The sequence below is a fragment of the Epilithonimonas xixisoli genome, from assembly GCF_004365655.1.
Taxonomy (GTDB): Bacteria; Bacteroidota; Bacteroidia; order Flavobacteriales; family Weeksellaceae; genus Epilithonimonas; species Epilithonimonas xixisoli.
Genome location: NZ_SOEO01000001.1, coordinates 288,356 through 341,199 on the forward strand (window position 1 = coordinate 288,356; position 52,844 = coordinate 341,199).

At 37.6% G+C, this 52,844-nt stretch carries 76 protein-coding genes and 1 CRISPR repeat array (2 of these 77 running past the window's edge); of the genes, 20 read left to right on the forward strand and 56 right to left on the reverse strand.

Annotated elements, in window-relative coordinates:
- The 19 genes from B0I22_RS01290 to B0I22_RS01380 form a co-directional block, all read right to left on the reverse strand.
- On the reverse strand, nt 1-51 hold the start of the coding sequence (locus B0I22_RS01290; protein ID WP_133942804.1) for a hypothetical protein. Its footprint begins 411 nt before the window's first position; the window shows 51 of its 462 coding nt (coding positions 1-51); its start codon is at nt 49-51; its stop codon lies off the left edge, out of view.
- The gene (locus B0I22_RS01295) at nt 35-883 is read right to left on the reverse strand and encodes a nucleotidyltransferase (RefSeq protein WP_133942805.1); all 849 of its coding nucleotides are present in this window, start codon (nt 881-883) and stop codon (nt 35-37) included. Before B0I22_RS01295 ends, B0I22_RS01290 begins: the two co-directional genes overlap by 17 nt.
- A 1-nt stretch (nt 884) precedes the next feature.
- Nucleotides 885-1,178 (reverse strand): hypothetical protein, encoded by a 294-nt coding sequence (locus B0I22_RS01300; protein WP_133942806.1) that lies wholly within the window; start codon nt 1,176-1,178, stop codon nt 885-887.
- Nucleotides 1,178-1,480: a cell wall anchor protein gene (locus tag B0I22_RS01305; protein WP_133942807.1), complete on the reverse strand. Its 303-nt coding sequence runs from the start codon at nt 1,478-1,480 to the stop codon at nt 1,178-1,180. Before B0I22_RS01305 ends, B0I22_RS01300 begins: the two co-directional genes overlap by 1 nt.
- The gene (locus tag B0I22_RS01310; protein WP_133942808.1) at nt 1,480-1,773 is read right to left on the reverse strand and encodes a hypothetical protein; all 294 of its coding nucleotides are present in this window, start codon (nt 1,771-1,773) and stop codon (nt 1,480-1,482) included. The genes B0I22_RS01305 and B0I22_RS01310 overlap by 1 nt, the downstream gene beginning before the upstream one ends.
- A 1-nt stretch (nt 1,774) precedes the next feature.
- The gene (locus B0I22_RS01315) at nt 1,775-1,975 is read right to left on the reverse strand and encodes a hypothetical protein (protein ID WP_133942809.1); all 201 of its coding nucleotides are present in this window, start codon (nt 1,973-1,975) and stop codon (nt 1,775-1,777) included.
- On the reverse strand, nt 1,972-2,460 hold the full coding sequence (locus tag B0I22_RS01320) for a hypothetical protein (RefSeq protein ID WP_133942810.1): 489 nt from the start codon (nt 2,458-2,460) through the stop codon (nt 1,972-1,974). Before B0I22_RS01320 ends, B0I22_RS01315 begins: the two co-directional genes overlap by 4 nt.
- Nucleotides 2,460-3,446, reverse strand: a complete 987-nt coding sequence (locus B0I22_RS01325) for a hypothetical protein (protein WP_133942811.1) — start codon at nt 3,444-3,446, stop codon at nt 2,460-2,462. The genes B0I22_RS01320 and B0I22_RS01325 overlap by 1 nt, the downstream gene beginning before the upstream one ends.
- Before the next feature lie 2 nt (nt 3,447-3,448).
- The gene (locus B0I22_RS01330; protein WP_133942812.1) at nt 3,449-4,093 is read right to left on the reverse strand and encodes a DUF6046 domain-containing protein; all 645 of its coding nucleotides are present in this window, start codon (nt 4,091-4,093) and stop codon (nt 3,449-3,451) included.
- 1 nt (nt 4,094) lies between these two features.
- The gene (locus tag B0I22_RS01335; protein ID WP_133942813.1) at nt 4,095-5,747 is read right to left on the reverse strand and encodes a tape measure protein; all 1,653 of its coding nucleotides are present in this window, start codon (nt 5,745-5,747) and stop codon (nt 4,095-4,097) included.
- Nucleotides 5,748-5,925: 178 nt separating this feature from the next.
- Nucleotides 5,926-6,333 carry a hypothetical protein gene (locus B0I22_RS01340; protein ID WP_133942814.1) on the reverse strand — a complete coding sequence of 136 codons (408 nt, stop codon included), beginning with the start codon at nt 6,331-6,333 and terminating at the stop codon, nt 5,926-5,928.
- Between the two features lie 14 nt (nt 6,334-6,347).
- The gene (locus B0I22_RS01345) at nt 6,348-6,788 is read right to left on the reverse strand and encodes a hypothetical protein (RefSeq protein ID WP_133942815.1); all 441 of its coding nucleotides are present in this window, start codon (nt 6,786-6,788) and stop codon (nt 6,348-6,350) included.
- Between the two features lie 3 nt (nt 6,789-6,791).
- Nucleotides 6,792-7,952: a DUF2586 family protein gene (locus B0I22_RS01350; RefSeq protein ID WP_133942816.1), complete on the reverse strand. Its 1,161-nt coding sequence runs from the start codon at nt 7,950-7,952 to the stop codon at nt 6,792-6,794.
- A gap of 2 nt (nt 7,953-7,954) precedes the next feature.
- Nucleotides 7,955-8,407: a hypothetical protein gene (locus tag B0I22_RS01355; protein ID WP_133942817.1), complete on the reverse strand. Its 453-nt coding sequence runs from the start codon at nt 8,405-8,407 to the stop codon at nt 7,955-7,957.
- Between the two features lie 55 nt (nt 8,408-8,462).
- Entirely contained in the window at nt 8,463-8,966 is a 504-nt protein-coding gene (locus B0I22_RS01360) for a hypothetical protein (RefSeq protein WP_133942818.1), read from the reverse strand.
- Nucleotide 8,967: 1 nt separating this feature from the next.
- A complete protein-coding gene (locus tag B0I22_RS01365; RefSeq protein ID WP_133942819.1) occupies nt 8,968-9,384 on the reverse strand; it encodes an N-acetylmuramoyl-L-alanine amidase in 417 nt (138 codons plus the stop codon).
- Nucleotides 9,385-9,452: 68 nt separating this feature from the next.
- On the reverse strand, nt 9,453-10,412 hold the full coding sequence (locus B0I22_RS01370; RefSeq protein WP_133942820.1) for a P22 phage major capsid protein family protein: 960 nt from the start codon (nt 10,410-10,412) through the stop codon (nt 9,453-9,455).
- Nucleotides 10,413-10,418: 6 nt separating this feature from the next.
- Complete coding sequence (locus B0I22_RS01375) at nt 10,419-11,384, reverse strand: hypothetical protein (RefSeq protein WP_133942821.1); 966 nt, start codon at nt 11,382-11,384, stop codon at nt 10,419-10,421.
- A gap of 2 nt (nt 11,385-11,386) precedes the next feature.
- The gene (locus B0I22_RS01380; RefSeq protein WP_133942822.1) at nt 11,387-11,692 is read right to left on the reverse strand and encodes a hypothetical protein; all 306 of its coding nucleotides are present in this window, start codon (nt 11,690-11,692) and stop codon (nt 11,387-11,389) included.
- 151 nt (nt 11,693-11,843) lie between these two features.
- Between B0I22_RS01380 and B0I22_RS01385 the strand changes: the two genes are divergently transcribed.
- From B0I22_RS01385 to B0I22_RS01415, 7 genes are all read left to right on the forward strand, one after another.
- Entirely contained in the window at nt 11,844-12,329 is a 486-nt protein-coding gene (locus B0I22_RS01385) for a DUF1804 family protein (RefSeq protein WP_133942823.1), read from the forward strand.
- Nucleotides 12,322-13,857 (forward strand): hypothetical protein, encoded by a 1,536-nt coding sequence (locus B0I22_RS01390; RefSeq protein ID WP_133942824.1) that lies wholly within the window; start codon nt 12,322-12,324, stop codon nt 13,855-13,857. Before B0I22_RS01385 ends, B0I22_RS01390 begins: the two co-directional genes overlap by 8 nt.
- 12 nt (nt 13,858-13,869) lie before the next feature.
- Nucleotides 13,870-14,379 (forward strand): hypothetical protein, encoded by a 510-nt coding sequence (locus B0I22_RS01395; protein WP_133942825.1) that lies wholly within the window; start codon nt 13,870-13,872, stop codon nt 14,377-14,379.
- Nucleotides 14,380-14,381: 2 nt separating this feature from the next.
- Complete coding sequence (locus B0I22_RS01400) at nt 14,382-15,722, forward strand: phage portal protein family protein (protein ID WP_133942826.1); 1,341 nt, start codon at nt 14,382-14,384, stop codon at nt 15,720-15,722.
- Nucleotides 15,723-15,841: 119 nt separating this feature from the next.
- Entirely contained in the window at nt 15,842-16,672 is an 831-nt protein-coding gene (locus tag B0I22_RS01405; RefSeq protein ID WP_133942827.1) for a phage minor head protein, read from the forward strand.
- On the forward strand, nt 16,669-17,229 hold the full coding sequence (locus B0I22_RS01410; protein ID WP_133942828.1) for a hypothetical protein: 561 nt from the start codon (nt 16,669-16,671) through the stop codon (nt 17,227-17,229). The genes B0I22_RS01405 and B0I22_RS01410 overlap by 4 nt, the downstream gene beginning before the upstream one ends.
- Nucleotides 17,229-17,744 (forward strand): hypothetical protein, encoded by a 516-nt coding sequence (locus B0I22_RS01415; RefSeq protein ID WP_133942829.1) that lies wholly within the window; start codon nt 17,229-17,231, stop codon nt 17,742-17,744. Before B0I22_RS01410 ends, B0I22_RS01415 begins: the two co-directional genes overlap by 1 nt.
- Here the strand turns inward: B0I22_RS01415 and B0I22_RS01420 are convergent.
- The 27 genes from B0I22_RS01420 to B0I22_RS01530 form a co-directional block, all read right to left on the reverse strand.
- Nucleotides 17,737-17,976 carry a hypothetical protein gene (locus tag B0I22_RS01420; protein WP_221411209.1) on the reverse strand — a complete coding sequence of 80 codons (240 nt, stop codon included), beginning with the start codon at nt 17,974-17,976 and terminating at the stop codon, nt 17,737-17,739. The two genes, B0I22_RS01415 and B0I22_RS01420, sit on opposite strands and share 8 nt — an antisense overlap.
- A gap of 36 nt (nt 17,977-18,012) precedes the next feature.
- A complete protein-coding gene (locus tag B0I22_RS01425) occupies nt 18,013-18,315 on the reverse strand; it encodes a hypothetical protein (protein ID WP_133942830.1) in 303 nt (100 codons plus the stop codon).
- Between the two features lies 1 nt (nt 18,316).
- Nucleotides 18,317-18,787 carry a hypothetical protein gene (locus B0I22_RS01430; RefSeq protein ID WP_133942831.1) on the reverse strand — a complete coding sequence of 157 codons (471 nt, stop codon included), beginning with the start codon at nt 18,785-18,787 and terminating at the stop codon, nt 18,317-18,319.
- Between the two features lie 259 nt (nt 18,788-19,046).
- Nucleotides 19,047-19,205: a hypothetical protein gene (locus B0I22_RS01440; RefSeq protein WP_246022127.1), complete on the reverse strand. Its 159-nt coding sequence runs from the start codon at nt 19,203-19,205 to the stop codon at nt 19,047-19,049.
- A 45-nt stretch (nt 19,206-19,250) separates the two neighbouring features.
- Nucleotides 19,251-19,532 carry a hypothetical protein gene (locus B0I22_RS01445; protein ID WP_133942834.1) on the reverse strand — a complete coding sequence of 94 codons (282 nt, stop codon included), beginning with the start codon at nt 19,530-19,532 and terminating at the stop codon, nt 19,251-19,253.
- 32 nt (nt 19,533-19,564) lie between these two features.
- Nucleotides 19,565-19,876, reverse strand: a complete 312-nt coding sequence (locus B0I22_RS01450; protein WP_133942835.1) for a hypothetical protein — start codon at nt 19,874-19,876, stop codon at nt 19,565-19,567.
- A 138-nt stretch (nt 19,877-20,014) separates the two neighbouring features.
- A complete protein-coding gene (locus B0I22_RS01455; protein WP_133942836.1) occupies nt 20,015-20,215 on the reverse strand; it encodes a hypothetical protein in 201 nt (66 codons plus the stop codon).
- 51 nt (nt 20,216-20,266) lie between these two features.
- On the reverse strand, nt 20,267-20,545 hold the full coding sequence (locus B0I22_RS01460) for a hypothetical protein (RefSeq protein ID WP_133942837.1): 279 nt from the start codon (nt 20,543-20,545) through the stop codon (nt 20,267-20,269).
- Nucleotides 20,546-20,547: 2 nt separating this feature from the next.
- On the reverse strand, nt 20,548-20,865 hold the full coding sequence (locus B0I22_RS01465) for a DUF4406 domain-containing protein (protein WP_133942838.1): 318 nt from the start codon (nt 20,863-20,865) through the stop codon (nt 20,548-20,550).
- Nucleotides 20,866-20,867: 2 nt separating this feature from the next.
- On the reverse strand, nt 20,868-21,692 hold the full coding sequence (locus tag B0I22_RS01470) for a hypothetical protein (RefSeq protein WP_166668152.1): 825 nt from the start codon (nt 21,690-21,692) through the stop codon (nt 20,868-20,870).
- Nucleotides 21,610-21,975, reverse strand: coding sequence for a conserved phage C-terminal domain-containing protein (locus B0I22_RS01475; protein WP_133942840.1), 366 nt, complete (start codon nt 21,973-21,975; stop codon nt 21,610-21,612). Before B0I22_RS01475 ends, B0I22_RS01470 begins: the two co-directional genes overlap by 83 nt.
- A 163-nt stretch (nt 21,976-22,138) precedes the next feature.
- Nucleotides 22,139-22,306, reverse strand: a complete 168-nt coding sequence (locus B0I22_RS16040) for an ASCH domain-containing protein (RefSeq protein ID WP_166668153.1) — start codon at nt 22,304-22,306, stop codon at nt 22,139-22,141.
- The gene (locus B0I22_RS16450) at nt 22,303-22,467 is read right to left on the reverse strand and encodes a DUF3850 domain-containing protein (protein WP_133942841.1); all 165 of its coding nucleotides are present in this window, start codon (nt 22,465-22,467) and stop codon (nt 22,303-22,305) included. The genes B0I22_RS16040 and B0I22_RS16450 overlap by 4 nt, the downstream gene beginning before the upstream one ends.
- A 6-nt stretch (nt 22,468-22,473) precedes the next feature.
- Complete coding sequence (locus tag B0I22_RS01485) at nt 22,474-22,899, reverse strand: hypothetical protein (protein WP_133942842.1); 426 nt, start codon at nt 22,897-22,899, stop codon at nt 22,474-22,476.
- Nucleotides 22,900-22,909: 10 nt separating this feature from the next.
- Nucleotides 22,910-23,563, reverse strand: a complete 654-nt coding sequence (locus B0I22_RS01490) for a hypothetical protein (protein ID WP_133942843.1) — start codon at nt 23,561-23,563, stop codon at nt 22,910-22,912.
- 191 nt (nt 23,564-23,754) lie between these two features.
- Nucleotides 23,755-24,420: a DUF3164 family protein gene (locus B0I22_RS01495; protein WP_133942844.1), complete on the reverse strand. Its 666-nt coding sequence runs from the start codon at nt 24,418-24,420 to the stop codon at nt 23,755-23,757.
- A gap of 7 nt (nt 24,421-24,427) precedes the next feature.
- The gene (locus B0I22_RS16045) at nt 24,428-24,571 is read right to left on the reverse strand and encodes a hypothetical protein (protein ID WP_166668154.1); all 144 of its coding nucleotides are present in this window, start codon (nt 24,569-24,571) and stop codon (nt 24,428-24,430) included.
- On the reverse strand, nt 24,568-24,738 hold the full coding sequence (locus B0I22_RS16050) for a hypothetical protein (protein WP_166668155.1): 171 nt from the start codon (nt 24,736-24,738) through the stop codon (nt 24,568-24,570). The genes B0I22_RS16045 and B0I22_RS16050 overlap by 4 nt, the downstream gene beginning before the upstream one ends.
- Nucleotides 24,738-24,944, reverse strand: a complete 207-nt coding sequence (locus B0I22_RS01500) for a hypothetical protein (protein ID WP_133942845.1) — start codon at nt 24,942-24,944, stop codon at nt 24,738-24,740. Before B0I22_RS01500 ends, B0I22_RS16050 begins: the two co-directional genes overlap by 1 nt.
- Before the next feature lie 3 nt (nt 24,945-24,947).
- Nucleotides 24,948-25,169 carry a hypothetical protein gene (locus B0I22_RS01505; RefSeq protein ID WP_133942846.1) on the reverse strand — a complete coding sequence of 74 codons (222 nt, stop codon included), beginning with the start codon at nt 25,167-25,169 and terminating at the stop codon, nt 24,948-24,950.
- A 5-nt stretch (nt 25,170-25,174) separates the two neighbouring features.
- A complete protein-coding gene (locus B0I22_RS01510; protein ID WP_133942847.1) occupies nt 25,175-25,804 on the reverse strand; it encodes a P-loop NTPase family protein in 630 nt (209 codons plus the stop codon).
- A gap of 1 nt (nt 25,805) precedes the next feature.
- Nucleotides 25,806-26,237, reverse strand: a complete 432-nt coding sequence (locus B0I22_RS01515; protein WP_133942848.1) for a helix-turn-helix domain-containing protein — start codon at nt 26,235-26,237, stop codon at nt 25,806-25,808.
- Nucleotides 26,237-27,094: an AAA family ATPase gene (locus B0I22_RS01520; RefSeq protein WP_133942849.1), complete on the reverse strand. Its 858-nt coding sequence runs from the start codon at nt 27,092-27,094 to the stop codon at nt 26,237-26,239. Before B0I22_RS01520 ends, B0I22_RS01515 begins: the two co-directional genes overlap by 1 nt.
- 2 nt (nt 27,095-27,096) lie before the next feature.
- Nucleotides 27,097-29,121, reverse strand: coding sequence for a hypothetical protein (locus B0I22_RS01525; RefSeq protein WP_133942850.1), 2,025 nt, complete (start codon nt 29,119-29,121; stop codon nt 27,097-27,099).
- A gap of 73 nt (nt 29,122-29,194) precedes the next feature.
- Nucleotides 29,195-29,320: a hypothetical protein gene (locus tag B0I22_RS16390; RefSeq protein WP_281276560.1), complete on the reverse strand. Its 126-nt coding sequence runs from the start codon at nt 29,318-29,320 to the stop codon at nt 29,195-29,197.
- 11 nt (nt 29,321-29,331) lie between these two features.
- On the reverse strand, nt 29,332-29,457 hold the full coding sequence (locus B0I22_RS16395) for a hypothetical protein (protein WP_281276561.1): 126 nt from the start codon (nt 29,455-29,457) through the stop codon (nt 29,332-29,334).
- Between the two features lie 2 nt (nt 29,458-29,459).
- A complete protein-coding gene (locus B0I22_RS01530; protein WP_133942851.1) occupies nt 29,460-29,738 on the reverse strand; it encodes a hypothetical protein in 279 nt (92 codons plus the stop codon).
- A 97-nt stretch (nt 29,739-29,835) separates the two neighbouring features.
- Here B0I22_RS01530 and B0I22_RS01535 point away from each other — a divergent pair, with 97 nt between their 5' ends.
- Nucleotides 29,836-30,546, forward strand: coding sequence for a S24 family peptidase (locus tag B0I22_RS01535; RefSeq protein WP_133942852.1), 711 nt, complete (start codon nt 29,836-29,838; stop codon nt 30,544-30,546).
- A 501-nt stretch (nt 30,547-31,047) separates the two neighbouring features.
- Nucleotides 31,048-32,172: direct repeats of the CRISPR family, unit length 47 nt; unit sequence GATGTGTTATATCTCAAAGATACTCAAAATTGAAAGCAATTCACAAC.
- Nucleotides 32,173-32,193: 21 nt separating this feature from the next.
- Here the strand turns inward: B0I22_RS01535 and B0I22_RS01540 are convergent.
- Both B0I22_RS01540 and B0I22_RS01545 read right to left on the reverse strand, forming a co-directional pair.
- Entirely contained in the window at nt 32,194-33,105 is a 912-nt protein-coding gene (locus B0I22_RS01540; RefSeq protein WP_133942853.1) for an endonuclease/exonuclease/phosphatase family protein, read from the reverse strand.
- A gap of 8 nt (nt 33,106-33,113) precedes the next feature.
- A complete protein-coding gene (locus tag B0I22_RS01545; protein WP_133942854.1) occupies nt 33,114-34,022 on the reverse strand; it encodes a magnesium transporter CorA family protein in 909 nt (302 codons plus the stop codon).
- Between the two features lie 295 nt (nt 34,023-34,317).
- Between B0I22_RS01545 and B0I22_RS01550 the strand changes: the two genes are divergently transcribed.
- On the forward strand, nt 34,318-35,340 hold the full coding sequence (locus B0I22_RS01550; protein ID WP_133942855.1) for a 3-oxoacyl-ACP synthase III family protein: 1,023 nt from the start codon (nt 34,318-34,320) through the stop codon (nt 35,338-35,340).
- 57 nt (nt 35,341-35,397) lie between these two features.
- On the opposite strand, the gene B0I22_RS01555 is transcribed toward B0I22_RS01550, so the two are convergent.
- Both B0I22_RS01555 and B0I22_RS01560 read right to left on the reverse strand, forming a co-directional pair.
- Nucleotides 35,398-35,826: a MarR family winged helix-turn-helix transcriptional regulator gene (locus tag B0I22_RS01555; RefSeq protein ID WP_133942856.1), complete on the reverse strand. Its 429-nt coding sequence runs from the start codon at nt 35,824-35,826 to the stop codon at nt 35,398-35,400.
- A gap of 72 nt (nt 35,827-35,898) precedes the next feature.
- Nucleotides 35,899-36,321, reverse strand: coding sequence for an organic hydroperoxide resistance protein (locus tag B0I22_RS01560; protein ID WP_133942857.1), 423 nt, complete (start codon nt 36,319-36,321; stop codon nt 35,899-35,901).
- Nucleotides 36,322-36,680: 359 nt separating this feature from the next.
- On the opposite strand from B0I22_RS01560, the gene B0I22_RS01565 reads away from it, so the two are divergent.
- From B0I22_RS01565 to B0I22_RS01575, 3 genes are all read left to right on the forward strand, one after another.
- The gene (locus B0I22_RS01565) at nt 36,681-37,253 is read left to right on the forward strand and encodes a porin family protein (protein WP_133942858.1); all 573 of its coding nucleotides are present in this window, start codon (nt 36,681-36,683) and stop codon (nt 37,251-37,253) included.
- A 162-nt stretch (nt 37,254-37,415) separates the two neighbouring features.
- Nucleotides 37,416-37,982, forward strand: a complete 567-nt coding sequence (locus tag B0I22_RS01570; protein WP_133942859.1) for a YceI family protein — start codon at nt 37,416-37,418, stop codon at nt 37,980-37,982.
- Nucleotides 37,983-38,086: 104 nt separating this feature from the next.
- Nucleotides 38,087-38,728: an alpha/beta hydrolase gene (locus B0I22_RS01575; protein ID WP_133942860.1), complete on the forward strand. Its 642-nt coding sequence runs from the start codon at nt 38,087-38,089 to the stop codon at nt 38,726-38,728.
- Between the two features lie 7 nt (nt 38,729-38,735).
- Here B0I22_RS01575 and B0I22_RS01580 read toward each other — a convergent pair whose 3' ends face one another.
- The 3 genes from B0I22_RS01580 to B0I22_RS01590 form a co-directional block, all read right to left on the reverse strand.
- Complete coding sequence (locus B0I22_RS01580) at nt 38,736-39,311, reverse strand: cupin domain-containing protein (RefSeq protein ID WP_133942861.1); 576 nt, start codon at nt 39,309-39,311, stop codon at nt 38,736-38,738.
- Nucleotides 39,312-39,387: 76 nt separating this feature from the next.
- Complete coding sequence (locus tag B0I22_RS01585) at nt 39,388-39,930, reverse strand: cupin domain-containing protein (protein WP_166668156.1); 543 nt, start codon at nt 39,928-39,930, stop codon at nt 39,388-39,390.
- Between the two features lie 19 nt (nt 39,931-39,949).
- Entirely contained in the window at nt 39,950-40,657 is a 708-nt protein-coding gene (locus tag B0I22_RS01590; RefSeq protein ID WP_133942863.1) for a hypothetical protein, read from the reverse strand.
- A gap of 454 nt (nt 40,658-41,111) precedes the next feature.
- Between B0I22_RS01590 and B0I22_RS01595 the strand changes: the two genes are divergently transcribed.
- The 8 genes from B0I22_RS01595 (at nt 41,112) to B0I22_RS01630 (ending at nt 50,609) form a co-directional block, all read left to right on the forward strand.
- A complete protein-coding gene (locus tag B0I22_RS01595; protein ID WP_133942864.1) occupies nt 41,112-42,530 on the forward strand; it encodes an L-serine ammonia-lyase in 1,419 nt (472 codons plus the stop codon).
- A gap of 334 nt (nt 42,531-42,864) precedes the next feature.
- Complete coding sequence (locus B0I22_RS01600) at nt 42,865-44,583, forward strand: DEAD/DEAH box helicase (RefSeq protein ID WP_133942865.1); 1,719 nt, start codon at nt 42,865-42,867, stop codon at nt 44,581-44,583.
- Between the two features lie 151 nt (nt 44,584-44,734).
- Nucleotides 44,735-45,373, forward strand: coding sequence for a DUF47 domain-containing protein (locus tag B0I22_RS01605; protein ID WP_133942866.1), 639 nt, complete (start codon nt 44,735-44,737; stop codon nt 45,371-45,373).
- A gap of 25 nt (nt 45,374-45,398) precedes the next feature.
- Nucleotides 45,399-46,538, forward strand: coding sequence for an inorganic phosphate transporter (locus tag B0I22_RS01610; protein ID WP_133942867.1), 1,140 nt, complete (start codon nt 45,399-45,401; stop codon nt 46,536-46,538).
- Nucleotides 46,539-46,681: 143 nt separating this feature from the next.
- Nucleotides 46,682-47,653, forward strand: a complete 972-nt coding sequence (locus B0I22_RS01615; RefSeq protein ID WP_133942868.1) for a polyprenyl synthetase family protein — start codon at nt 46,682-46,684, stop codon at nt 47,651-47,653.
- A gap of 91 nt (nt 47,654-47,744) precedes the next feature.
- A complete protein-coding gene (locus B0I22_RS01620; protein WP_133942869.1) occupies nt 47,745-48,698 on the forward strand; it encodes a GSCFA domain-containing protein in 954 nt (317 codons plus the stop codon).
- Nucleotides 48,699-48,752: 54 nt separating this feature from the next.
- Entirely contained in the window at nt 48,753-49,517 is a 765-nt protein-coding gene (locus B0I22_RS01625; RefSeq protein WP_133942870.1) for a TatD family hydrolase, read from the forward strand.
- A gap of 60 nt (nt 49,518-49,577) precedes the next feature.
- On the forward strand, nt 49,578-50,609 hold the full coding sequence (locus B0I22_RS01630; protein ID WP_133942871.1) for a hypothetical protein: 1,032 nt from the start codon (nt 49,578-49,580) through the stop codon (nt 50,607-50,609).
- Between the two features lie 256 nt (nt 50,610-50,865).
- Here the strand turns inward: B0I22_RS01630 and B0I22_RS01635 are convergent, their stop codons facing one another.
- From B0I22_RS01635 to obgE, 3 genes are all read right to left on the reverse strand, one after another.
- Nucleotides 50,866-52,110, reverse strand: a complete 1,245-nt coding sequence (locus B0I22_RS01635; protein ID WP_133942872.1) for a DEAD/DEAH box helicase — start codon at nt 52,108-52,110, stop codon at nt 50,866-50,868.
- A 105-nt stretch (nt 52,111-52,215) separates the two neighbouring features.
- On the reverse strand, nt 52,216-52,701 hold the full coding sequence (locus B0I22_RS01640; RefSeq protein ID WP_133942873.1) for a DUF6438 domain-containing protein: 486 nt from the start codon (nt 52,699-52,701) through the stop codon (nt 52,216-52,218).
- A 42-nt stretch (nt 52,702-52,743) separates the two neighbouring features.
- On the reverse strand, nt 52,744-52,844 hold the end of the coding sequence (obgE, locus tag B0I22_RS01645) for a GTPase ObgE (RefSeq protein ID WP_133942874.1). 883 nt of this gene lie beyond the right edge of the window; the window shows 101 of its 984 coding nt (coding positions 884-984); its start codon lies beyond the right edge, outside the window — the gene reads right to left on this strand; the stop codon is at nt 52,744-52,746.

A 52,844-nucleotide genomic window follows, 5' to 3' on the forward strand; every position in this document is an offset into this window, starting at 1 on the left:
AGTTGGCGTGAGCAATATTGCCAGTCTTCGCCAATTAACTATATGCCACATAACTGATGTTGTCAAAGTTTTCTATCTGGAAATATCCGGAAGTCGGGATTTTCTTAACCGCAATGTTTTCAAAATTTCCATACGTGATGCCATTATTAGCAATCCATTTGCTCTGAGCGTTGGTCAGATGCGGAATTTTAATTCCTTCAGTCGCCTGTAATTTGTCAACCAATGAAGCTAAAATCAATTCGCCATTAAAAGGCAATTCTTTCATAAATGCGTTAAGAGCATCTTCTACAGGCTTTCGCCCGGTTCTTATCGATACGCCGTCAGCGGTCAATAATAATGGATCATAATAGATTTGCATCAGCAACCGCAGAATATCCGGCAGATAATTGATAACTGTAATCTTCACGCCTGCATCTTTGATTTCTTCCATATAGGCGGAAAACGCTGGGTAAACTTCATCTGGAATCGGTGCCAAAACGCCATTACTGTCTTCTGTCGCAATCTTCACAATCAATCGGCTCTCTGTGGTCGATTCTGTGACCGCTGAATACTTGATTATTTTAGACGCTTCGATTTCTTCCTCTGTTGCAGAACCGTTGTTAAAAACGTCTGTATCTTCGATTAAGTCAAAGCCATATTGAAACTGTAGAACCTTGTTGCGATACCAGCGCAATGTGTGAGGTTTTAGCAATGACAGCAATCGCTCAATCAATTCTCTATGTCTGTCAAAGATAGTTTCCAAAACGAAAGAACCGTAAGCGAAAATCCACAGCCAAAGCCTCCAAATAGCCACCTTTGAAGTTGAACTCAAAGCGTTCAATCGTTCGTCCGCTTCTTTCTTAGCGACTAAATCTGCATATATTGTATCGACTGATCTTGCCATTTTATTGAACTATGAAATTTTGATTAAGAATCCAGATAGAAATCCCTTCTGGCGTTTCCTCAGACTCTCCATTTTGTGTGATGTCCGTTGCCGGCTGGATTGACTTTGATTGATAGTAATTCTTCACACCTACATCGTTTACTATTGAATCAGGAATCACAAGCTCACTTCCTGCCGTCAGCTGGTCTGTGATGCTTATATTGTTCGCCATAGCAATCTCGAAGGCATTGTGTGCGCTTCCAGTGTGCTGGATGGCGAAATCCAATAAACTTTGATTATGTAGAACTATTGCCATTACTCAAGTTTGCCGTTAAGCTGTTTGTACTTTTTAAGTTCGTCTGTCATTCTATCGATTTTCTCTTCCAGCTCTCGAATTGTATTTTCAGCAGCATTGAATCTAATGATTGAATTTTCCAATCTTAAACCGAGATCATCGACCATTTTTCGGTAGTAATCCAGAAGTTTTTCAGCGTTTTCAATTTGATTCGTCTCAACTTCCGCAGATGCTTTTTTCCTTCCGAAAAACCAGCCGATAAAACCTGTGATTAATCCAGCGATTAATGAGCTGATGTGTGGTTCAAATAGTTCTTTTATCATTATTTCAAATATTCAGCATCGATGCTAAGTTCAAGGTTTTCTAATATTTTGAGCGATTTCACGTCCATTCCGTCTGCGACAAATTCCTGTCTGATAGCTCTGGCATATTCGTCCGGGCTTTCACGCTCCAAGTATCTTTTGGAAGCCACGCCAGCCGTTGGATGTTGTTTGTAATCGCCTTTTTCTGCCAACAGCAAATGTTTTTGATGCTGATAAGTACTTTCGCCAATTACGAAGTCGCCATCTTTGATCTCTGGCTCGTTTTGGTCATCAAATAGAAAATCTTGTGGCATATTATGTCATTTGTCCGGTTTGCGTTGTTGCACTTCCAATGGTGGTCACAACTCCAGATTTTATAAATTTTTTAATTGCGGACGCCATCTTTTGTGCAACTCTTTGCCGAGAAGCTTCCGCGCTGTCTTTCTCTTGTGCTTCCGTTTCCCAGATTTCCAAAAGTTCCTCGATGAACAATTCCTCCGCTATATCTAAACTCATTTTAAAAGCTGTTTAAAATCGTTTTTAATACTTTCAAATTCTGGTGTCAAAATCAAATTGATTGTCGGACCATTATTGGTTTGGTACCCTTTTTCCAAAACCGTAAAAAGTCTTTCCATCAATGAAAGAAGATTTTTCTCGTTGGCTTCAATCAATATTTTTTCGCTGACTTCTATTTTTGCCGTTGGCGTAATCCAAAGAAACTTTTCAGTTTCGTCCTGTGCGATGACCAACCAATCGTCATCATCTTCAATTCTTATCGCCAAGACAAAGCTTCCAACCTTTGGCACTTGCAGAAAACTTTGTTTTCCCGTAAGAACCGGGCGCAATCGCACGTCCAAAAACTCCTGATCATCTTCATCTATCAGAACACAAGTGGCGTTTTCTTCATCTACAGATTTCACAATTGCGATATTGCTGACAGCGGGCCCAAATCGCTTGGCCATCTCTTGCAAACCTTCTCTTAACTGCTCTTCTGTCGCCATTATCTATTCATTATAAAACCAAGTTGCACCGTCTGCCTGCCACCGCTCATTCCAAACTCGCCGTTAACTGACTGAATGAAGTAATCGCCCGTTTTATCTGGGTACATTCCGCCAGCCAACTCAACCACCATTCCTTTGTTTGCGTAGGGCACGAGAAATAATTGTAAATTACCTTCGTAGCCTTTGTAATCTTCCTGCGTTTGCAAGCGGTTCACAATTTCTTTCAGAAAATTGGCAGGGATGTCCGCTTTTATTTTTACATCTTTTTCATTGTCGTATCGTCGTACGTCTGATTTTGTCCGCTTCACTTCGCCTTTGGCATTTTTTTCGCGAACTACTATTTTTAGATTTTTATCTACTTTTCTTTTTTGGAAATCGTCATCTTTTACGGTGTTCCAACCGATTTTTACTTTGATTCTTTTCTGAACTTTTCCGAACATTGTGCCGACAAAAAGCTCATCAAAATTGAAATAAACCGCCAAGCTGATTTCCTTTTTCAGATATTCCAAAACTTGAATACCAGTTGCATTTTTGAACCGAACATTTTTCAACGGAATCGCGGGAATTTCATCAGATAATTTAATATCCGTTCCGACGGTCAAATCCTTTAAAAGCTGTTTAACAGTAACATTTTCGTAAGTCTTATTAAAAATTACATCGTATAATTGAGATGCAAAACCTTCACACTCCAACTCAACAGGAATTCCCATTTTCACACGTCGGATGAAACCTTCAAACCGCTTTTCGTTTTTGTTGTTGTAGCCTAAATGAACGCTCACTCGGTCGCCTTCTTTGAACTGATAAATTTTGCGACCTTCCAAATCCAGCGTTTTGTCCGGATTCTCATTTATCATATGTGTAATTCTTGGCAACGTGATGGTGCAACTATCAACAAAGTTGCCTACATCCGTTTTCCAGCTTACTTTATTTGGCTTGATATTTTTATAATTTCCAATCGTGATATTACTGGTGAGATAAAAAGCCATTTTTAAAATTCTAAATCGGTTATAAAATCACTTTGGCAAGTCAATGAAAATGGTCTTATCCAATGATTTTGCCCTTGCACTTCTGGAAACTCCAAAGCCGTGATGATGATTCTACAGCTTTCGTCCAAGAAGATTTCTGGATAACCGCCGTGGAGCGTTTTTTCCTGTGTGCTTTCTTTCAAATCTACCAATGCGCGGATTTTGTCTTCTGGAACCGTTCTATTTTTTCCAATCAGAAAACCTCTAATTGTGAACTTGTAATCATCAATATTGACAATTTCATTCACTGTGCCTTTACGCTCCACAACAGGTGTAGAAACCACCGTTGTGGCAAGATTGACATTAATGGTGCAAGCATCGATTGCGATGTTGATCCCTTCGTAAGCTCCGGCATTCATTTTTCCGCCTTTCAAAATAATGGGAAACCAAATATCTTGACCGTAAGCGCCAATCTTATTGAAGCTGATATTTTTATTGGAATAATGAATCGTGCCTCTCGGATTTGGATTATGTTTTATTCCCGGAAATTCCACTTCTTGCGTGAAATTCTTTTTATCGCCATTTTTATCAACATAATAAGAACCACGACCAAAGTATTCTTTGTATAGATCGTATAAACTGAAAACGTTTGCTGTTGTGATTGCCATTCTATGCGTTTTTTGCACCGTTGAATAAAACTCTTCCAAATAATTCCATCATCAGCTTTTCAAGTTCCTCACGGCTTTCATTGTTATTTAATGTGGTAAATTGAATGCTGTCAAAGAATTTCCCAACATTGATATTGATAATCCGCTGACCGCCTCCCGTGATGGTGTCGCCAGTCTTTTTGGATGATTCTTTATTTTTTTTGCTCTTGGCATCTGTGTCGCCAATGATGCCTTTATCTTTAAATCTCGTTAAGTCAGCTTGATAACTTGGTTGTGAGGTGTCATCTTTATTAATGATGGTTTTTTTAGCTTCAACTGTCAACTCGTTGTCATCGTCTGTGATGAGATCTCGAACCCACTTGTAAGCCGTTTCCAATCCATCGAGAATCGGTCGTAATACATTTTCCCAAATCCAAACTAAGGCATCGCCAAGCCAGCTGATAGTCGGTTTGATAACTTTTTCCAGCGTCCAGCCTATCAAGCTAAAAACATCTTTAATAATTTGACTTTTCCCGAGCCAATCCAAAATCCCACCGACTATTTTAAAAACAGTTGTTAAAGCGGATTTCAAAACGCTCCAGACCGTGCCAAGAATACCAGCAATGATGTGGACATAATCCATCCAGCCACCAGTACTTCCAGCCAAACCAGTCACATAATTGATTGCGATAGCCAATCCGTCAGAAATCATACTGATGTATGGCGTGATTTTCAAAATCGCTGGTGCAACATAACTCAATGCTTTTTGCCCCAAATCAAGAAATTGAATAATGATAGGGCTCATTGCGTCACCTATATCAGTCAACGTGTTTGTCGCCATATCTTTCATAGCTTCCCATCTTCCGCCTTTAGTGGCGTTTTGAGCTTCCAAAGCGCCCTCGTAGATTCCGCCTTTGCTTCTTGCCATTGCCAAAGATTTCGCTAACAGATCATAAGTCACGTCCATTTCTTTGACTTCATCCATCGTTTTTCCAGTTGCTTTGGAAAGCAATGAATAAATGTTGATTCCTGCGTAACCAAATTGCTTGATATCCGCTGATGATGCTTTCCCAAGTGATTTGATTTGTTGCATATTAATCGCCATTCTCATCAGCTCGTCATTACCTCCACCAGTTGCCGCTATCGCATTAGCAAGATTCATCACGTCTTCCCTGGCATTTTTGGCGTTGCCATCAACCGATATCAACGCACGATTTGCCTTTAATAGAGATTCTGTGCCATAAGATGTATTTTCCGCATCTTTCCGGATATTCATATAGGCATTTTGCGCGCCTTCTTTTCCGATAAATGTTGAAAGTCCAACAATGTCTTTTTCTTTCTGCAAACTTCCAGAAATCGCAGAACCAATTCCATTTTGAACAGCACCTAAAAAAGCTGTTGCGATTTGCAAACCTGCATTTCCCATCATTGCACCAACAGCGACACCCCCAACACCAATGCTTCCAGAACCAGAAGTTCGAATTTGAGTTTCTACAGCCTTGATTTTCTTTTGGAGCTCATCGTAGCTGGATGAAAGTATTTTATTTCGCTGACTCATTTTGTCAGCGTGTTGAGCCATTTTGCCAAAGGCAGATTGAGAAGTGGAGCTTAGTTTGCCTAAGCCACCACTCATCATATCTTTCATTTTTACGACAAACTCAACAATATTACTCACAGCTTACATATTTTTTTCGGCTTGTTTTTTCCAAATTTCTAAGGCGATTCCCGTTCTGAAGAAAAATTTTTCTTCGCCCCAAAGCTTCATCGCATCTGCTCCGAATTTCATTGAACCGAAAACGATTAAGAACTCAATTCCGCCTTCTTGCTTTTCAAAGGCATATTTGCCAGCTTGACTAAGCGCGAAAAAACTCGCCTTTTTTGCCTTCTAAGATGTTATTGATTTGCAAGAAAACAGCAATGAATAACTCCTCATCTTCGATTAATTGATAATCGCCTTCCAACCACAACTGCTCTACAACCATCGCTACAGCCTTTGACATTCCATTGGTTCCGATTGCTGTTAAGTAATCGCCAAGGTCTTCCGCTGTTGGCGGTCTCAGAACTGCAAGGAAATCATCTACTTTCAGATAGATTAAATCACGGTCACCGTTTTCTAATTTCCACTCATCAATCTTTTTTTGAGAAAATCTCTTGATAAAGGGAGTTGTGTCTTTTACAACTGCCGTTTTTTCGTTTTTTGCTTTGTCCGCTTCTTTCGCCTTTCTTTTTGCGAAAACATCTTCTAATTTTTCGTTTGCCATTATTTTGATTTTTATTAATGAATTAATTGCACGTCCATCGCCAAGTATGGCAATGTGATTTCTCTGTTTTTTGCGCCTTGCTCCATACTCATCGCATCTTCGGTAAACTGAACACCTCTCACGATGTATGTTTTGCGCTTATCTGTAATTCTTCGTTTGAAGGAAATACTGATAATAATAAGTTCGTGTGGAACTTCCGTGATGTCATCGTAGCCAGCAGTTTGCGCCGCTTTGTTCATCGCATCCGCCTCGAAGCCAAGAACCTTGATATTTCCTTCATATTTGATATTAGAAGTCATAATATCAATAGGCTGGTCGCCTGCGCCCATCAGATGTTCTGCATCTTTGGTCTTTTTGGTCTCAAAACCTCGCAAACCTTTGATAGTGCGGTTTAGCACTTTCACTTCAAAATTTGCCCAAGCGCATTCTTTAGTGGTAATATTTACGTTTCCCATTTTTTAAATCGTTTTTGAAAGTCCGAGATTGATGATAATCCAAGTCATATAGCCAAGCGGTTGGATTTTGACAGTCATTTCCAAAGTGTTGGTATTAATCAAATCTTGGTCAAGCGGAATGATAACATCCGCACCGCTAATCTGGTCGCCCATTTGCGCCAATAATTGCGCTTTGATTGTTTCTTCCAAATATGTAGCATCAGCATCGTTGACCGTTCCATCTGGATTCACACGCACAGCCGTTTCGATGAAAGGCGTTGTAGTTGCTGTAGAAATTCTTTGCGCTTTGTCAATTAATCTGCCGTAAACCAAGATTCTGAAATCATCATCAGAACACATATTGTCACGACCAAAGAAATATCCAGAAATCCCTTCACGGATGTGAAGCACAATGAAACCTGCGTTGGCAAAGTTGTCCAGCTCAGTTGGCGTAAATTCGTCAACCAATCTATCTCCAATGTAAGCCGATGAGATGCTCAAAGCACCGTTTTCACCGCTTCCAATCTTGATATGCGCTTCATACTTGACTGCTCTGGCAAGTGCCAAACCTACAGCACCAGTGCCTTTGGATTCCACGCTTCCGAGAACTACGCCTGCATAACCGTTAGTGGCTGTGTTTGGCTCATAATCGTTGGCTACAGATGTATTTGCGACTCTACCTTCAATCAAGATTCTGACCGGGCGGTTGATGCTTTGCTGATATTCTGCCAATGGTTTAGAAGCCGTCACAGCGGTTGCGACATCGGCATCCATAAAATCTGCGCCTGCGTTGTAAGCAACTGCCGGGTCTCGTAGGATTCCAACCAAATTCACACGACCTCGGGAAACCGTCAAGAGTTTCTTAGCACCGTTATTGTTGGTGCTGGTCACGGCTTGTGCCATTGTCATTGTGTCTTCTGTTCCGAGAATCCAAAACTCACAAGAACCGCCAAGCTCTGTGTAGAACTCATTCAAAATTCCGTAAATGAAAGGTTCTGCCGTTTCCGAATAACCTTTGGAAATGGCGTCATCTAATGAATACACCGTTTCCACTTTGCCAATCAATCCAGCCGTTTTGGCTGTGGCCACGATTCCTGCAACGCCGTCGGTAATGTTGATTTGGCGTAGCAAGTTGCCGTTGGTAACATTTGCAATTACTTTCGGCGTTCCAGTTCCTTGAGCCATAATTATTGAGCTAAGTTGTTTTTGAATTCAGTTAAGGCAGTTTTCAAAGTGTCTGCTTTTTGGTCTGCCGTTTCGATGTTGAAATGCTTGATAAAAGACTTAACATCTTGATAGTCTCCAGTTTCAATATCAAAGGATTTCAACTCTTCAATTTTTGAATCAACAACCTCATTTTCGCCAGCATCTTCGTTGGTCTCGACATCTGTGTCGTTACCATCTTGTTTTTCTTCCGAATTTTCAACATCTTCGAAATTTTCAACCGTTGCATTTTCTGCAACCGTTGCAACTTGTTCTCTCTTGTAAGATTCGATTGTCTGATCTTGCAAATTGTGTTCGCTTGCAAAGCTGATAGCGTGACCGTTTGTGTGGAAAACTCTGCCGTCACTTGTAATGTGACATTCTTGGCTGGTAGAGTGACGTTCGAAATAGTCAACTGCTAAATTTTTATATTTCATTTTAAATGGTTTTAAATGTGTTTAAATGACTTTTTAAATAAGTTTTAAAAGCTTTTTAAAGAATGCGCCTCCAACGAAGTACGCCGATGATCACGAAAATAGAGAGGATTCCCATAAAGATTCTGCCGAACCAAATCTGTGTTTTCTGCCAGAACGTTAAAGGCTTTTCCACTTCAACAGGCACGTTAATATAAATTGGTATTTGTTCGGTCGCTTTTGTGTGGGTTTCCTCCCATTGTTTTTTTAATTCCTGCTCATTTTTATAGCAATCAACTGTTAGCTGATTACCTTTTAGAACAGTTTTAGGAATATTTAGAATTTTTCCTTTTTTAGACTTTGTAAAATCAGTTTCACGGATTATTGGTTTTCCATTCACACAATCGATGAAAGCTCTGTAAGATGAACTGTCAGCTTCTACTTTGAAAATAGTATCGCGGACGGTTCGAACAGTTTCTTTGGTGTTAGTAATAATCACCGGCTCTGTCGCTCTCTTGGTTACACAAGAGAGCAGAACCAGCGAAATAAAAATCAAATAGAAAAAGAAAAAATTACGTTTCATTTTAAAAATTTATTTGTTTCAGCCAAGTTTTGACATCAAAGCTTGGACAGGCTTTGTTCACTTTTGGGAAATCCCGATGACCAGTTATGATGGCGGTGGGAAATTTGAGTTTCAGCTCTTTTAAAAGCTTGATTTGTGACGCTTTCTGTGCATCGGTTCTGTTATCCAGAGGATTGTTTTTTGCATCTACACCGCCGATATAGGCAATGTGAATACTTGGTGTGTTGTAGCCGGCAACACCATTGGCTATATTTTCAATCGGAAATGTGTTTACGATTTCGCCGTTGGCTTTGATCATAAAGTGATATCCGGGATTCTTCCAGCCCAAAACTCGCTTCCAATAATCTTTGATAGATTCAATAGTTGTAGTTTGCGGAGTGGCTGTGCAATGCAGTACTAAATATTTGATAGCTCGCATAGAGTGTTTTTAAGAAAAAAAGCCTACCTAATCAGATAGGCTTTTTATATTTATTTGATCAGTATTGTTTACGCAGCTTGTACGATAGAGATAACTCCTTTCCAGTCTTCTCTTCTACATCTTCCACCCATTTTCAACAACGTAGAGTAAACGTCGCCGTAATAAAGTGGATTTCCTTTGTCGTCAAAAAGCTTTGTGTCTCCCATTGCTTTTGTCACAGAGTTTTTCTGCCACAATAGACAACCAAGATTGTCGGTTGCGCCTAGAGCTTCGCCCGGTGCAACTGCAACGCCTGCGGATGTGAATGCCAACACAGAACTTCTGTCCAAAATTTTGAACCCTGCAAATTCTCCAACAATTCCTTTCGCTAAATCTGCGGAACCTTGAAATGCTGCCATTTGATTTGCAGACAATGAGTCCAAGAACTGCTGATACATATAAGACTCAAGCATCGCATATCTTTCGCCTTTCGCTACGTTGTCTTTGTTCATCATTGCTTGACCTTTTTGAAGATCTCTATAATGAAAAGCCTTACGAGTTCCCGTTTGTCCATCCACAGAGTTTACCGCTGTATCAGCACCGCTGGTAGCAATTTTTTTAGAAGCTGGTAAATTATCAGCCGTTACACCTCCGCCAACTGCTGGCTTGAAAGCTCTAATCCAGTTGTAAAGTAATTCGTCTCCAACAGCTTCAATCAAAGTACTGACGTGGTCGCCAAGAACTGAGTCTGTTTTTTGATAAGACAATTCCAACTGCTCAGCCAATGGCAAGTGAGATGGATCTGTTGTCCAAACATCAAGAGCATAAACCAACGCTGTATCTGCTCTTTTGGTTGCAGTGGCTGGATAAACCGATCTGTTTCTCTGTGTGGCTGGTTTTGCTCCAGCTTGCGGAATGTAAACAACAGAACCGCCTGTTACGAAAGAAGATTCATCGTAGCAAAGTGCTAAATGTGGATTCTCTTTCCATAGTTTCTCAACTACGTACTGTGCCCAGAATTCTTGTGGGACTTTTGGATTTTGTGCCATATTTTTTTAGTCTTGTTTTAGGTTTGGATATTTCGCATCTCTCAATTTTTCATAGAGATCAGGATATTGTTTTCTCACAGTTTCCAACTCTTCGGATGCGTACAGGTCATCAAAGGTTTTACCTTCATACTTTTCAGCATCTTTTTCCTGCTCCGTAATCAACACTTGCGCTGGCATTGTATCAATCAGGTCTTTCAATCCGGATGGATTTTCGGCGTAGTCTTTTTCAAGTTTTGTTGCCAATTCGTTTGTTAGTTTTTTCCCTGCTTTACCGCCAGCAATAAGGTCTTGAACTTCTTTTTTAACGGTCTCAGATTTCAGGTCTTTCAACTCTGTGTCCTTTGCGTCCAAGTCTTTTTTATACTCATCAGCTTTGTCAGCCTTATCAACTAGATTATTGATAGCTGTAACAACGGCAGATTCGTCGCCATCTTTAAGATTTAATGCTGCAAGGATGACCGCAGCTTCAAGTGTATTACTCATATTATTAATTGTGAAATTTTTGAGATCAGAGAGGTTCAACTCGTTGTTATCTTTATCATAAAGATTGGCGAGTGCATTGTAATTGCCAGGAATATCAACGAGTGAGATTTCACGAGAAAACCACTTTGTTACAGTTGGTTTTGTTTGTCCCGGTAAACGTAGATTTTTAGCGTCAGAAGCTTCCAAAACGACAATCTTTCCAACAGATGCCGCGTTAAGAAAACCACCTTCAATCTGGTCTGCTATTGACTGGCCTTCCGGATGTGAAAGATTCACAACAGGCTTTGCAAAAACTTTGTCGCCATCGATACGGAAATCATCCCAACGAACCACAACACCCTTGTCACGATTGTGCATATGGAAACCGATTGGATTCTTTTTGACTTCATCAATTTGAAATCCAGCCGTCAGACATCTGTAGCCATACACATTGACAGAATCATCAGTAATGCAGAATTCCTTGTCTATTTTTTTGAAAGTATCACTCATTCTTAGACGTTGGTTCTTTTATGAGTTCCAGCTTTCACGTGGTACATTCCGTACGTTTTAGGATCGATTCCATAGTTGGAAACAAACTTTCTAACAGAACTTTTTGTTCTTTTAAAAGTTACTTTTTCTTGATCTGCAAACTGGTTTGTCAGCTTTGCATCTGGATTAGGAGTTTTGCCTTCCGAAAGAGTTGTTTCAGCTTTTATAAGAGATTGGCTAAAATCCGCAACTCTATTTGTTGCCAATCCAGTTGATGCGCCTAATGCCATTGCAACTGCCATTCCTGCTATACCTACACTTTTATTCATTGTGATAAATGTTAATTTTTAGAGTTCTCTCTTTGTTGTGGTTGCAAACTTCCAAAAACTCGTAACGCTTTGAAAATAAGCGTGCAAGGATTGCATATGTATTTCAGTTTGAGCCGTTTTCCCGTCATTTTTGTACCGAGAAATACTATTTATGGCAATAAGCAAGTCGGAACAAAGGGAACACGCCCGCCTTTTATATGTGAATGAAAAGATCACATTGAAAGAGGTGGCAGAGCGCGTGAAAGTCACTGAGAAAACAATCGGGAAATGGTGCAAGGAAGACAACTGGGATGGACTCCGAAAAAGTCTTTTGAATACTAGAGAAAATCAATTGATTCATTTTTACAATCAGTTGGATGCGATTAATATGGATATCGCCAACCGTCCAGAAGTTTTGGACATAAAAGGCAAACCAATTCAGCGACCTCAGAAAAATATTCCCACTAGTGCCGAAGCTGATACATTAAGTAAGATCACTTCAAACATTCAAAGATTGGAGGTGGAAATCGGTTTGGGTGAAATCGTCCACACTGGAAAGAAGATGATCACATTTATCCAACAGATCAATCTTCCAGATGCCAAGCTTTTCAAAAATTATTTTGATGAATACATAAATAACCGTGTGAAAAATGGCTAACCGCAAAAGGACAGACAAAGAGTGGTTAGCGGATTGGAAAGAATTTGGCGACAATATCGACAACGCAACACCGATTGATCTAACGGAATTATCTACCGAAAAACTCAAAAGAATTAAACGTCTGGAGGAAAACGATGAGGAATGGTTCAAATACTATTTTCCCAATTTTTACACCTCTGAACCTGCCGATTTTCATCTGAAATCGACCAAAAAAGTAATGCGCAACTCTGAGTATTATTTGGTCAGAAGTTGGGCGCGTGAGCTTTCAAAATCTGGTCGGACTATGTTCGAGGTTTTGAAATTGACATTAACTGGCAAAAAGAAAAATACACTGATTGTTTCCAATTCGTGGGACAATGCCAATCGACTTTTGATGCCTTACAAAACTATTCTGGAAAGAAATAACAGAATCATCAATGATTACGGTCAACAAAAAAGGATTGGAAGCTGGGAGGAGGGCGAGTTTACTACTCGCAAAGGTTGTGCTTTCCGTGCCGTTGGTGCCGGACAATCGCCAAGAGGTACACGTAACGACAATATGCGTCCGGATATTATCTTAATTGATGATATCGACACGGATGATGATTGCAGAAACTCTGAGATCATCGACAAACGTGTGAAGTGGATTGACGAAGCTTTGATTCCGACACGCTCGATTTCTAACGGCTTATTGATTATCGCCTGCGGAAATATCATTGCTGATTATTGCTGTATAACCGAGATGGGAAACAAAGCCGATTCGTGGGAAGTCATCAACATCCGTGATGAAAATGGCGTTTCTACTTGGCCACAAAAAAACACAGAGGAATTGATTGATATTGCACTCAGAACCACAAGTTACGAGTCCATCCAAAAAGAATATTATAACAATCCAATGGATGGAGGAAAAGTCTTTAAAAACTTGACCGACAAAGCGCCATTTCTGTTGAAACATTGCGACTATGTTGTGATCTACGCAGACCCTGCAACCAGTAATTCTGAAAGTAAAAAATCATCATCCAAAGCCGTTGGAATCATCGGCAACAAAATGAGAGACTATAATATTCATAAGGCTTGGGTTGACCAGATGACGAACTCAAAATTTATTGATTATCTCTTCGAAGCTTACCAAATCTGTCAAAAAGCAGGTGTGCAAATCATCTATATCTATATCGAAAACAACACGCTTCAAAATCCTTTTTATGAGCAAGTTCTTTTGCCTTTAATCTATGCGAAATCGCAGGAACTAAACATCATTCTTCCAATCCGACCGGACGAAAGGAAAAAACCTGATAAGTGGTCAAGGATTGAAGGGAGATTGGAGCCGTTGGTGAGATTGGAACATTTGACCTTTAATGAAAGAGAAAAAGACAATCCGCATATGTTGAGACTGAAAGCACAATTCAAAAACGCCAACTCGAAAGCCAAACTTTTGGATGGTCCCGATATGGTGGAAGGTGCGGTCGCCATTATTGATGAAAAAAGAGCGAGTGAAGCACTTGGCTCGGTGGAGATAGTACAGAGACAACCAAGTCGACACAGACTTTAAACACCCTTTAAAATGAGTTTAATAAAACCAAAAGACCTCGATACCGAACTTTATGAAGAGGTCATAGACCAAATTACAAGATATCAAGAACCGGAAGAGCTGGAAGATGACGAGCCGGTAGAAGTGCCAGTTGAAGCTATCAATCAAGAGGTACAAAACCACATCAATGATGCGGAAGCTTTCATCAAAACTTTTCTTTTCAAATACGATCTGGTGAAACTTTTCGGAAATGAAGACACAGAACCAACGGTCAAGGATGACGCGCTTAAAAAATGCGTAAAAGTCACCGCATCGTGGTTCTTGATTAGAAAAGCCAACCCGACCGTCAATATGGACAAATTCCACGCTGATTTTATGTTTTGGATTGGCACCGAAGATGAGCCGGGTTGGATATATGGAATCCGTGATGGCAAGTTAAATCCAGCTTGGCCATATCCAGTCGACAATCCGGAAACGCCAGAAGATGAGTCTGGAAGCGATGTTTATTGGACATCTACAACAAAACGAACTAACCGATTTTAACTATGGCAAAAAATACAAGACCACGCCCACAAAAGCAACCAGCGCAACCAACAGTGATTGTTCAAGACATCAGTCTTGTTTCGCCAGACCGTGGACGAAAAGATATTCAATCACTGAAAAACTCGGTTGTAAGTGCAGAATCCATCCACTATCCAAATCGGGTTTTGCTCTATGATTTATACCACGATGTTGTCTCGATGGATGGCTTCCTGCGTGGTATCATTAACAAAAGGATTGATTCAGTACTCAATAAAAAGTTAAAGTTCATCGATAAAGAAGGTAACGAAAATACAGAGGTTACAAAGTTGATGCGAAGCAAAGTCGGCAGACAATTGATTCGTCAAATTTTGGAGTCTATTTTCTGGGGTATCTCGGGCGTTGAATTCAAAGTGGGGGAAAAGTTTTGTTTTGAAGAAATCCAAAGAAAACACATCAAGCCGGAGAAAGGTTTGATTGCTAAAAACCAATACAGCATTTCGAAAGAGGACGGTTTCAAAATTGACGAAATGCCATTCGTCTGGGTCATCGGTGAAAAACGAGACCTTGGACTGTTGTTGGCTTGCTCGATGTATGCGATTTATAAGCGTGGTAACTTTGGCGACTGGGCGCAGTATGTGGAAATCTTCGGGCAACCTGTTCGAATTATGGAATATGACGCCTACGACACGCAGACAAAGGAAGAGCTGAAAAAGATTCTGAACGAGTCTGGAAATTCATTAGCGATGATGATTCCAAAACAGGCGACTTTCCAGATGTTGGATGGCAAAGCTTCCAATGGCGACGGTAAATTGCAAGGTGGTTTTAAAGAAGCGTGTAATGAAGAAATGGCGATTGCTATTCTTGGAAATACTGAGACTACATCAGCTTCGAAATCATCTGGATATGCTCAGTCAAAAGAACACGGCGAACAACAGGACGAAATCACAGCCTCTGATTTAATATTCGTTGAAAATGAGTTGAATTCTGATCATTTTCTAAACATTCTAAAATCTTACGGTTATGATGTTGAAGGTGGAGAATTCGAATATGAACTGGATTTGAATCTTTCCAAGCTGAAAATCAAAATGGAAATTGATGTGGTAGTTTCGGAGAAAGTGCCAGTTGATGACGACTATTGGTATTTTACTTACGGCATTCCAAAACCGAAGAATTACGACGCTTTGAAACGTGAAATGGAAGCGAGGAAAAACGCTAATCAGTTGCCAATCAAGGAAGAGGGTAAAACCGAAAAGCCAACAAAGGAAAAAGCCGAAAAAGAAGATTTGGCAGACTATACCAATCCAACCATCATAGACAAATTTTTCAAAAAGATGGCGGATTTTTTCGACCACGCCCGACGGTAATCGGGCAAATCAATGATCTTTATGCACAGCATTGTGAAGATTGTGGTGGACATCTGCCAGATCTTGCGCACGGTGATGATGATTGGGATGAAATCTATCTCATCATCGCTGAACAATTATTGAATAATCCGGAAGTTCTCATCAATGCAGATTTGCATTTGAAAACAGCGGAAACACTCATCAATGCAATTAGTGCCGGATTAGTGAGCATCGGCAGCTCTGACAATGATAATAAAGTATTGCTGGAGAAATTGAAGCAAAATATCTATCATTTTTCTGCTGCTAAATCTTTAACCCAAATGCAATATTATCGTGATGCGATGGTTGGCGATAATGGCAAGATTCTGGGAACAGCATCATTTATCAAAAAAATTGCAGATACTGGAGAGATCTTCAACAGAACCCATCTCGCAACAGAAGCGGACAGCGCTCATATGTCTGCAATTGCCGCTTATAATTGGGAAAATATCGATTCCGAGTATATTGAATTTAGCACTGTCGGAGATAGTAGAGTAAGCCCTGAGCATAGACTTTTAGATAAATTCACGGCGTTAAAAACCGACCCTATTTGGAAAAGACTTTGGGCACCATTACGGTGGAACTGTCGTTGTAGAAATATTCCTGGGAAATCAACTACGCAAAATAATCTCACATCAGATGAAGCTTATAATGTTGTGCGAGCACAAATAAAGGACACTATATTTGAAAATAACGTTGGAATCACGAAAGTAATTTTCAACGATAAACACCCTTATTTCATTAATTCAGACGGAAAGGAGGTTAAAATGAGTTGGCAACATTACGGACTGCCAAATCTCGATAAAATAAAAACCTATGATGACTACTCAGAAAAATGGATGGATGCGAAAGGCGTAATAACTACAGTTGATTTCACAGCCGATGCAAAAACGATTGACAAACAACGAAAAGGCATATTAATAGACCGATGAAACCAGAAGATTTTTCAAAAGAAGTTCAGAAAAAAGCCAACGAGCTGAAAGCCTACGCCGAAAATCAATTTCCGAGAAAAGCCGGAAACATTGCTCTGCGTTTTGTAAATGGAAATTTCAGAGCGCAGGGCTTCCAAGGTTCGTCATTCAAAAAATGGAAGAGCACCAAACGTGGCGGAACAATTCTCGTGAAGTCTGGAAAATTGAGAGCGGGAACATACTACACAACGCAACCGGGACAGGCAACTGTAAAAAATCATTTACCTTATGCAAAAGCGCATAACGAAGGTTTCAGCGGAACTGTGACCGTGAAAACACACACCCGAAACAAATATTCAAAAGCGAAAGTCGGGACGGGAAAATTTACCAAAACAGGAAAGGAACGACAAAAGACAATGACGATGAAAAGCGGACAGAGCACCGTAAAATCGCACAGTCGAAAAGTAAACCTCGCCCAAAGGCAGTTCGCTCCAACAGCTAGCAATCCAAGTCCGGTGATGAATAAAGCCATCATCCGAGAAGTGGCGAACGATATTAATTTAATAATGAAAAAATAATGGATTACTTTTTCTCAAAAATATTATTAGACCTGCAAAAGCGGATTTCCAAAGAACTTCCGGTGATTCAGTTCATAGACCAAGACCTCGGACAGTTGGGACAAGAAGGCGAAAACGGCAGACCGCCGTTGGCATATCCTGCTGTTTTGATAGATTTTCCAAATTCGGATTATTCCGAGCTCTCCAGTTCGGCTCAATTGGGAAATGTGCCAATTACTTTTCAATTGATATTTGACAACTACAGCTCGACTTGGCACAAAGCCCCGTTGAGAGATAGAATGAAAGGTCTGGAATATCTCGATATAGAACAGAAGCTTTTTAACATTCTGAATGGCTGGCACGAGGACTATTTCACGCCACTCATCAGAACCAATGTAAAAAGCCAGAACAATAACGATATCGGACTGCGAGTTCGCCAGTTGACTTTTACCACATCTTACGAAGATTATAGCACCAGCCAAGACGAGTACAAAGAGGTAGTTTTCACGTTTAATGGTGGTTTAAAAACTAATTAAACAGTGATAATTGTTCTGTGGTAGGTTTTGGAACGGGCGTTCCTTTGATGTTCATCCACTGTCTGTAGCTGATGAAAATATGATGTTTCGGAAAGTGGATTCTTAGGATATGAGTGTCCGGCACATCAGAATGCTTATACTGCTGGTACACTGATATAATGTACTGCAATCGCTTAATCTGGTTATTTCTGTTGTATGCCATTCTATCTACAAAAATAAATCGCCCTGACATACGAGTCAAGGCGATTTTACTGTGCTAAAAAAAATATTACATTTTTATTTCTATGGGCTCAAGATAGATCGAGAATCTAGGATCTGCTTTTTCATCAAAAACACAGATTTGCTTATTATATCCTGTAACAACATCGCATCCAAAAATTGTTTTTAAACTATGATTGCCTGTTGGTGCTATCTTTTCAAAATAATGAAGTAATACATTATAATAAAATAAGGGAACTGCAATTTTAATACGTTCTCTTGGAACCCGTAATGTTCGCAAAGTCATAATATCACTCTCTAATTTTTTAAAGATTTCATCGATATTTTTTAAAGTATATTCTAAATTTTCCATATTACCATTGAGTTTCTGAGCGGTCAGACATATTCACAATCATCCAAGTTTTTGGCGTTGGTTCGAGATTGTACCAAACTTTTGCATCTTTGTTTTTATAGGTCTTGATGTCCGTTGTTTTTTCTGCTGGCTGGACTTCTTTTGTCCAAAATGCGAAAAGACTTTCGCCGTCACCTTTGGCAGATGAAAAGATGTAATTTCCGTTCAAAACTTTGTACTTCACAGTGACACCTTTTTCGCACGGATTGCCCAATTTACAGTCCGAAATTTCCGTCTCCGATGTTCCGGCAGGAACTAAGATATAATTATAATACAAACCCTCTTTGTAGCTGTCTACCGTCTGATAATTTGGATAGATTTCTTGTGTGAAAGTTTTCGCAAATGCTTCGTCTGCGTTATTGGCTTTTTTCAGAAGCTCCACGTTTTGTCCGAAAGCAAGTCCGGAAAGGAGTAAAAACAATAATCTTTTCATTAGAATGTTTTTTTACAGTTAAGGCAAACACGCTCTGTTTTGCTGGATTTTGTCAGACCTAATAAGATGAGTGGAAAGAAGATGATTGCACCAATGCAACCACGCCCGTATCCGAAACGCTTCTTATTATTGAGGACTATTTGAGTGCTTCCGCACTTTGGACATTTTACATCTGGAACTTTCATTGGTTATTTTTTTCAAATTTAAATATTTCTTTCCGAAAAAAATTACGGGTTTCCGTAAAATTAAAAAGACCTCACTAATCGAGGTCTTTTATTTTATTTAATTTATTAAGATAATGAGATTTTAGCTTTTCAAAATCATCATCCGAGAACTTGTTGTAATTTTCATTTTTCATCTTGGAAGATGAAGCAGATTGCTTACCGCCAATAGCCACAGCAACTTGCCGAGCTGACAATTCAAATTCTTTGATTATGAAAAGGCATTTTTCCTGTGCTGTCAGTCATTTGTTGTCAAATTCAATTACACAATCAATAGCATCTTGTTTTGATGGCTTATTCTCAAACCATTTAATAACAAGCCAGTCTGTAGGTGGATTATTAGGTAAAACATTAAAGGCGTAAACAATGTGTTTATTATCAACTGGAAATTCTTCGTTCTTGTGCCAAACGTGATAGCCTTCGGCTTCCTCTTTTGTTAGCCTATTTTTCTTTTTTGCTTCATCGATTGTAAGAACTTCGATTTTAATTTCTTTTCCGTTGTTGATAGTTTTGTAAGTTGTCATAATATCTAGTTTTAAAGTTAAATTATTTTTTTTTAGAATCCTCTTAATTTTTGATTATACATCCAAACTGGAGCGCATCCGTTTACTAACATTGATTTTGGAAACCAAAGAAGGTTTTTTCTACCGTAAACTTTTTCACTTGTTGAAGTTACTCCATTTGCGGTGTAAACTTCAATTGCTACAGCTTTCTCAGTTTCTCTAACTACATTAAGAAAAATATATTCTGCGTTTTCTTTTGCATATTTCCAAGCCTTAGACAGTGCAGATGATAAATCCATAGCATACTCTTTTACCATTTTCCAAGCTGATTTGAAGATAATTGATTTGTTGAATTTAGCTTTCATAATCTTTAGTTTAAGAATTGAGTTGGTTTCTCTCTCATTTCTAAAGCAAAGATAAACCTTTATAAATTTCCGTGCAAATTTTTTACACGGAAATTTATGATTATTTTTATAACTGCTTGAAAATCAAACCAATTATTTTCACCCATTAGAAAGAAAACCAAACCAAAACAAGTCCGCTAATCTCACTTCCGCACCTTCTTTCAAAGTGAAGTACAAAGTATTGTTTTTTCGTTCGTAATTCCAGCTTCTGGCGATGGCTTGACCTATGGTGCCATTTTCCAGATGACTGATAATGTCATCTATAATATAGTCTTGTGCATTGATTGTGAAATTTTGCATTTTGTAAATGTAATTTGTGTGAATAAAAAAAGGTTACGGAAATCCGTAACCTTATGCAATTTCCTTTAAAAGTGTTTTAATCTCCTTTTTAAAGACAATTAAAAACTGATTCTCTGGGCTTTGATTCTCGCCCTCTTTGGTGGCTGTGAAGGTGTGCCAGGTGCCAGCAGGCTCGCTGACCAGCATTTCTTCAACAGCTTCCCAATGGATGGGAAAGCCTTTGATTTCATATCCTTTCTTTTGTAGAAAATCAAAGATTTCGGTTTGCGGTATTGTCATTTTTATGTCCATTGCTACGAGGTCTGGTGGTTTTTCGGTTAGGTTTATCATTTTCAAACTCGTTTTGCAAGTTCCTTTGTTCCTCTAAGCGTTTTAATGCCTAAATCAGAAGCGAGCTTATGTTCTATCATTGCGCCTCGGCTATCCGTAAAATCGTCCAGAAATAAGATAGCATCAGCCTTTACAAGAGCACCAATGCAAATCTTCATAGCATCTTCCCAAGTTACTTTCCAACTGCCTACCAACTCCAATGGATTAAGAGCTTCAAAGCCTTGCTTTTCTATTTCTTTTTGAGCTGTCCCAAATTTGTGTGTGCATTTAATAATATCTTCGCCACTGATTTTTCCAGCGATGTAAATTTTCTTTTTCATAACTATTTTTTTGTTTTTTTTCTAAATTCTATTTCATTATTAAAAATCTTCCAAACTTCCGGGTGCGTTGATTTGGTTGTATTCTCAAAGGCCTTGTGCAAAGCATCATCATACATTTTGCTGACATTGGTTTGCAGATTTTTGAGGAAAGCGTCATAATTGAACAGTGACTCTGATTTCTCCGTTGTCAAAACTTCCTGCTTTTTCTTTGGCTTTTCCAAGTCTCTGATAGTTTTCTCCGTGGTCATCATCTCCGATGCTTTCCGTGGTATAAAGTTTTTCTTCGGTTTCACGATGTTTTCAAACTTTTCCTGCAACATTATTGGCAAGTCAGTAAAATATTTACCTTGGCTTGGTTCCGGTTCTATGATTTTTTTTCTTTTGCTGATGAGCCTTTCACGGGTGGCAGATTTGATGTCAAGATATTGATTGCTCCAATTCATAATCTCGAAGGTGTCGCACTTGTAAACCTTACCAAAATCGCCCTGTCTTGCCATCTTGAACATCAACACAATATCTTCCAGCGCATCGGTCTTGAATTTCTCGTAGAGGTCGCCTGCAAGAACTTGCTTCTGATAATCTTCGAGGTCTTTTCCCGTCACTTCCAGAAAGAACTCAAGGATGCGGATGATTTCGCCAACCACGTCTTTTTTCAAGCCTTGCGTGGCAATGAGCGGACTGCTGATGATGGCATCGGAAACGGTGAGTGTTTTCTCCAGTTTCACAAGTGCATTAAAAGCCTGCCTATTCTCCGTACATCTCTGCAAGGTCATCAGTGTTGTTGGCGCTGGTTCTTGTTTTGTTGAGTTTTGCAAAGTATTTTGCATATTGCTTCGGGTTTTCTTTGATTGACAAAATATAATTGAGATACTTATCTGTGTTACCTGGTCGGAAGAGCGTGGTCGGGCAAAGGTGCTGATTCATCACCTCGTTGTTTTTCCAGTCCAACGTTTTCACTTGCACAATTTCTTTGAGTTCTTGCACCGTGTAACCATCTTTGAGTCTTGCCGATATCGGACTGATGTTGCTCTTTATTGGCTTGAATCTCTTACCTGCCAATTGATTGAGTAGGTTGAGAACTTCTATTTCTGGGGTTGTGATATTATCCATTAATCTTCTGTTGTTACAATGCTACTTATCCACCATACAATAGCCAGCGTTAATATTATTTTAATCAAAATGATTTCGTAAGTCCAAATGAAGATGATTGCGCAAATAATCATTGCTAATAGCGAAAGAATATATGTTGCTCTAAAAAAATTCATCATAATTTCTAACATTTACCTTGTCCAACTATTTGCATTGTCATTTCATTTTCCAAATCTCTCTTTACAATTTCTGATAAAGGCTCAGCAAATGGAACTTCTTTTAATCCTAAGACAACATATCCTTTTTCAATTCCAAACTGGCCACCTTCGAGAATATATTTTATATCTTTCATAACATATTTGTGTCTGCATTGGTTTTTAGTGGAAATTCGAATAAAACCAAACGGTCACCAACTTGATAATCTCTATCGTTCTTCCGAACTTCAAATTCTTTTCTATTGAAGTAAACGTCATCAAAAAAGGGTTGTCGTAATTTTAATTTATGTTTTTTCATTTCCGTTTAGTTATAGGATATTTGCTCATTAATAAAACCATCCACCAATCGCTTTGCAAAAGTCAAATCCTTTTGAGCGTTCAGAAACGCATTGTAAAGGCTGTCCAATCTCGCAGGCGGAATATTGTTGAAATTCTTTTCTTTCGAAGCTCTGCAAGCGATGCCTTTCACATAGTCGATGGAAACTTGTTTGTTGGCGAGCTTGAACGTTCCGAAGATGGAAGCAATCAGGCGTTTTCTTTTTTTATCGACATCGTTCTGATGTTTCTGCTGTTCGTTCTGGAGAAACGTGCAAAGGCTGTCCAGTTCTATTGCATTTAGGTCACGGGCGGACGATTTTCTCCCGTTGGTAAATTGAGCGATGATTCCCGCTCTTTCTTCCACAAGACCTTCTTTTGATAGTAAGGTCATTAATTTTTTGATTGTTGCCATATTTCTGATTTTAGTTTAGTAATTTTCCTTTACTAAGATTGTCTATAAAATGATTTGAATCTTTGCCGAAAAATTCATTAACCTTAATTATCATAGCCTCTAATCCAGTTACTACATTTATAAAGAAATTGTGAGTTTCCTCAGTGTAAGGTATCTTTTGATAATCATAATATCCTTGACGTCCATCTTCTCTTGTCATCTGTGGTCCACCTAGCCTAATTCCAGATTCTGGCCGTTTGCTGGCTTCGTAATTAGCTGGGCTTATAAAAGTTTCATCACCGATTTTAATACGCCATAGAACGTGGAATTCCAATCCTAATGCTGTGTTTGGTGCGAATGAAATATCACTGGTTTCTTTTGAGTTTGATTTAATTTTGTAAGCTATTATCCTTTCTTCAGTTATACATTGGTCATAATATTCTGAGAATACTTTAATTGCCAAATTTTTACATTCGTCATAAGATTTACCTGTAATATTACCTTGATACATAATAGAAGCATAAGAAGGCTGTTCTCTAGTTAGCTTTGCACCATACCAATCTTTGATTTCTTCCGGAAAATCAACAGCTGTAAAAAGCTTTGTTTTTGTGTAAAAATTGATTGTAACAAAAAACTCTTTTCCCGAGCCTTTGTGGGTAATTCTTTCTGTTCCTACTTTTGCCATAATTTTGATTTTTAATTTGCTCCAATCGGAGGAATCGAACCTCCGAGAAACCATTTTGGATGTTTTTTTTTAATTCTCCTTGTTATCTTCTAAAATCCTTGTAGATGTGTAATTTCCCACGATGTTGCCAAGGCAAAAACCGCCAAAGAATAATACAGAACCAACTGTGACGACTAATAATATTTCCATATCTAATCAATTGAAAATTTGAAATTAACACGCTTCACAATGTTGTCTCCAAAATCTACCAGCTTGTAACCTCTCACGTAGCGTGAGGTTCTGATGTCAATCATAGCCTCGTTGATGATATCCATTGCGGAAGAGAAAACATCGCTGTTGGCTTCCGCTCTGAGTGCATCCAGCGCTCTCACGGCTTTTGGATTGTAATCTCCTTTGCTGTCGGTTTTCAAAGCGATGTTGAGGAACTTCATCAGCAATTTTTCATTTTCCGTATTGCCAGCCAGAGAAGACATAAACTCTTTAAGCTGATTGATGCCGTGCGACTCTGTGCCGTTGAACGTTGGACTCACATTCCAACCGACTTGCATATAGGCAGAACCATCTTCCAAGGTGTGCGAGTAGCTGTCTTGCTCTGCCTTTTTGTCGCCGTACAAAGCGGAATCTAATTCGATGACGCTTTGCAGGTCTTGGAACATCTTGACGATGCGGTCTTCCACATCATTTCTTTTGTCGATGAAGAAATCCACGTTTGCCAGAACAAAGTCGTTTTTGAGACCTTTTAGGATTTTCTTATCGTTGGCGATTTTTTCTTTCTCGAGTTTTTCCTCGTCTTTCAGTTGTTGTGCAAGTGCTTTCTTTTGTTCTGGTGAAAGTTCTGCGATTGAGATTGTTGTCATTTTATTTTTATTTTTGAGTTAAATATTTTTTATACCATCTTACGGCTGATGCGCGATTGTCTGTCCAGCATTTGAAACCATCTTCTGTGCGCCATTCTCCGTGCATTCCTTCTTGTGGTCTTACTGTGAATACGTATTTCTCGTTGCTCATAGTGCGTTATTTGTAATTGTTAAATTTTTGAGTTGGTTTTGTCGGAAGAGAAGTTCGTCGTGGATTTTTATCCACTCTTCTTGGTAACTGTCATCTTCCAGTCTAGCTTTGAGACCTGCGATGATATCTTCTAGCTCTTTTTCGGTTGGTGGAAACATTTCGCTCATTAATTCAATTTTTGTTGTTGATTCAGTTTTGCGTTTATCTCACATTTCTTTCTATGTTCATAACCGTCATTGAATTTTCCGTCCATTTCATCTTTAATTAACATTTCTGCCTTTTTGTAAGCTTTGATTGTTTCACTGACTAATGGACTTGGCCCTAATGATGTTATAGTTTTGACGATTTCGTCTAATAATTCTGATGCTGTCATTTTTTAATAGGGACACTCCCAGTTGTATTTGTTGATGTAATTAAGTTTGATTTCAATCTTTTCTTCTACATAATCAGCAAGCTTATAAGGCCTGTTGTTGAGTAGTGCGCTACGCTCTTGCTGGATGAACATCCGGTCAAAGTCCGTGAGGTACTTTTCGCCGTAGCTGTCGTACTGTAGAGCCTTGGTAAGCTCAATGAATCTGTCGCTTTGTGTATCTGTCATAAGTTTTATTGTAATTTGGCGTAATAATTTGCAGACCGTTCGGCATCTATGATGAACTCTTCGCCACCGCCGAACCTCGATTCTGGAAAAGCTTTGAAACCAACTACTTTTATTTTCACATCTGCATCAAACTTGATGTCTTCTGCGAGTGAGCCTTTTGGTTCGCCACTCTTGTCGGCTTGGCTGATGAAAATCCAAAGTTTGTTTCGAAACCGCTCTCTCAACTCTTCAAAAGACTTTTTGTTGAGTTTGGCATATTGCAGACTGTCAATCATTATAATTTCCGGACTGCGTTGTTTTTCCAACCTTTCGAAAACTTTTTCCATCGGCACCCGATTGCCAAAGAGAACTTTATCTTTCACAGTAGCTATTCCGGAGCGGTCAACATTCATCTGGAAAGATTTTGTTTTGCCCTCTTCCAGTGAGTTGATGAGTACTTTGTTTTTGACAAATCCCGTGAGATACTTTGCCAACTGCATCATAAAAGATGATTTCCCGTTGTACGATTTCCCGTAGATGATCCAAACGCCTCGCGCTTCCGGCTTTCCAAACGATGCTTCCCATTTGCCATCAAAGTCAAAATCTTTGAACTTGGTACTTTCCAGCTCTTCGACTGAGAAAAAATCGTTCGCCATATTACTTCTCTTCTTTTTTTCTAAGATTGAAAATGGCATTTCTGCTGACGCCGTATTCTCTTGCTATTTCTGAGTCACTTATCCCAGCTTCTATCTTTGTCAAAACTTGAGCTCTTTGCGTTGGGTTTAGTTTTGCCGGATTCTTTGAATTTCCTCCATTTGCGCCCCATTGAAGGTTAGAGTAGTGGTAGTTCTTGTAGTCGCCATCTATGTGCTTTGCGCTTAGTTTAGGCGTTGGTGGCATTCCGTTCCAGCATTCCATTACTAATCTTGCTAATCCAATTTGCTGACCTTTGAAAATCCAAAATTTGAAAGGGTTGTTTCCACTTTTTCTGATTTTAATCTCAACAGGACTTTCATTGAGAAGGACTTGAGAACCATCTTCGTTAACTTTCAAACCTTCTATTTCTGGGTGATATCTAAATTTTTTCATTAGGCAATCATTTTTTTTGTTTCATCTTCCAAAATTTCCTCAATTAAATCTCTCACGATTCTGAAATCACCTCGTGATTTCCGTGAGATATCTTCAATTGTTTCAGAATCGGTAATACCTTGTGTTTCACACATAATTCTCACGTCTTTTGCTGTGGTTTGCTCAAACTCGTAATATCTTCCGAATCTTGATTTTATTTCGTTATATCCTTTTTTTTGAAGCCTCACGCCGTCATTAATTCTTTTTACCAAATAGTTGGTCGCAAGAATCACTATTGAACATTTTTTAAAAAGTTTGTTGTAAAATGTGATGAGATATGCCAAAACTTTATCATCTACTTTATCAATCTCATCAATGATGATTTGCGGATCTTCCAGTTTTAGAATATTATCAAAAATCTCTTCCAACATATAAGCAGGCTTTTGGCTATTGCTCACAATATTCATCTGTTGAAGGATAGAATTAAGGAAGAAATATGGGTCCCAATATTGTCCACATTCGATGCGAAAAGTATTCTCATTTTCTTCTGTAAATTTCTTTGTAATCTCAGATTTTCCACTTCCAGCAGGTGCAATGATTGTCATCAGTTTTGATGAATCTTTTGCGTTTTCCAATTGCTCCAGAAGTCTTTCAGAATTGCTGGTGTTTGCGAATTTCCACTCCAAAGAGTTGTGTCCAACCTGCGCTCCGATTTTTCTGAAAATATCATCAGAATATGGACTCCAATTGCCACTTAGCAAGTGTGATACAACAGCAGACGAAACTTTTAAAGCGGTTGAGGCTTTATTTTGACTGCCTTTTTTTGTTACAAATTTTCTGAGTAGCTCAACGATGGTTATTTTTTCATTCTGTTCCATATTTACATTATTTTGATAGTTTCTAATTTTGATTTTCTATTTGTCTTGATTTGCTCTTCCTTAGTGCCGTAGGCTACCATTTTCGCTTCTAATTCCCAGTTGTCCACAATCATTGCGTTTTGCTCATCTACTAAGGATTCTCGTGTAATTCCTGTGCGTTCTGCGATTTCTTGATACTTTGTCCAGTCTCGCATCATTTCTCGGTCTCGGACTTCCAAATCTTTAAGCATCTGCGCTTTGTTGTCTTCGGTGGAGAATTTCATCATCTGGCTGTGTTCTCGTTTTTTCTGGGCGTAAGCGACAAACACTTTCTGTCCTTTTTCGTTCAGTTCATAGAGTTTCACGTACTGGTCGAGATATTCTGGGTCGTAGGCGACAATCAATTTGGTGTTGACATACTTCTGTCTGAAAACTTCATCAATTTGATTGTCGTTGTCGTAAACTTCGAAATCGTAATCCGTTCCGGAAACCGTCAGTTTCATTCCTTCTTTCTTGTAGAGCTTCGGTTTGGTTTCATCCAGCCAGAACATTGAGATTTGTTCGAATGCGTCGAGTTCCTGTGTGTGCTCGGTCTGGGTGGCGAAAACTTCGTTTCTGGATTTGTTGAAACGTGGGTGTTTCATCGCATTCCACTCGTTGACCATTACGATAAAGTGTTTGTATAGCTCATCTTTAGTCGGAAGTGCATCTTTAAATTCCTTAATGAAATCAATATTGACTTGTGAGCGACTTTGCTTAGCTTTTATCGACTGTTTGTCCGAGAACCAACGTTTGCCAATGACTTGCTGTTGAAAGCGGTTAAAAACCTGCTCTATTGGGTTTGATTTTCTGCCGACTTTATGGTGATAATGCGAATTGGCCACTTTGCTGTACAACTCTTGCATTTTCTTGGTTCTGTGACCCGACTGCGCATCATAAGTGAATAAGTAAGGTTTTGCACAAGCGGTGTTCACTGCCATTTTCAAAGCTTTGAAGTGGTCCACGTGCGTCTCAGATTCCGAAAGACTCCAACCAAGAATTTTCTCTGAGTAAACATCGATTACTACATCGATATTCATATCAGCGCCCATTTTGTTGCTGTTGTCCTTCACGTGGATGGTGTCGAGCTTGGTGCCGTCAATCGCCCAGTGTGCGTTCGGGAATAGAGTCTCTTTGTTTTTCTTGATGGTGTGGCCAAATCGATTGATGTAAGCATCTTTGCCATCACGTGGACGAAGCCAAATCCTTTCGTTTTCCGGTTTCATAATGAAATTTTGAATGCCACTTTCTGAAAGCCTTGGAAAGCCTGTAACCGAGCGTTTATGTTCGTAAGCTGTGAAAAGCTCTGGAATTGAACATTTAATCGGCAGAGAGTAGTAAGCAATCAGCCATTCGCCAACTTCTTGCGAGATTTTCAGACTGTGATTGTTACAATAGTTGTTATGAATCAATCCTTCCAGTCCGGTTCTTGGATAACGCTTGTTTCCTTTTTTCAAAATGCAAGCTTCAAACTTCGCCCGAAGTGCCTGTGGATTTTCAGGAAGGTCAAATGGATATCGGAATCTCAGATCATCGCTGATGTTGTGAACCGACTCTGTTATATTCTGCCAAAGTTCCGCTTTGTTGATTTTCGGATTTGCGTTCGTTACTTTCACGATCACTTTATTGATAGCATTAAAGACAACCACGTTGGCTGTGTACTGCTCAACTGCATCGCTGTTGGCTTCTGACAGATAACGTCCATCTTCAAGTTCGTAATTGGCGAAATAGGCGGAAGCGTGTTTATCCGAGGCGAGAAACTCAGAAAAATGAATCGTGCTTTTTTGTTCGTGTGGATTGATGCCCAAATCGTGCTCTATCACGTTTTTGAAACGCTCTGGGATAGAGTTGTAAACATACAGTGCAGAATTGCCAAGACCACCGCCGTTGCGCGCTTTCTTTATTTTGCCTTTACTTGCCAATTGCTTCAAGTTGTTGAAAGAGATAACGCCTTTCTCATTGAGCCAGTTCGCTTGCACGCATAAAGTGTTGTTGTAGTATTCAAACATATTTAAACGGTGTTTAAATGGTTGTTAATTTGTTCCCAAGAGCGGAATCGAACCGCTCAAGAACCGTTTGGGATTATTTTTTTTCTTCGAAGACAAGGCAAATACCTGTTCCCGACCTTTTCATTGAAACAAGACCATTATCAATGTGCTTTTTCAATTCCGCTACTGATATTTCAGTGTTCACAATCTTTTTTTTCATTTTCTGAATATTTATTGGTTAAAATTTGTTTGATGATGCCAGTCAAAATGTCTGTTGAACAAAATGATATGGTAATAGCATTTTATCACGTGAGCAACGTGCTTTTTGTAAGGGATGATTGCGATTAGATTTTTCATTGCTATTGTTTTAAAAGTTTTCTACGGTTTTCGATAACGGCTTTTAAAGCGTTTACAGCTTCTGTGTGATTTTTGGAATAGACTCTCAAGAATGCTTTTTCAACAGAAAATCTTGGTATTCCAGATTTTTCAGAAGCCAAATCCCAGTCTCCATATCTCTTTTGAGACAGTAAAGCCTGTAGTGTTTCGAGGTATTCAACCTCTTCTGGTGTTTGTGGATCAAAATATATTTTTGGTTTTTTTTCCACTTTTACGGTTTTCCTTACTCTATCTGTTTTCATTTGTCTTATTTTTGTCTCAATCTTGCGACAAATATAAATAGAAATTTTTCTATTTACCAAATTAAAATAGAAGAAATTCTAATATTTTTTTAAAATTATGAGGAATATAGTAGAGAAACTCAAGGAATATCTTGACTTTAAAAATATTGAAATAGCCGTTGCTGAAAGGGAATTAGGCGTATCAAACGCAAGTCTAAGCAAGCCTTTTAAAGCGAATACCAATATTAAAACTACTACGTTAGAAAAATTTCTATCCACATATAAAGATTTGAATCCGCTTTGGGTCCTTGACGAATCACCTAATATGTTGAGAAAAGGAAATAGCGGTCAGATTAATGAATCTCTACACGTTTACGAGACCAAAAAGACAAAAGAAGCGATCATCGGATTGCAGGAAGTTCCTTTTTATGACTTGGAAGCAACCGCAGGCCTGCAAGAGCTTTTCGACAGCGGAAAACCTCACAAAGTTCTGGACACCATCAAAATTCCCAATTTACCAAGGTGCGACGGTGCAATTTCCGTAACCGGTGACAGTATGTACCCACTTTTGAAGTCTGGTGATATTATTTTATACAAAGAAACCTCTGTCCAGAATATTTTCTATGGAGAAATGTACTTAGTAAGCGTAAAATCCGATGACTGGGAGGAATATATCACAGTCAAATTTGTTCAGAAATCGGAAAAAGGAGAAGATTTTGTGAAATTGGTAAGTCAAAATCAACACCATCAGTCAAAAGACATCAATATTGGTCATATCTCCGCCATTGCGATGGTAAAAGCAAGCATTAGATACAATACGATGTTTTAAAATGTTGATTATTAATTATTTACGTTAAAATACGGTGATTTTTAAATAATCATAACCCTACCAACTCAAAGTAATTTTGTATTAATTGAACCGTTAAGAGTTTCATTTCGATAAACTCTCAATTTGTGATTTGCTTTTTTTTGTAACCCCAAACGTAACCCCAATCATAACCGCACTCGCTATTTTTACTTTATATCAAAACGGCTGTTCGAAATCTGTTAAATGAACTTTAAAACGGTTTTAAATAGGTTTTTAAACAACAAAAAAACGCCCGAAAACTGCTTTAATAGTAGTTTTCGAGCGTTTTCTTATGTTTGATGTAATTATATCTTAAATTTGAGCTTTTAAAGCCAGCCAGTACGGAAGTTAAATGGTACCAAATGGAAGTAAATTTTACTTTTTGACCATTCCCATTTTTTCGCTTTTTCTTTTGAAACCCTTATGGATAAAAGAAAAATTAATTTTTCACTTTTTTTTGTTTTTGACTTTTTGTGGTGGATGCCCTAGTTATATCTCAAAGATACTCAAAATTGAAAGCAATTCACAACAAAAATTAATAAAGTCGCAAGATTAAAATTGATGTGTTATATCTCAAAGATACTCAAAATTGAAAGCAATTCACAACAAAAATTAATAAAGTCGCAAGATTAAAATTGATGTGTTATATCTCAAAGATACTCAAAATTGAAAGCAATTCACAACTAGGAAACAAGACTTTGCGTGACGTATTAGGATGTGTTATATCTCAAAGATACTCAAAATTGAAAGCAATTCACAACGTCGTTTGGAATACGGTAAAGATTTATCTTGATGTGTTATATCTCAAAGATACTCAAAATTGAAAGCAATTCACAACGTTCGCGAGACATTGTAATCATTTTGAAAAGATGTGTTATATCTCAAAGATACTCAAAATTGAAAGCAATTCACAACAAACCAATACTTTGTTCTAATGTAATATTAGATGTGTTATATCTCAAAGATACTCAAAATTGAAAGCAATTCACAACTAGACGAATCAACAGAATTGATATTGGTATGATGTGTTATATCTCAAAGATACTCAAAATTGAAAGCAATTCACAACTTCTGGCCGTGTTTGATTCCGTTTTTTTTCGATGTGTTATATCTCAAAGATACTCAAAATTGAAAGCAATTCACAACGACGACTACAAAACGAAGATTTCAAACTTAGATGTGTTATATCTCAAAGATACTCAAAATTGAAAGCAATTCACAACATCTCCAAAAGTGAGAGAATCTTGAACATCGCTGTGTAATATCTCAAAGATACTCAAAATTGAAAGCAATTCACAACGTTTTCTGACTTGATGGGAAGCCATACAGCGCTGTGTAATATCTCAAAGATACTCAAAATTGAAAGCAATTCACAACAAAGAAGAACTGATGCAAAAAAAGCCGGTTGCTGTGTAATATCTCAAAGATACTCAAAATTGAAAGCAATTCACAACATCTGCTTTATCTGGTAATTCTACGCTTGAGCTGTGTAATATCTCAAAGATACTCAAAATTGAAAGCAATTCACAACGTGATGTATGCACCGGAGAAAATACTTGTTGCTGTGTAATATCTCAAAGATACTCAAAATTGAAAGTAAGTCACAACATCCTCAAAAGAATAATATTATTATCCCTCCAATCCAATCACCACAGGAAAATGGTCACTATACCCACCGATGAACCTTGACCCAGAATAAGTGCGAAAAGGATACTTGCCATTTTTATTGTCTTTGTTTCGGAGTCGGGGAGTGGTGTAGATTTCTGCACGGATATTTTTCACATTAAATCTTTCTTTAAGCGTTTTCTCGGTGAAAATAATCTGATCAAAAACCATCCCTTGTTTGTCGTGAAATGTAGAAAATTGATTTTTTTGAAACATTTCTTCGAAAGGATTGATTAACAATTGATTGTGCATTTTGTCGAAACATATTTTTTTAATAGCTTCGGAATCAGGGTTTTCATTAAAATCGCCCATCAAGACAATCGGTTCTCCTTTATCAAAAAGCGGCTCAAGTGTTTCCTTAAGTTTTTGAAAGATAAAATATCGTTGCTCTTTTTTGCTATCCCGATTCCTTTGGGAAGGCAGATGAAGAACAAAAACTTGAAACGTCTTACCGTCGGAGGATAGTTCTACTTGCAGAATATCTCGGGTGTGGTATTCCGAATTCTCACCCAGTGGAAATCGCAAGGTTTTGAAACTTAAAACAGAAAATTTCTCTTTATCATACAACATCGCTACGCTAAGTCCTCGCGAATCATTGGATTTTTCATAAATAATGCCGTATGAATGGAGTGGTGAGTTTTCATCGGTCAAATCTTCCAATACAGATTTCGACCCAATTTCGGCTAACCCGATGATGGAAGGCAACTGCCCATGATCTTCCTCAACAAATCGAAAGGCATTGGTGATTTTACGGATTTTTTGCTTGTACTTGTAGGCATCCCAGTTGCGGAGACCGGTAATAACATTGTCTGGAGAATCAGAATCGGGTGGAAAGAGATTTTCCACATTGTAAAACATCAGAAGTTTGGTACTCATCTTCTATCTTATCCTTGCCACTTTTTGCGGCGCATGTAGATGAATGTCACAACCACAATCAGAATCATCAATCCAATGGTATAATAATAACCATGCTTCTGGTGCAATTCCGGCATATTATCGAAGTTCATCCCATAAACACCGGCAATAAAAGTAATTGGTAAAAAGTAAACTGAATAGATTGCCAAAAGTTTCATCACCTGATTCGCTTTTTGGTCAGAAAGCGCCAAAAACATCGAGATGAGATTCACCGTTTGCGCATTCACATGGTCAAAGTCCGTGATCACGTCTTTCTGCTTATCCAGCAAGTCCATCACCTGCACATCTTCCAGTTCCAGAGTCCGGAATTTGGAAATCCATTCGCTGGAGATCGTTAGGATTCTGGTGTTCAGTCCCGATTTTCTTTTTAGTTTGTAAAGCCTCCGGATTTGATTGGTGTGGTTGGTCGTTTTCAGGAATATTTCGTTTTCCATCGCATCCATCACTTCCAGAAGGCTGTTGCTCTCGTCATCAAACGTCTTGATGATTTTCAAAGCCAAGCGCAAAGCAAGTTGATCTCTCGTGATATTCTCCGGATGGTCTTTTTTCAGTTCTTCAAAAACCTCGTTGATGCTCTTGCTTTTGGTTCTATGGGTCGTGATTATTAATTTTGGAAGCAGGAAGATGCCAAGTTTACTGCTGATGTCGCTAATGTTGTTCAGCGTTCGCTTTTCCAGATCGGTAGATTCGCGGGTCAGAAAAAACTTCACGCCATCCACTTCTTCATATTTCGGAAGGTGGTTTGGGTCTATCGTGTCCTCCAGCAAAAGAGAATTGATGTGGTAGCGCTCGTGTAGAAACTGCAGATCTTCCTCTGTAGGAGCAGTCACATCTATCCATTCCCAGTTGGCGGTTTTGTATTTCTGTTCAATTGGCATAGAGCAAAACTAATTAAAATCTTCATTATTTTCATATTTCAGGGGATTTAAATATTTGGGCAGCTATTTCCGCCTTCCACTCCCGCTTTTTTCTTTTTTTGTCAAAAAAGAAAAAGAGCTCCGTTCAAGTCGGGCTGCAGCTTCGCAATACTCAATATTGATCCTAATTTACAGGTTTTGTCAATCAATCAACATAATTTAAGTCTATATTTTAAAGCAATAAACTTTAACAATCAATAAAAATCTATGTAATAAATAAAATATTTACATTTGTCAAAATTTCTAAAACACACCAATGTTTAAAAGTGTAATCTCAGGCGTAGGTCATTACGTTCCTGAAAATATAGTAACCAACGACGATCTTTCTAAACTAATGACCACCAATGATGAGTGGATCACCGAGAGAACGGGCATCAAAGAAAGACGACACCGCAAAAACCGTGTAGATGCCGAAGAAACTACTTCTTTCTACGGGTTCAAAGCGTCAGAAATAGCGCTTAAAAATGCTGATCTTACAGCTCAGGATATCGATTATATTGTGTTCGCAACCTTATCTCCAGATTATTATTTTCCGGGTTCCGGCGTACTTTTGCAGGAATTATTAGGTTGTAATACAGTTGGAGCCTTGGATGTGAGAAATCAATGTTCAGGTTTTGTTTATGCGATGAGTGTTGCGGATGCCTTTATCAAATCTGGATTGTACAAAAATGTTTTGGTAGTAGGCGCAGAGATTCATTCCTTTGGATTGGATTTTTCTGATGCTGGCCGAGGCGTTTCTGTCATCTTCGGAGACGGAGCTGGAGCAGTGGTTTTATCAGCAAGCGAGGATGAAAATGCTAAAGGAATTCTTTCTGTGAATATGCATTCAGAAGGAAAATATGCCGAAGAACTTGCTGTGAAATTCCCTGGAACCAAATTAGGTTGGAGTGACAATCTTCTTAAAAATCCAGATTCTCTTACACCGGAAGATATCTATCCTGTGATGAATGGTAACTTCGTTTTCAAACACGCTGTTACGAGATTTCCGGAAACGATTTTGGAAGCGTTGGAAAAAGCAGGAAAAACGATTGATGATTTGGATTTACTCATTCCTCATCAGGCGAATATCAGAATTGCACAGTACGTTCAGCAATTATTGCATTTGCCAGACGAAAAAGTATTCGTGAATATTCAAAAATATGGAAACACAACCGCAGCATCTATTCCAATTGCTTTAAGCGAGGCAATTTTGGAAGGCAGAATGAAACGTGGCGACTTGGTTTGTATGTCGGCTTTCGGTAGTGGTTTCACTTGGGGAAGTGTCCTTTTTGAATATTAATTCAATTCTATCAAAAATAAAAAAAGCGCTATTCGGATTTCCAAATAGCGCTTTTTATTACTTATTGATTTGTTTGACGACTTTATCAGATAAAGCTTTTAGTTGCGTCATTTCTTCCAAACTCAGATTCATTGCTTTTGCCAATTCGATTGGGATGCAAGTCGCTTTTTCCTTAAGTTTCTTGCCATTTTCTGTGAGGTGAATTTTCACAACCCTTTCATCTTCTTTGCTACGTTTTCTCGTTAAAAGATTCTTCGATTCTAAACGTTTCAACAAAGGTGTCAAAGTTCCATTGTCGAGTTGCAAAAGTTCTCCAACTTGATTGACAGTCAAGTCATCCTTTTCCCAAAGCGCCATCATTGCAATATATTGTGGATAGGTCAAACCAATATTTTTAAGAATCGGACGATAACACTGCATTATTTCGCGATGTAAAACATAAACGGAAAAACAAAGTTGCTTGTCTAATTTTAGTAAATCTTCCATATTGAGTTTTAATTAATTTCCACATTCAAAGATAAATAATTTTGCTCCCTTTAGGGTTGGGGAAAATAATATTTAATCGTTGCTCACAGTCAATTTTACGTCGATGTTTCCTCTTGTTGCATTAGAATAAGGACAGATTTGATGTGCTTTCTCAATCAATTCCTGCGCTTGTTCCAAAGAAACGCCTGGAATGTTCGCGTGCAATTCAACTTCCAATCCAAAACCGCCGTTCTCGATTTGTCCGATTCCAACTTTTGCTGTAACCGTAGTTTCGCCAGTTTCGATTTTACCTTGTTTGATAACCAAGTTCAATGCGCTGTCAAAACAAGCTGAGTAACCCGCCGCAAAAAGCATTTCTGGATTTGCGTAATCGTCATTTGCACCACCTAAACCTTTTGGCATTCTTACTTCTAGATCAAGAATTCCGTTATCGCTTTTTACGTTTCCGTTTCTTCCTCCTGTGGCTGTAGCGCCAATGCTGTACAATGTTTTCATTTTTTTTATTGATTTAATTATTATTTGATGGTACAAATGTATGGTGTAAAATTATATTGTGCACAATATAAATTAAGATTTATTCTAAATCAAATATTGATGCAAACTATAAATAACTGATTAATTTAAAATCAGAACAATAAAAATAGCGGAATTGGAAGTTGAACTGTTATAAATATAATTGATTTGTAAATGGAATATTAGCTTAAAAATTAACCTCTTATCAGATATTTAAATATAATTTTAATTAATTGATAATTAGTTTGTTAATTGAATGATTGTTAGGGTTATCAAACAAAATTTCCATTTTGGCACGGAATTTACAACTACCACTCTTGTAAAATTTAAAATTTAAGAATATGAAATCTTTAAAGCAGTTAATATTAGGCGCAGGAATTTTGGCAGGAGGATTAATGTCTGCACAAAGTTCGGATATGACCAATATGTTGAAAGTTGGACTTATCGGAGGTGTTTCTACCGGTGGTAATACAGCGGCAAATCTTGGAGCGGATATCGCTTATCAAAATTTAGTTACGCCAGGTTTTGGTTTAGGTATCGCGACAGGTTACAACCATTATTTTGGAAAGAATAATACCGTAAGTGGTGTGAGAGTGGAGAATAACGACTTTGGTGTAGTTCCAGTTGCGGCGCTTTTCCGAGTTTACCCTAAACAAACTGGATTCTATTTCGGAGCTGATTTAGGTTACGGATTCATCGTTGGTGATGAGAAAGTTGCAGAAGGTTTTGCGACAGATAGACCAGATGGCGGTTTCTACATCAAACCAGAAATTGGTTACCACAACCGAGATTGGAACTTCTTTGCACAGTACAACAAAACATTTACTGGTAGCAAAGGTCAAATCGGAGACCAAGATTACAATGCTGGAGCAATTGGTGTAGGATTTAGCTACAATATTCCGTTAGGAAATTAATAAAATACTTACGACTTTTTAAGACGTAATTTTAATCAAACTATGATACATCAAAGCCTTCATTTCTTATGAAGGCTTTAATTTTTTAAAAAACTTATCATACATCAACTTTTATTTTGAATCATTCTAAGTAGATTTGCATCATTAAAATTATTTAAAAAAATGAAAAAAGTATTATTACTGGCTGTATTGGTAAGCGGATTAGCTTTCGGACAAACTAAAAAAGTAACAAGTTCAGATGTGCATTGGTGGGGTTATAAAATCGCAAAAACAGAAGCATCTTCTCACGATGGAACTGTGAATGTAAAATCTGGAAATCTTGTCCTTAAAAACGGAGCAGTTGTAGGCGGAGATTTTGTTTTGGATATGAAATCTATAAACGCAACAGACCTTTCCGGAGAATATCAAACCAAACTAAATGACCACTTGAAAAACGGTGATTTCTTCGAAGTTGAAAAATTCCCGACTGCGACTTACAAAATCACTTCTGTAAAGAAAAATACAAACAAAGATTACAACTTTGTAGTAAACGGAAACCTGACTGTGAAAGGAAAAACCAACGCAGTTTCTTTCCCTGCAAAAATCACTTCATCTAATGGTGTTGTGACTTTGGAATCTGATAAATTCTCTTTCGACAGACAAAAATTTGATGTGACTTACCAATCTGCAATGAAAGATGTAATGTTGAAGGATGATGTTGATATGAAAATCAAGGTGACAGTAAAATAATTTTTCACAAAATATATTTTTTAAGGAGCAGAATTTTTTCTGCTCTTTTTTTGTTATTAAATTTGAATCTCAAATCTCAAATCTCAAATCTCAAATCTCAAATTTTGAAGTTATACACAATAAGCGGTCTCGGCGCAGACGAAAAAGTTCTCGAGAAACTCACTTTCAATCCCGAAATAGAAATCGTTCATATTCCTTGGCTCATTCCGGATTTGGATGAGGATTTTCATCATTATGTTTCCAGAATGTCAGAATTCATAGATGATTCCGAAGATTTTTATCTGCTAGGCTATTCATTTGGAGGAATCATCGTTCAGGAAATTCACAAATTGAAACCTGCGAAAAAAATCGTGATTTTGGGAAGTATTCGTTGCGATGCAGAAAAGTCAAAACTCATCAAGGCTGGACAAAAAACCAATGCGCTCAAATACATTCCCGTGAGAGTTTTCAATGGCAATACGACTTTCTTTTATTCTTTTTTTAGAAAATTATTCGACCCGAAAAATCCCAAGCTTACGCAATATTTTCGTGTCAAAGATCCCTATTATCTCAAATGGTCAATGGACAAAGTCGCGCATTGGAAATTCGAAAAAATCCCAGATGTCATTCAGATTTTAGCAGACAAAGACATTGTTTTTCCTATCAAAAATTCCCAACCGGATTTTGTGATTAAAAATGCCACACACCTTTTCCCAGCCACCAAACCAAAAGAAGTTTCGCAGATCTTGAAAACAATTTTTGTTTAAATTAATATCAATTTTTCTTCACAGCATCCAGATCAATCGGTGGCCCAACATCGGTTTGATTGGCTTCAGATTCCTCTGGGAATTTTCCCGAAGCGATGGTTTTAAAATAAGATTCCATCTCATTGCTTCCCGGAAAGTGGATTGAAATCAATGATCCGGGATTGTTTTCGATGGGATTTGCAAATGTATGCGGTGTTCCTCTCGGAATGAAGGCCGCATCGCCCGTTTTTGCAGTGAAAATCTCATCCCCAATTTGAATCAGAAATTCCCCAGACAAAACAAAAAACACTTCTTCCTGAGTTTTGTGAATGTGGAGTGGCGGTCCGCCTTTTCGTTGTAGGGCATTTGGCATCGTGCTTCCCATTAGCAATTGCCCATCGGAATCCTTATTGGAAATCACGCAACGTAGCAAATCGCTTGTCATTGTTTTTTGAACGCCATCAAACCGACTTTCGTTGGCTCGGATTAGAAAACCTTTTTTCGGTGTGGTTCGCACCGTTTTGTTGCTCCAAAAGTTGAAACCTGCAAATGAAAAAGCAGGAATGGACAGCAAAGTTGCGGTAATAAAATTTCTTCTTTTCATAGAATTGAGATTTAATTTTTCGTTAGAAATATTTCTAGATTATGGGTGAAGTTTTATCAAAAAAATATCATTTTGATTACCAACCTTCAGGAATAATGTCCGTTGGAATGCTTCCGTTGGCACTGATGTAACCAAAGAAATCCTCCACTTTTTTTGGCGCAGGCGAACAAATCACTACCACAGTTCCCGGATTATTTTCAATAGGATTGAGGATTGTATGCAATGTTCCTCTCGGAATAAAAACCGTATCGCCCGTTTTTACTTTGAAATCTTTGCCTTCGAGATGCACGACAAATTCACCCGAAACAACGTAAATGGTTTCATCTTCATATTTGTGGATATGTGGTGGCGGACCGCCGATTCTTTCAAAAATTTTAGGCGTTGAGGTTTGGATAAACAAGCTTTCTTGCGTGTCCGTCGAAGAAACTTTACAATGCAAGAAAGCATCTTTTGGAGTGGTTAGCTTACCTCCAAAACGACTTTCTCCCGATTTTACAATGAAAGGTTTTTTTGTCAATTTGCTAACATTCGTTTTAATTTTGTCAAAATTAATTATGCCAGCAAAAGAAAGCGTTGGAATTGCCAGCAAAGCGGTTGCGATGAAGTTTTTTCTTTTCATAGTGTTGGGATTTGAGTTTTTAATTTTTCGTGAGAAATATTCCCAAGTGGTGGGTGACATTTTTCCAAAAATCTGTTGGAGGGATTGTGATGAATAATAGAATTTCTATCGTCCAGATTATAATTATCAAAAAGTACGGACTTTTTAAAATGCCTCTTTTGTATTTAATTTTTTCGATAATTAAAACAATTCCCGGAACTAAAAATGGAATCAAAACTGCTGTCAACAAACCTAAGCCAGGACTTATTTGATTGAGAATTCGAGACAATCCAGGATTTAAAACTATTAAGGTTGCCGCAATGATGAAAGCCACATGCCATCTTACATTTGATTTTTTGAACATCGCAATCAGATAAAAAGTCGAAAAAGAAGATATATCAACGAAGGCGATAAATGCGGATATTGCAGCATCAGATGGGAATTCGTCAAATTCTCTGATGAATTTTTCTTTGGTTAACAAAATAATGGTCAACACAAGAATCGGCGCGAGAAAATAACTCAATCTTCCCAATTGCCTGTGAAGCATAAACTTCTTGCGCATTATCAAAATTGGCTGGATAATGATCAAAATCAACCAACAAGTAAATGCCAGAAAATGAATGTGAATCAGATTTTTGAATTCACCGAGTCGTGGAAATTTACTCCAATACGAACTGTAAAATCCTGCAAGAGAAATGATTGTAACCAGCGAGAAGAATGCGATTAAAAATTTGTATTTCTTTTCCATCCTTATTTAATTTGAAAATTAAAATATCGAGATTTCAAGAAATGACAGAATAAAATTTGAGTTTTCATAATTTGATTTTTTTTCGATTTAATTTCTTCAGTTTTAGAATGTGAATTTGTAATATTTTCAATTGATTTTGTAAATTATTACAGATGTTGATTTTTTTAATTCGTAAAAAACTAGAATTTAAAGGTGAATATTGAAATTGATATTCAAAACTTATTGAAAAATAAATACTTATCTAATTTAAATAAAAAAAATAATTCGAAAATGAGTTAGGTTTATTTTTTCTTAAAAATTAATTAAATTTTAAATATTTTAAACTAAAAAATCCATAGTTGTTGGCTTTTTTATTGTTTTGAGAAATGTTTTTTCGATGTATTTTTCAATTATCAATTTATGAATTGCACAGACTTCAAAAATCAATTACTTTTACCGCAATCAATTTTTCTTAATGGAATCTATCAGTGTTTTTGACATCATAAAAATCGGAATCGGACCTTCTTCATCTCACACAATGGGACCTTGGAACGCCGCAAAAATGTTCTTGGATTTGGTCAAACGAAATCACACTTTGCAAGATGTGAAAGAAGTTTTTGTAGAATTCTTTGGCTCGCTGGCAAAAACAGGCGTTGGACACGGAACCGATATTGCAGGAATGCTCGGCCTTAGCGGAGAAAATTTCCGAACAATAGACACCAATAAGATTGATGAAAAAATTGATAAAATCAAATCAGAACAAAAAATAAATCTTGGTGGAGAAGTTTGGTTACCATTTATTTATGGACATCATTTAATCCTTAACAAAGAAAAATCACTCGATTTTCATCCAAACGGAATGATTTTCAAAGTGATTTTTGAAAATGGAGAAGAGTTCAGTCAGGATTATTATTCTGTTGGAGGTGGATTTGTTGCGACGAAGGAAGATAATTCTATGGAAGACCGTTGCGTTCGCACACTTTATCCTTGCCACCACGGTAGTGACATCCTGAAATACATCGATAAACTCAAGCTTGATAAAATCTCCGATTTGGTTTTCCAAAATGAAGAATCTTGGAGAACTCAGGAAGAAACTCGGCAAAAAGCTGTGGAAATTTGGGATAATATCAAAGATTGCGTTTATAAAAGCATCAACAAAAAAGGAATTCTTCCAGGTGGTTTGAACGTTACAAGACGTGCTTCGGAAATGAACGAAAAACTCCTCGGAACTCAGATTTACAAAAACAAAAATGAGTGGTTCGAAATGGTGAAAAATCAAGAGAAAACATTCAGTTCTGTGACCAAATGGGTTTCCTGTTTTGCGCTTGCTGTGAACGAGGAAAATGCATCATTCGGTAGAATTATTACGGCTCCAACCAATGGTGCAAGTGGCGTGATTCCAGCTGTTTTGATGTATTCGCAAGTTTTTACGGAGTTCAATTCGGAAGAAGATATTATCAGATTTCTTTTGGTTGCAGGAGAGATTGGGACATTGTTCAAAAAAAATGCGACTATTTCCGCAGCAATGGGCGGTTGCCAGGCAGAAGTTGGAGTTTCATCCGCAATGGCGGCGGCAGGACTTACTGAGATTTCTGGCGGAACACCAGCTCAGGTTTTAATGGCGGCCGAAATCGCAATGGAACATCACCTTGGTTTGACCTGTGACCCGATTGGTGGACTTGTCCAAATCCCTTGCATCGAACGTAATTCTATGGGTGCAATGAAGGCGATTACAGCCGCTTCATTAGCATTAGATGGCGACCCGACAAAAGCAAAAGTCTCATTGGACAGCGTTATAAAATCTATGTGGGAAACTGCTTTGGATATGAATTCAAAATATAAAGAAACATCTGAAGGTGGTTTGGCTGTGGCGGTTAACGTGGCGGAGTGTTAATGAAAATCTGACATCAAAAATGTCAGTCTGAGGTTCTCGAAGACATATGTAAATTTAAGCTCAGCTTTCCTATTAAATTATACTAATGTTGAATTCAATAATTTATCAGGTAAAATCCTTTGGATTTTGAATTTTTATAGTCTTCGAGAGCCTCAGACTGAGGGTTGACTAATTGAATTAGAAATATTATAATGTTCTAATTTCTAAAATCTAGCTTCTAATATCTATCTTCTCAATATTAATTTTCCGTAATAAATAATCCTTAAAAATACAGGCAGTTTGTTATCAAAAATAAAAAGTGTACCTTTGCACCAAATTATTAGACGATCTTTAAATGAATTTATTCACGGAATCCAATCTTAGCGCTGAAGTTCTTCAGGCGATTGGCGACCTCGGCTTCGTAGAGCCGACAGAAATCCAAAAACAGACTATTCCTTTTATCTCTACAGATACTCGCGATCTTATCGCACTTGCGGCAACAGGAACAGGCAAAACAGCAGCATTTTCGCTTCCGATTTTGGATATGATAGACGACAATAGTCGTAAAATCCAATTATTGGTGCTTTGCCCTACTAGAGAACTTTGCCTCCAGATTACCAAAGACATCAAAAATTACACGAAATACCTAAAAGACATCAAGACTACAGCAGTCTATGGTGGAAGTAGCATTATGGATCAAATCCGATCTTTGAGAGATAAACCGCAGATTATTGTGGGAACTCCAGGTCGTGTGATCGATATGATCGGAAGAAAAGCACTAGACTTTTCGGAAGTACAATGGGTGGTTTTGGATGAAGCTGACGAAATGTTATCAATGGGTTTCAAAGATGATTTGGAAACTATTCTTAGCGAAACACCAGAAACTAAACAAACTTTCTTGTTCTCTGCAACGATGAACAAAGAAGTTGAGCGTATTTCTAAAAACTATTTGACAAATCCACACAGAATTTCTGTAGGATCTATCAATGCGGTTAAGAAAAACATCAAGCACGAGTTTTATGTGGTTGGTTACAGACAGAAAAAAGAAGCTTTGAAACGATTGATCGATGCAAATCCAAATCAATATTCAATTATCTTTTGTAGAACAAGAATGGAAACTCAGGAGGTTGCAGACTTCTTGATGCAAAACGGATATGCAGCAGATGCACTTCACGGTGATCTTTCTCAAGCGCAGAGAGATACAGTAATGAAGAAATTCCGACTGAAAAACATCGATATTTTGGTGGCAACAGACGTTGCAGCCAGAGGATTGGATGTGGACTCTTTGACGCACGTGATCCATTTCTCTTTACCAGATGATCCGGAAGTATTCGTTCACAGAAGTGGAAGAACTGGACGTGCGGGTAAAGATGGTATTTCTATGACCTTGGCAAAACCTGAGGAAAGTAGAAAAATGAAGCAGATTAAATCTGAGACCAAAATCGAAATGGTAGAGAAGAAAATCCCTACCGGAAAAGAAATTATCAAAGCTCAAGTAGAAGGTGTTTTCGAAAAACTATTGACGGAGCACGTAGATGTAATTGATTTTGATGAGAGCTTGATCCCGGATCTTTCTGCTTTCACAAAAGAGCAGTTGGTGAGCCAGTTGTTGCAATTTCAATTAAAAGAAATGGCGACTTACTATCAGAATAGCAATGATCTTGCAGATCAGAAATTCGGTAGTAGAGACGACAAGCCTAGCAGAAGAGATAGAGACAGAGACAGCAGAGATGGTAGAGGAGGACGCGACAGAGATGGCGGATCTTTCCGCGACAGAGATCGTGGAGGCGACAGAAATGCAAGCAGAGACCGCAAGCCAAGACGCAGCAATGAGGATATGGTAAGATTCTTCTTCAACCTTGGGAAAAAAGACCAATTGAAGAAAGTAGATATGCTGGAAATCATCAACAAAGCGACTTCTAAATCGAAAAAAAGAGCAGATATCGGAAATATCGAGATCTTGGAAAAATTCAGCTTTTTCGAAATTGAAAAGTCTTTCAAAAATGAAGTAATGGATGGATTGACTAGTATGAAGTTTCGGGGAAAAGAAATGAGAGCCGAAGTTGCTAATTAATCAATAATTTGGATTTATCATTCAAAATAAATTATGTAAAAACCTGCTAATCAGCAGGTTTTTACTGTTTTTAATCTTAATGATTATTTAACATAAAAATTTCCGTTGCCTTTTGTTTTTTAGTCATATTTGCACAAATTAAACAAAAATAATGGGAATAGGTAATATTTTCAGAGCATTTCAGCCGAAAGATAAAATCTTTTTTGATCTGTTTCTTAGTGTAGCAGAGAACTTAGTAGAGATGTCAAAAACTTTTCACGACGGTTTGCTGGAGTTTGATATCAATGATGAAACATTGTTGAATCAAATGAGCGATTACGAGCACAAGTTGGATGATTTGACGCACGAGATCTTCGTACAATTGGGGGAGAACTTCATCACGCCTTTCGACAGAGAAGATATCAACTATCTAGCAACAGGTTTGGATGATATTGCAGATTATATCTATGCTTCGGCAAAATATATTTATCTTTATAAAGCAGGAGAGAATAAGGCTTATTCTGAGTTTTCTTTGCTAATCCACAAGTCTTGTATCGAAATTAAAAAAGCATTAGAAAATCTGAAAGACTTCAAAAATCCGGATGAGGTAAGAGAATCTTGTATCAAGATTAATTCTTATGAAAATATCGCAGATGATGTTTTGAGTCAATCTATCGTGAAATTGTTCGAAACTAATGATGCTATTTTGATTATCAAACAAAAATCAATCCTTGATTATCTGGAAATTGTGACGGATAAGGCAGAAGATGTTGCCAACACAATGGAAAGTATCGTTATCAAGTACGCATAAATTAGATTTTCTAAAAACAAAACGAATGGATTTTCCAGTTCTACTTATTATTATTATCGCATTGGCGTTAATATTTGATTATATCAATGGATTTCATGATGCGGCCAATTCTATCGCAACTATTGTATCCACAAAGGTTCTTACGCCGTTTCAGGCGGTTCTATGGGCTGCAGTATGGAACTTTGCAGCTTTTTTTATCGCTATGTACATCATTGGCGAGTTCAAGATTGGTAATACCATTGCGAAGACCGTCAACGAAAACTTTATTAATCTGGAGGTGATTTTAGCAGGTCTAGTAGCAGCAATTGCTTGGAATCTTTTAACCTGGTGGTTTGGGATTCCGTCCTCGTCTTCTCACACTTTGATTGGTGGTTTCATAGGGGCAGCACTGATGCATGCTTTGCGTTTGGACTACATCGAGATCAAGGCTTTGCATCCTGATTATTCCTTTTTCGAAACGCTGACTCAGTCTTTCAAACAGCTATTTACACAGGATGTGGTGAAATTCAAAGTTGTAATTCCTATCTTCCTATTCATTTTTATGGCACCGTTTATTGGGATGTGTATCTCGATTATTATTACCATCATCATTGTGCATTTGTATAAAAAATCGAATCCGCATAAGGCAGAAAGACAGTTTAAAAAAATGCAGTTGGTTTCCTCGGCTTTATTCAGTTTGGGACACGGATTAAATGATGCGCAGAAAGTAATGGGAATTATTGGAGCGGCTGTAATCTACTACCACGTGAATATCGTTCAGGATAATTACGCTACGATGGCGGCAGCAGAAAGATTCAATTATTTCACAGAGCATTATCTTTGGGTTCCATTGGTTTCCTTCCTGGCAATTGCATTGGGAACGATGAGTGGTGGTTGGAAAATCATCAAAACAATGGGAACTAGAATTACCAAAGTAACGCCATTGGAAGGTGTGAGTGCCGAAACTGCGGGAGCAATTACTTTGTTCATCACAGACCATTTTGGGATTCCGGTTTCTACAACGCATACCGTTACAGGATCCATCATTGGAGTTGGTTTGACGAAAAGAGTTTCTGCCGTAAGATGGGGCGTTACAGTCAGTCTTCTATGGGCTTGGATACTTACAATTCCGATTAGTGCTATTGTAGCTGGGATTACTTATTTGGTAGTCACAATGGTGCTTTAAATAATAATATTTTTTTATACAGAAAGCTTTCCAAATTTGGGAAGCTTTTTTTTATTAAAATTAATATGAATGACAAAACAAGAGCACTAAATCTTGGTGAAACATTACTAAAAAACGTATTTTTGCCACAAACAAGTTTTTAAATGGAATTTTTAGATCAGTATCAGAAAATTGTAGCAGAAGCTATCGAAAAACATACTTTTACCAACAAGCCAGACGAGTTGTACCATCCGATGAATTATATCATTTCGCACGGTGGGAAAAGGCTTCGTCCGATAATGGTTTTGATGGCTTGTGATCTTTTCAAAGGCGATTTGCAAAAAGCTTTGAAACCATCTTTGGCAATCGAGTTTTTCCACAATTTCACATTGATCCACGACGATATTATGGATGAAGCGCCATTGAGGAGAAACAAACCGACGATTCACACCCTTCACGGGATCAATGTTGGGATTCTTTCCGGAGATGCTCTTTTGATTAAAGCGTATCAGTTTTTTGAAGATCTGGAGCCTGAATTGTTTAAAAAATGCATCAAAATATTTTCTGAAACAGGAGCCGTACTTTGCGAAGGTCAGCAGCTGGATATCAATTTTGAAAATATGACGAATGTGACTTATGATGATTATATTCAAATGATCACTTCGAAGACAGGCGTTCTTAGCGCGTCATCTTTCCAAATTGGAGCCTTGATTGCTGGCGCGTCCGAAGAAGATGCAGAAGCAATGTACAACTTCGGGAAACACATCGGAATTGCGTTCCAGATTATGGATGATTACTTGGATGTTTTTGGAAATCAGGAACAATTCGGTAAGAAACACGCAGGTGATATTTATGAAAATAAGAAAACCATTCTTTATCTTTTGGCCCTTGAGCACGCCAATGCAGAGGAATTATCTGAGCTTAATTACTGGTACTCTAAAAAAACAGACAATGTTGACAAAGTTTACAGCGTAGAAAAAATCTTCCGAAGAACAAAAGTAGATGACAAAGTTCTAAGACTCATCCAAAAACACAACGAAATTGGACAGTCTTATCTCGATAAAATCAATCTTTCTGATGAGGAAAAATTACCTTTCCGAGAACTGGCAAATTACCTTTTGAGAAGAGAAAGCTAAGAAAATATAAAACTGTAAAATCGTAGAATCGATTGTTGCTTTAAAAACAGTTTTACGAATCAACAAATCAACAGTTCAACAAAAAACAAAGATGAAATTCAGGACAGAAGTAGAGATTAATGAAAGTGGGAAAAAAATAGGAATTGAAGATTGCATATTTTCCATTGGTTCTTGTTTTGCGACAGAGATGCACGAGAAATTTTCTGAAGGTCAAATCCAGTCTTTGAACAATCCGTTTGGGACGATTTTCAATCCGTATTCCATTAATAATGCCATTCAGCAGATCTATGATGCGAAGGAATATCACGAAAACGATTTGATTTTGGCTAATGAAAATTACATCAGCCTCGATCATCATTCCTCTTTCGATTCCCGATTTGCAAATCAATCGCTGGAAAAAATTAATAAAAATATTGAGGAAGCCAATCAGTTTTTGCAGAACACAAGTTTCGTCATTATCACATTTGGAACATCTTATATTTATGAATTCCTTCCGAAGAAAAAGTTGGTTGCCAATTGCCACAAGATTCCACAGAAGTTTTTTGATAAACGATTTTTATCAAATCAGGAACTGACGGAATCCATTAATAAAACAATTGATACGCTGAAAGATATTTGTAAAAAAGATGTTCAAATTCTGTTTACAGTTTCGCCGGTTCGTCATACAAAAGATGGCATTGTTGAAAATCAATTGAGCAAATCAAAATTGATAACAGCCATCCACGAATCAATTTGGGGAAAAGAAAATTGCCATTATCTTCCGATTTATGAATTGATGATGGATGATCTTCGCGATTACAGATTTTACAAAGAAGATATGATTCACCCGAATTCTCAAGCTGTTCAGTACATCTGGGAAAAGTTTGGAAATGCGTATTTTACTGATGTAACTAAGGTTTTCATTAATGAAAATAATAAAATCCTAACCGCTCTGAATCACAGAACCAATGACGACAAGAATCCAAAATATCAAGAATTTTTGGACAAAATCAATCAAAAAATGATTGAACAACAAAAGAAAGTTAAGCACAAAATTTTCAGCTAATTGCTTTTGGCTGATTGCTATTAGCTATTTGCCAATCGCCAATCGCAACACATTATGATAGACACTCACACTCATTTATACTCCGAACAATTCGATGAAGACCGCACAGAGATGATTCAGCGGGCTTTGGACAAAGGCGTAGAGAAATTCTTTCTTCCCGCAATTGACTCCGAAACACATCAGAAAATGCTCCTTCTGGAAACGGAATATCCAGGCAAGATATTCTCGATGATGGGATTGCATCCTTGTTCTGTTCAACCAGAGACTTGGGAAAATGAATTACGGATTGCGAGAAATTATCTTGACCAAAGAGATTTTGTAGCGATTGGAGAAATCGGGATTGATTTGTATTGGGATAAATCCACTTTGGATATTCAAGTCAAAGCTTTTGAACACCAGATTGATTGGGCGATAGAAAAAGATCTTCCAATTGTGATTCACACCAGAGAAAGTTTTGATGAGACTTTTGAAGTTTTGGAAAGAAAAAAACATCCAAAATTGCGTGGAATTTTCCATTGTTTTTCTGGAAACTTGGAGCAAGCCCAACACGCAATCGATCTCAATTTCATCTTAGGAATCGGTGGTGTAGTGACATTCAAAAATGGGAAAATAGATCAGTTTTTGAATGAAATTCCATTAGATAAAATTGTTCTTGAAACAGATTCGCCATATCTCGCTCCAGTTCCTTTCCGAGGGAAGCGTAACGAAAGTTCTTATGTAGAATTAGTCGCTGGAAAGTTGGTTGATATTTATAAAACAGATTTTTCTGAGATTGATAGAATCACGACTGAGAATGCTTTGAAGTTATTCGGAATTTAATTAACGATAATCTGAAGATAGAGACTTAAAAAATCTTATCAAAATTATAATGTAATTGAAATGAGGAAATTTTTATTTTTATTAGTTTTAATATATAACTTTTGTTTTTCTCAACAAAGAAATCAGCCATTAGAAATTAAATCTAATACAGATTTTACACATAAAACAGGCGTAAAATTTCCAAAGGAATGGAATGGTTTTAAAAGAGATAGATTGGTGTCTTATGACACAAACAATTATAATATCGGTGCAACATACTATTTTAAGGCCAATAAAAAAGTCACAAATATTAGCATCTATATTTATCCTGCTGAAGTTTCTAATGAAAATCTGAGAGACCAATTCTTGTCTTTTAAAACAATTGTCAATAGAAATGCTACAAATCATCCAGAAATTTCTCCTGAGTTCGTAATATTAAAATCTGAAAAAGTAATTGTGAACGGAGTAAAATCATATTTCGATTACAACATTATTGTTCCAGACTTTATGAAGGGGCAAAAGGATCAAAACAATAAATCACTATTTTCTGTTTATGATTGCGGAAAATGGAATGTTAAGTTTAGAGTTAGTGTAGAAAATGGAGATTTTGAGAGAGTAAAACAATTAGAAAATGCTTTGATGGTTTCTTTTGAACCAATTATAATTGCAGAGAAATATCTACTTGAGAGTGGTGAAAATGCTAAAATTCTTGTTTCAAAAACTGCGCAAAGAGATTCTTTAATGCTAAAATCTACAATCGAAGAAGCAGAAACTAAAAAAGAATGGCTGAATACTAATAAAAGTGTAGCGGAATTATCTTCTGGTTTTAGTGATTTCGAGATTGAATCTTCTATCGATGCAATTCAACAAAAACTCAAGTTTTATAATGAGAACAAGGATAAAATTACAGGAAGTGAGGAAACAAAAAAATATTTTGATAATCTTCAAAAAATTATTGACAACGGATTTTTGAAAGATTTTATATACTCGCAAACCTTCGGTGTCGTTATTTATCCAGAGGGCGAAAATCGGAAAAGTCTTTTTAATGATTTCATAAATCAAAATAATATTCCGGAAGATATTATTGAATTGATGTATAAAATTTATTATTAGGACTTGAAATTTCAAGATTTTTAAATTTGTTATTTTAATCAAAACAAAAAAATCAACCCCTTCAGAGTTCGAAACTCTGATGGGGTTTTTGTTGAAAATGGTTCTATCAAAATACAAATGTGAATATTGTGCAGAACCGCAGCCCGACTTGAGTGGACTCTTCGAGAACCTCAGAGTGACAATTGGAACGGAAGGCGGAAATAGCAGCCCAAATAATTCTAAAAAACAAAAACCGGAAATGACTTCCGGTTTTCTTTTATTTTTTTCTAAAGATATTACTTTTATTCTTAGGTTTTTCAGAACGTTGACCCGATGGTTTTGGTCTCGGATTGAAAGGCTTATTGTTGCTGTCTCTCTTCTGTTCCACCAAATTATCAGTGTGGTATGGATGATCTTTCACAACTGGAATTTTCTTTCCAATCAGTTTTTCTGTGTTGCGAAGATTCGCAAGATCCAAACCATCTACGAAGGAGAAAGAAGTTCCATCGGAGCCAGCTCTACCAGTTCTTCCGATTCTGTGAACGTAAGTTTCTGAAACGTCTGACAATTCGAAGTTTACAACGTATTTCAATTCATCGATGTCAATTCCTCTCGCCGCAATATCTGTCGCCACCAAGACTCTTGTTTTCTTGGATTTGAAGTTTGATAATGCGTTTTGTCTTGCATTTTGAGACTTATTTCCGTGAATTGCCTCAGCAGAAATTTTGAATTGATGCAGCTTTCTGGCGATTTTGTCTGCACCATGTTTCGTTCTGGAAAATACCAATACTTGATCCAATTTCGGATCTTCCAAAAGGTGAACCAAAAGATCAGCTTTATTAGAATTATCAACAAAATAAATACTTTGCTGAATGGTGTCTGCTGTAGAAGAAACTGGCGCAACTTCTACTCTCACAGGATTTACCAAAATCTCTGAAGCCAGTTTTGCGATTTCTTTCGGCATTGTGGCAGAGAAGAAAAGGTTTTGTCTTTTGACAGGAATTATTTTCACGATTTTCTTCACATCGTGTACAAATCCCATATCTAGCATTCTGTCTGCCTCGTCTAAAACGAAGATTTCCAGATGATGAAGTTTTACGATTCCTTGCGAGATAAAATCCAACAATCTTCCTGGTGTTGCGATCAAAATATCAACGCCTCTTTTCAGTTGTTGCTCTTGGGCGTGTTGTTTTACACCACCGAAAACCACAAGTGATTTTAATTTAAGATGTTTTCCGTAAGCTTGGAAATTTTCTTCGATTTGGATTGCCAATTCTCTGGTTGGCGTTAGAATCAAAGCTTTAATTTGATTTCTATGAGAGTCTTTTTCGGAAAGGTTTTGTAAAATAGGAATTGCAAATGCTGCCGTTTTTCCTGTTCCTGTTTGTGCGCTTCCCAAAAGATCTTTTTTTTGTAGGATAGATGGGATTGCTTTTTCTTGTATCGGTGTTGGCTGTTCGTAGCCTTGTGCTTTTAATGCGTCTAATATTGGCTTAATTAAGCCTAATTCTTCGAAATTCAAATGTAAAATGTTTTAATGTAAATAAAGTAAAAATTCCTCCGTGATATTAGGAGGAATTAATATGTTGCAAAGATAGCCTATTTAAAATAAAGTCGAGATTAAGTCTTATTTAACTTTTTCCCACTTCTGATTTTTCTTCAGCTCGTCTATGTATGAGTAAAGTGTTTGTAATTTTTTTGGATGTTCTCCTGCAGAAAGTTTTATTTCTTTCTTAGTTCCATCTGCGAAGAAAACTCTGAGATAAACTTTGGAAGCGTCCATTATTTGTTTATCAATATAGCTGTCTTTCAGTGTTTTCACATTGGCTTCGTCTGCAAGTAATACCAATTTTTGATAATCTTCTTTGCTAATCACTGCTTGGAAAGTTCCTTCTCTCGGTTTGCTAAAATCATCTTTGGACCCACCTTCTGAAAAGTTAAAACGCTCTGCTTCCAAAATTGCATTTCGGTTAGAATCTATTGTGATTTTATACGTCGGACAAAATCCGAAACAAGGTCCAACTTCGTATTCAATTTTCGAATAATTTGAAGTTTGAGAAGTAGCGCATGACATTAATCCTAGGAAAACCATTAAACTGAATAAATATTTCATCGTATTTTTTTGTGTTAAGACTTTCAATAATTGTTCCGAAAATTATCCGTGCAGTTTTTTCCAAATCGCATCTTTCAATTCCTGAAGACCTTCACCTGTGACGCCAGAGAAAAATAGAGGTTGTCTGTTTTCCGGAAATTCTG

What these genes read in the sequence shown, in the direction of transcription:
- B0I22_RS01295 (WP_133942805.1), bottom strand. Translation starts at nt 883, where the DNA reads ATGGCAAGATCAGTCGATACAATATATGCAGATTTAGTCGCTAAGAAA.
- B0I22_RS01300 (WP_133942806.1), bottom strand. Translation starts at nt 1,178, where the DNA reads ATGGCAATAGTTCTACATAATCAAAGTTTATTGGATTTCGCCATCCAG.
- B0I22_RS01305 (WP_133942807.1), bottom strand. Translation starts at nt 1,480, where the DNA reads ATGATAAAAGAACTATTTGAACCACACATCAGCTCATTAATCGCTGGA.
- B0I22_RS01310 (WP_133942808.1), bottom strand. Translation starts at nt 1,773, where the DNA reads ATGCCACAAGATTTTCTATTTGATGACCAAAACGAGCCAGAGATCAAA.
- B0I22_RS01315 (WP_133942809.1), bottom strand. Translation starts at nt 1,975, where the DNA reads ATGAGTTTAGATATAGCGGAGGAATTGTTCATCGAGGAACTTTTGGAA.
- B0I22_RS01320 (WP_133942810.1), bottom strand. Translation starts at nt 2,460, where the DNA reads ATGGCGACAGAAGAGCAGTTAAGAGAAGGTTTGCAAGAGATGGCCAAG.
- B0I22_RS01325 (WP_133942811.1), bottom strand. Translation starts at nt 3,446, where the DNA reads ATGGCTTTTTATCTCACCAGTAATATCACGATTGGAAATTATAAAAAT.
- B0I22_RS01330 (WP_133942812.1), bottom strand. Translation starts at nt 4,093, where the DNA reads ATGGCAATCACAACAGCAAACGTTTTCAGTTTATACGATCTATACAAA.
- B0I22_RS01340 (WP_133942814.1), bottom strand. Translation starts at nt 6,333, where the DNA reads ATGGCAAACGAAAAATTAGAAGATGTTTTCGCAAAAAGAAAGGCGAAA.
- B0I22_RS01345 (WP_133942815.1), bottom strand. Translation starts at nt 6,788, where the DNA reads ATGGGAAACGTAAATATTACCACTAAAGAATGCGCTTGGGCAAATTTT.
- B0I22_RS01350 (WP_133942816.1), bottom strand. Translation starts at nt 7,952, where the DNA reads ATGGCTCAAGGAACTGGAACGCCGAAAGTAATTGCAAATGTTACCAAC.
- B0I22_RS01355 (WP_133942817.1), bottom strand. Translation starts at nt 8,407, where the DNA reads ATGAAATATAAAAATTTAGCAGTTGACTATTTCGAACGTCACTCTACC.
- B0I22_RS01360 (WP_133942818.1), bottom strand. Translation starts at nt 8,966, where the DNA reads ATGAAACGTAATTTTTTCTTTTTCTATTTGATTTTTATTTCGCTGGTT.
- B0I22_RS01365 (WP_133942819.1), bottom strand. Translation starts at nt 9,384, where the DNA reads ATGCGAGCTATCAAATATTTAGTACTGCATTGCACAGCCACTCCGCAA.
- B0I22_RS01370 (WP_133942820.1), bottom strand. Translation starts at nt 10,412, where the DNA reads ATGGCACAAAATCCAAAAGTCCCACAAGAATTCTGGGCACAGTACGTA.
- B0I22_RS01375 (WP_133942821.1), bottom strand. Translation starts at nt 11,384, where the DNA reads ATGAGTGATACTTTCAAAAAAATAGACAAGGAATTCTGCATTACTGAT.
- B0I22_RS01380 (WP_133942822.1), bottom strand. Translation starts at nt 11,692, where the DNA reads ATGAATAAAAGTGTAGGTATAGCAGGAATGGCAGTTGCAATGGCATTA.
- B0I22_RS01385 (WP_133942823.1), top strand. Translation starts at nt 11,844, where the DNA reads ATGGCAATAAGCAAGTCGGAACAAAGGGAACACGCCCGCCTTTTATAT.
- B0I22_RS01390 (WP_133942824.1), top strand. Translation starts at nt 12,322, where the DNA reads ATGGCTAACCGCAAAAGGACAGACAAAGAGTGGTTAGCGGATTGGAAA.
- B0I22_RS01395 (WP_133942825.1), top strand. Translation starts at nt 13,870, where the DNA reads ATGAGTTTAATAAAACCAAAAGACCTCGATACCGAACTTTATGAAGAG.
- B0I22_RS01400 (WP_133942826.1), top strand. Translation starts at nt 14,382, where the DNA reads ATGGCAAAAAATACAAGACCACGCCCACAAAAGCAACCAGCGCAACCA.
- B0I22_RS01410 (WP_133942828.1), top strand. Translation starts at nt 16,669, where the DNA reads ATGAAACCAGAAGATTTTTCAAAAGAAGTTCAGAAAAAAGCCAACGAG.
- B0I22_RS01415 (WP_133942829.1), top strand. Translation starts at nt 17,229, where the DNA reads ATGGATTACTTTTTCTCAAAAATATTATTAGACCTGCAAAAGCGGATT.
- B0I22_RS01420 (WP_221411209.1), bottom strand. Translation starts at nt 17,976, where the DNA reads ATGTCAGGGCGATTTATTTTTGTAGATAGAATGGCATACAACAGAAAT.
- B0I22_RS01425 (WP_133942830.1), bottom strand. Translation starts at nt 18,315, where the DNA reads ATGGAAAATTTAGAATATACTTTAAAAAATATCGATGAAATCTTTAAA.
- B0I22_RS01430 (WP_133942831.1), bottom strand. Translation starts at nt 18,787, where the DNA reads ATGAAAAGATTATTGTTTTTACTCCTTTCCGGACTTGCTTTCGGACAA.
- B0I22_RS01445 (WP_133942834.1), bottom strand. Translation starts at nt 19,532, where the DNA reads ATGACAACTTACAAAACTATCAACAACGGAAAAGAAATTAAAATCGAA.
- B0I22_RS01450 (WP_133942835.1), bottom strand. Translation starts at nt 19,876, where the DNA reads ATGAAAGCTAAATTCAACAAATCAATTATCTTCAAATCAGCTTGGAAA.
- B0I22_RS01455 (WP_133942836.1), bottom strand. Translation starts at nt 20,215, where the DNA reads ATGCAAAATTTCACAATCAATGCACAAGACTATATTATAGATGACATT.
- B0I22_RS01460 (WP_133942837.1), bottom strand. Translation starts at nt 20,545, where the DNA reads ATGATAAACCTAACCGAAAAACCACCAGACCTCGTAGCAATGGACATA.
- B0I22_RS01465 (WP_133942838.1), bottom strand. Translation starts at nt 20,865, where the DNA reads ATGAAAAAGAAAATTTACATCGCTGGAAAAATCAGTGGCGAAGATATT.
- B0I22_RS01470 (WP_166668152.1), bottom strand. Translation starts at nt 21,692, where the DNA reads ATGCAAAATACTTTGCAAAACTCAACAAAACAAGAACCAGCGCCAACA.
- B0I22_RS01475 (WP_133942840.1), bottom strand. Translation starts at nt 21,975, where the DNA reads ATGGATAATATCACAACCCCAGAAATAGAAGTTCTCAACCTACTCAAT.
- B0I22_RS16040 (WP_166668153.1), bottom strand. Translation starts at nt 22,306, where the DNA reads ATGAAAGATATAAAATATATTCTCGAAGGTGGCCAGTTTGGAATTGAA.
- B0I22_RS16450 (WP_133942841.1), bottom strand. Translation starts at nt 22,467, where the DNA reads ATGAAAAAACATAAATTAAAATTACGACAACCCTTTTTTGATGACGTT.
- B0I22_RS01485 (WP_133942842.1), bottom strand. Translation starts at nt 22,899, where the DNA reads ATGGCAACAATCAAAAAATTAATGACCTTACTATCAAAAGAAGGTCTT.
- B0I22_RS01490 (WP_133942843.1), bottom strand. Translation starts at nt 23,563, where the DNA reads ATGGCAAAAGTAGGAACAGAAAGAATTACCCACAAAGGCTCGGGAAAA.
- B0I22_RS01495 (WP_133942844.1), bottom strand. Translation starts at nt 24,420, where the DNA reads ATGACAACAATCTCAATCGCAGAACTTTCACCAGAACAAAAGAAAGCA.
- B0I22_RS16045 (WP_166668154.1), bottom strand. Translation starts at nt 24,571, where the DNA reads ATGAGCAACGAGAAATACGTATTCACAGTAAGACCACAAGAAGGAATG.
- B0I22_RS16050 (WP_166668155.1), bottom strand. Translation starts at nt 24,738, where the DNA reads ATGAGCGAAATGTTTCCACCAACCGAAAAAGAGCTAGAAGATATCATC.
- B0I22_RS01500 (WP_133942845.1), bottom strand. Translation starts at nt 24,944, where the DNA reads ATGACAGCATCAGAATTATTAGACGAAATCGTCAAAACTATAACATCA.
- B0I22_RS01505 (WP_133942846.1), bottom strand. Translation starts at nt 25,169, where the DNA reads ATGACAGATACACAAAGCGACAGATTCATTGAGCTTACCAAGGCTCTA.
- B0I22_RS01510 (WP_133942847.1), bottom strand. Translation starts at nt 25,804, where the DNA reads ATGGCGAACGATTTTTTCTCAGTCGAAGAGCTGGAAAGTACCAAGTTC.
- B0I22_RS01515 (WP_133942848.1), bottom strand. Translation starts at nt 26,237, where the DNA reads ATGAAAAAATTTAGATATCACCCAGAAATAGAAGGTTTGAAAGTTAAC.
- B0I22_RS01520 (WP_133942849.1), bottom strand. Translation starts at nt 27,094, where the DNA reads ATGGAACAGAATGAAAAAATAACCATCGTTGAGCTACTCAGAAAATTT.
- B0I22_RS01525 (WP_133942850.1), bottom strand. Translation starts at nt 29,121, where the DNA reads ATGTTTGAATACTACAACAACACTTTATGCGTGCAAGCGAACTGGCTC.
- B0I22_RS16390 (WP_281276560.1), bottom strand. Translation starts at nt 29,320, where the DNA reads ATGAAAAAAAAGATTGTGAACACTGAAATATCAGTAGCGGAATTGAAA.
- B0I22_RS16395 (WP_281276561.1), bottom strand. Translation starts at nt 29,457, where the DNA reads ATGAAAAATCTAATCGCAATCATCCCTTACAAAAAGCACGTTGCTCAC.
- B0I22_RS01530 (WP_133942851.1), bottom strand. Translation starts at nt 29,738, where the DNA reads ATGAAAACAGATAGAGTAAGGAAAACCGTAAAAGTGGAAAAAAAACCA.
- B0I22_RS01535 (WP_133942852.1), top strand. Translation starts at nt 29,836, where the DNA reads ATGAGGAATATAGTAGAGAAACTCAAGGAATATCTTGACTTTAAAAAT.
- B0I22_RS01540 (WP_133942853.1), bottom strand. Translation starts at nt 33,105, where the DNA reads ATGAGTACCAAACTTCTGATGTTTTACAATGTGGAAAATCTCTTTCCA.
- B0I22_RS01545 (WP_133942854.1), bottom strand. Translation starts at nt 34,022, where the DNA reads ATGCCAATTGAACAGAAATACAAAACCGCCAACTGGGAATGGATAGAT.
- B0I22_RS01550 (WP_133942855.1), top strand. Translation starts at nt 34,318, where the DNA reads ATGTTTAAAAGTGTAATCTCAGGCGTAGGTCATTACGTTCCTGAAAAT.
- B0I22_RS01555 (WP_133942856.1), bottom strand. Translation starts at nt 35,826, where the DNA reads ATGGAAGATTTACTAAAATTAGACAAGCAACTTTGTTTTTCCGTTTAT.
- B0I22_RS01560 (WP_133942857.1), bottom strand. Translation starts at nt 36,321, where the DNA reads ATGAAAACATTGTACAGCATTGGCGCTACAGCCACAGGAGGAAGAAAC.
- B0I22_RS01565 (WP_133942858.1), top strand. Translation starts at nt 36,681, where the DNA reads ATGAAATCTTTAAAGCAGTTAATATTAGGCGCAGGAATTTTGGCAGGA.
- B0I22_RS01570 (WP_133942859.1), top strand. Translation starts at nt 37,416, where the DNA reads ATGAAAAAAGTATTATTACTGGCTGTATTGGTAAGCGGATTAGCTTTC.
- B0I22_RS01580 (WP_133942861.1), bottom strand. Translation starts at nt 39,311, where the DNA reads ATGAAAAGAAGAAATTTTATTACCGCAACTTTGCTGTCCATTCCTGCT.
- B0I22_RS01585 (WP_166668156.1), bottom strand. Translation starts at nt 39,930, where the DNA reads ATGAAAAGAAAAAACTTCATCGCAACCGCTTTGCTGGCAATTCCAACG.
- B0I22_RS01590 (WP_133942863.1), bottom strand. Translation starts at nt 40,657, where the DNA reads ATGGAAAAGAAATACAAATTTTTAATCGCATTCTTCTCGCTGGTTACA.
- B0I22_RS01595 (WP_133942864.1), top strand. Translation starts at nt 41,112, where the DNA reads ATGGAATCTATCAGTGTTTTTGACATCATAAAAATCGGAATCGGACCT.
- B0I22_RS01600 (WP_133942865.1), top strand. Translation starts at nt 42,865, where the DNA reads ATGAATTTATTCACGGAATCCAATCTTAGCGCTGAAGTTCTTCAGGCG.
- B0I22_RS01605 (WP_133942866.1), top strand. Translation starts at nt 44,735, where the DNA reads ATGGGAATAGGTAATATTTTCAGAGCATTTCAGCCGAAAGATAAAATC.
- B0I22_RS01610 (WP_133942867.1), top strand. Translation starts at nt 45,399, where the DNA reads ATGGATTTTCCAGTTCTACTTATTATTATTATCGCATTGGCGTTAATA.
- B0I22_RS01615 (WP_133942868.1), top strand. Translation starts at nt 46,682, where the DNA reads ATGGAATTTTTAGATCAGTATCAGAAAATTGTAGCAGAAGCTATCGAA.
- B0I22_RS01620 (WP_133942869.1), top strand. Translation starts at nt 47,745, where the DNA reads ATGAAATTCAGGACAGAAGTAGAGATTAATGAAAGTGGGAAAAAAATA.
- B0I22_RS01625 (WP_133942870.1), top strand. Translation starts at nt 48,753, where the DNA reads ATGATAGACACTCACACTCATTTATACTCCGAACAATTCGATGAAGAC.
- B0I22_RS01630 (WP_133942871.1), top strand. Translation starts at nt 49,578, where the DNA reads ATGAGGAAATTTTTATTTTTATTAGTTTTAATATATAACTTTTGTTTT.
- B0I22_RS01640 (WP_133942873.1), bottom strand. Translation starts at nt 52,701, where the DNA reads ATGAAATATTTATTCAGTTTAATGGTTTTCCTAGGATTAATGTCATGC.